The organism is Paracoccus yibinensis, from assembly GCF_030846195.1.
GTDB lineage: Bacteria > Pseudomonadota > Alphaproteobacteria > Rhodobacterales > Rhodobacteraceae > Paracoccus > Paracoccus yibinensis.
Genome location: NZ_JAVCWH010000005.1, coordinates 57,376 through 112,077 on the forward strand (window position 1 = coordinate 57,376; position 54,702 = coordinate 112,077).

Annotated in this window: 60 protein-coding genes (2 of these 60 cut by a window edge); 22 read left to right on the forward strand and 38 right to left on the reverse strand. The window is 65.2% G+C overall.

Features of this window, described 5'->3' with window-relative positions; all coding sequences use genetic code 11:
• On the forward strand, positions 1–337 hold the 3' portion of the coding sequence (locus RAH32_RS12410; protein ID WP_306608255.1) for an outer membrane protein. It extends 401 nt beyond the left edge of the window; 337 of the gene's 738 nt are visible here — the last part of the coding sequence; its start codon lies beyond the left edge, outside the window; the stop codon is at positions 335–337.
• Positions 338–385: 48 nt separating this feature from the next.
• Here the strand turns inward: RAH32_RS12410 and pdeM are convergent, their stop codons facing one another.
• From pdeM to RAH32_RS12435, 5 genes are read right to left on the reverse strand one after another with little or no spacing between them, the layout of a single operon-like run.
• A complete protein-coding gene (pdeM, locus tag RAH32_RS12415) occupies positions 386–1,051 on the reverse strand; it encodes a ligase-associated DNA damage response endonuclease PdeM (RefSeq protein WP_306608256.1) in 666 nt (221 codons plus the stop codon).
• The gene (locus RAH32_RS12420; RefSeq protein WP_306608257.1) at positions 1,048–3,420 is read right to left on the reverse strand and encodes a ligase-associated DNA damage response DEXH box helicase; all 2,373 of its coding nucleotides are present in this window, start codon (positions 3,418–3,420) and stop codon (positions 1,048–1,050) included. Before RAH32_RS12420 ends, pdeM begins: the two co-directional genes overlap by 4 nt.
• Positions 3,417–4,967, reverse strand: a complete 1,551-nt coding sequence (locus tag RAH32_RS12425; protein ID WP_306608258.1) for a cisplatin damage response ATP-dependent DNA ligase — start codon at positions 4,965–4,967, stop codon at positions 3,417–3,419. Before RAH32_RS12425 ends, RAH32_RS12420 begins: the two co-directional genes overlap by 4 nt.
• A complete protein-coding gene (locus tag RAH32_RS12430; RefSeq protein ID WP_306608259.1) occupies positions 4,964–5,956 on the reverse strand; it encodes a ligase-associated DNA damage response exonuclease in 993 nt (330 codons plus the stop codon). Before RAH32_RS12430 ends, RAH32_RS12425 begins: the two co-directional genes overlap by 4 nt.
• A 30-nt stretch (positions 5,957–5,986) precedes the next feature.
• Positions 5,987–6,691 (reverse strand): helix-turn-helix transcriptional regulator, encoded by a 705-nt coding sequence (locus RAH32_RS12435; RefSeq protein ID WP_306608260.1) that lies wholly within the window; start codon positions 6,689–6,691, stop codon positions 5,987–5,989.
• A 63-nt stretch (positions 6,692–6,754) separates the two neighbouring features.
• Between RAH32_RS12435 and RAH32_RS12440 the strand changes: the two genes are divergently transcribed.
• A complete protein-coding gene (locus tag RAH32_RS12440) occupies positions 6,755–7,327 on the forward strand; it encodes a glutathione S-transferase family protein (RefSeq protein ID WP_306608261.1) in 573 nt (190 codons plus the stop codon).
• On the opposite strand, the gene RAH32_RS12445 is transcribed toward RAH32_RS12440, so the two are convergent.
• The 4 genes from RAH32_RS12445 to RAH32_RS12460 form a co-directional block, all read right to left on the reverse strand.
• Positions 7,324–8,229 (reverse strand): DMT family transporter, encoded by a 906-nt coding sequence (locus RAH32_RS12445; protein ID WP_306608262.1) that lies wholly within the window; start codon positions 8,227–8,229, stop codon positions 7,324–7,326. The two genes, RAH32_RS12440 and RAH32_RS12445, sit on opposite strands and share 4 nt — an antisense overlap.
• A 98-nt stretch (positions 8,230–8,327) precedes the next feature.
• A complete protein-coding gene (locus tag RAH32_RS12450; protein WP_306608263.1) occupies positions 8,328–8,768 on the reverse strand; it encodes a VOC family protein in 441 nt (146 codons plus the stop codon).
• A gap of 94 nt (positions 8,769–8,862) precedes the next feature.
• The gene (locus RAH32_RS12455; protein ID WP_103172614.1) at positions 8,863–9,153 is read right to left on the reverse strand and encodes an HU family DNA-binding protein; all 291 of its coding nucleotides are present in this window, start codon (positions 9,151–9,153) and stop codon (positions 8,863–8,865) included.
• A gap of 149 nt (positions 9,154–9,302) precedes the next feature.
• A complete protein-coding gene (locus tag RAH32_RS12460) occupies positions 9,303–10,781 on the reverse strand; it encodes an AMP nucleosidase (protein ID WP_306608264.1) in 1,479 nt (492 codons plus the stop codon).
• 92 nt (positions 10,782–10,873) lie between these two features.
• Between RAH32_RS12460 and RAH32_RS12465 the strand changes: the two genes are divergently transcribed.
• Complete coding sequence (locus RAH32_RS12465; protein WP_306608265.1) at positions 10,874–11,776, forward strand: SDR family oxidoreductase; 903 nt, start codon at positions 10,874–10,876, stop codon at positions 11,774–11,776.
• A complete protein-coding gene (locus tag RAH32_RS12470) occupies positions 11,769–12,989 on the forward strand; it encodes a UbiH/UbiF/VisC/COQ6 family ubiquinone biosynthesis hydroxylase (protein WP_306608266.1) in 1,221 nt (406 codons plus the stop codon). Before RAH32_RS12465 ends, RAH32_RS12470 begins: the two co-directional genes overlap by 8 nt.
• Positions 12,990–13,052: 63 nt before the next feature.
• Here RAH32_RS12470 and RAH32_RS12475 read toward each other — a convergent pair whose 3' ends face one another.
• Both RAH32_RS12475 and RAH32_RS12480 read right to left on the reverse strand, forming a co-directional pair.
• Positions 13,053–14,474 (reverse strand): UdgX family uracil-DNA binding protein, encoded by a 1,422-nt coding sequence (locus RAH32_RS12475; protein WP_306608267.1) that lies wholly within the window; start codon positions 14,472–14,474, stop codon positions 13,053–13,055.
• Positions 14,471–15,703 carry a putative DNA modification/repair radical SAM protein gene (locus RAH32_RS12480; protein ID WP_306608268.1) on the reverse strand — a complete coding sequence of 411 codons (1,233 nt, stop codon included), beginning with the start codon at positions 15,701–15,703 and terminating at the stop codon, positions 14,471–14,473. The genes RAH32_RS12475 and RAH32_RS12480 overlap by 4 nt, the downstream gene beginning before the upstream one ends.
• Before the next feature lie 138 nt (positions 15,704–15,841).
• Between RAH32_RS12480 and RAH32_RS12485 the strand changes: the two genes are divergently transcribed.
• The 4 genes from RAH32_RS12485 to RAH32_RS12500 all read left to right on the forward strand — a co-directional run bounded on the left by RAH32_RS12485 (position 15,842) and on the right by RAH32_RS12500 (position 19,413).
• Positions 15,842–16,435, forward strand: a complete 594-nt coding sequence (locus tag RAH32_RS12485; protein WP_306608269.1) for a LolA family protein — start codon at positions 15,842–15,844, stop codon at positions 16,433–16,435.
• A gap of 116 nt (positions 16,436–16,551) precedes the next feature.
• Positions 16,552–17,796, forward strand: a complete 1,245-nt coding sequence (locus tag RAH32_RS12490; protein ID WP_306608270.1) for an MFS transporter — start codon at positions 16,552–16,554, stop codon at positions 17,794–17,796.
• Between the two features lie 71 nt (positions 17,797–17,867).
• Complete coding sequence (locus RAH32_RS12495) at positions 17,868–18,653, forward strand: 5'-nucleotidase, lipoprotein e(P4) family (protein WP_306608271.1); 786 nt, start codon at positions 17,868–17,870, stop codon at positions 18,651–18,653.
• A gap of 67 nt (positions 18,654–18,720) precedes the next feature.
• Positions 18,721–19,413, forward strand: a complete 693-nt coding sequence (locus RAH32_RS12500; protein WP_306608272.1) for a 5'-nucleotidase, lipoprotein e(P4) family — start codon at positions 18,721–18,723, stop codon at positions 19,411–19,413.
• Here the strand turns inward: RAH32_RS12500 and RAH32_RS12505 are convergent.
• The 6 genes from RAH32_RS12505 to RAH32_RS12530 are packed head-to-tail and all read right to left on the reverse strand — an operon-like array spanning position 19,410 to position 24,306.
• The gene (locus RAH32_RS12505) at positions 19,410–20,003 is read right to left on the reverse strand and encodes a hypothetical protein (protein ID WP_306608273.1); all 594 of its coding nucleotides are present in this window, start codon (positions 20,001–20,003) and stop codon (positions 19,410–19,412) included. The two genes, RAH32_RS12500 and RAH32_RS12505, sit on opposite strands and share 4 nt — an antisense overlap.
• Positions 20,000–20,821 (reverse strand): ABC transporter permease, encoded by an 822-nt coding sequence (locus RAH32_RS12510; protein ID WP_306608274.1) that lies wholly within the window; start codon positions 20,819–20,821, stop codon positions 20,000–20,002. The genes RAH32_RS12505 and RAH32_RS12510 overlap by 4 nt, the downstream gene beginning before the upstream one ends.
• Positions 20,818–21,543, reverse strand: a complete 726-nt coding sequence (locus RAH32_RS12515) for an ABC transporter ATP-binding protein (protein ID WP_306608275.1) — start codon at positions 21,541–21,543, stop codon at positions 20,818–20,820. The genes RAH32_RS12510 and RAH32_RS12515 overlap by 4 nt, the downstream gene beginning before the upstream one ends.
• 7 nt (positions 21,544–21,550) lie before the next feature.
• Positions 21,551–22,111, reverse strand: a complete 561-nt coding sequence (locus RAH32_RS12520) for a cupredoxin domain-containing protein (protein WP_306608276.1) — start codon at positions 22,109–22,111, stop codon at positions 21,551–21,553.
• 27 nt (positions 22,112–22,138) lie between these two features.
• Entirely contained in the window at positions 22,139–23,104 is a 966-nt protein-coding gene (locus RAH32_RS12525) for a YVTN family beta-propeller repeat protein (protein ID WP_306608277.1), read from the reverse strand.
• An 8-nt stretch (positions 23,105–23,112) separates the two neighbouring features.
• Positions 23,113–24,306: an ABC transporter substrate-binding protein gene (locus RAH32_RS12530; protein ID WP_373429710.1), complete on the reverse strand. Its 1,194-nt coding sequence runs from the start codon at positions 24,304–24,306 to the stop codon at positions 23,113–23,115.
• Between the two features lie 162 nt (positions 24,307–24,468).
• On the opposite strand from RAH32_RS12530, the gene RAH32_RS12535 reads away from it, so the two are divergent.
• Positions 24,469–25,023, forward strand: coding sequence for an SRPBCC family protein (locus RAH32_RS12535; protein ID WP_373429713.1), 555 nt, complete (start codon positions 24,469–24,471; stop codon positions 25,021–25,023).
• Positions 25,020–25,949, forward strand: a complete 930-nt coding sequence (locus RAH32_RS12540; protein ID WP_306608279.1) for a YncE family protein — start codon at positions 25,020–25,022, stop codon at positions 25,947–25,949. The genes RAH32_RS12535 and RAH32_RS12540 overlap by 4 nt, the downstream gene beginning before the upstream one ends.
• Here RAH32_RS12540 and RAH32_RS12545 read toward each other — a convergent pair.
• The 11 genes from RAH32_RS12545 to hrcA all read right to left on the reverse strand — a co-directional run bounded on the left by RAH32_RS12545 (position 25,924) and on the right by hrcA (position 35,599).
• Positions 25,924–26,427, reverse strand: coding sequence for a PQQ-dependent catabolism-associated CXXCW motif protein (locus RAH32_RS12545; RefSeq protein ID WP_306608485.1), 504 nt, complete (start codon positions 26,425–26,427; stop codon positions 25,924–25,926). The genes RAH32_RS12540 and RAH32_RS12545 overlap by 26 nt on opposite strands.
• A gap of 23 nt (positions 26,428–26,450) precedes the next feature.
• A complete protein-coding gene (locus RAH32_RS12550; RefSeq protein WP_306608280.1) occupies positions 26,451–27,263 on the reverse strand; it encodes a substrate-binding domain-containing protein in 813 nt (270 codons plus the stop codon).
• 1 nt (position 27,264) lies between these two features.
• Positions 27,265–27,927, reverse strand: a complete 663-nt coding sequence (locus tag RAH32_RS12555; protein WP_306608281.1) for a c-type cytochrome, methanol metabolism-related — start codon at positions 27,925–27,927, stop codon at positions 27,265–27,267.
• 115 nt (positions 27,928–28,042) lie between these two features.
• Positions 28,043–29,920 (reverse strand): methanol/ethanol family PQQ-dependent dehydrogenase, encoded by a 1,878-nt coding sequence (locus RAH32_RS12560; RefSeq protein WP_306608282.1) that lies wholly within the window; start codon positions 29,918–29,920, stop codon positions 28,043–28,045.
• Between the two features lie 164 nt (positions 29,921–30,084).
• Complete coding sequence (gene fghA, locus RAH32_RS12565) at positions 30,085–30,918, reverse strand: S-formylglutathione hydrolase (protein ID WP_306608283.1); 834 nt, start codon at positions 30,916–30,918, stop codon at positions 30,085–30,087.
• The gene (locus RAH32_RS12570; RefSeq protein ID WP_306608284.1) at positions 30,908–31,429 is read right to left on the reverse strand and encodes a GNAT family N-acetyltransferase; all 522 of its coding nucleotides are present in this window, start codon (positions 31,427–31,429) and stop codon (positions 30,908–30,910) included. The genes fghA and RAH32_RS12570 overlap by 11 nt, the downstream gene beginning before the upstream one ends.
• Entirely contained in the window at positions 31,426–32,064 is a 639-nt protein-coding gene (locus RAH32_RS12575; RefSeq protein ID WP_167623296.1) for an ATP-dependent Clp protease proteolytic subunit, read from the reverse strand. The genes RAH32_RS12570 and RAH32_RS12575 overlap by 4 nt, the downstream gene beginning before the upstream one ends.
• A gap of 78 nt (positions 32,065–32,142) precedes the next feature.
• Complete coding sequence (locus RAH32_RS12580) at positions 32,143–33,273, reverse strand: S-(hydroxymethyl)glutathione dehydrogenase/class III alcohol dehydrogenase (protein ID WP_306608285.1); 1,131 nt, start codon at positions 33,271–33,273, stop codon at positions 32,143–32,145.
• 90 nt (positions 33,274–33,363) lie between these two features.
• The gene (gene gfa / locus RAH32_RS12585; protein WP_306608286.1) at positions 33,364–33,918 is read right to left on the reverse strand and encodes an S-(hydroxymethyl)glutathione synthase; all 555 of its coding nucleotides are present in this window, start codon (positions 33,916–33,918) and stop codon (positions 33,364–33,366) included.
• An 88-nt stretch (positions 33,919–34,006) separates the two neighbouring features.
• A complete protein-coding gene (locus tag RAH32_RS12590; RefSeq protein ID WP_306608287.1) occupies positions 34,007–34,537 on the reverse strand; it encodes a nucleotide exchange factor GrpE in 531 nt (176 codons plus the stop codon).
• Between the two features lie 6 nt (positions 34,538–34,543).
• Positions 34,544–35,599, reverse strand: a complete 1,056-nt coding sequence (hrcA, locus tag RAH32_RS12595; RefSeq protein WP_306608288.1) for a heat-inducible transcriptional repressor HrcA — start codon at positions 35,597–35,599, stop codon at positions 34,544–34,546.
• 71 nt (positions 35,600–35,670) lie between these two features.
• Here hrcA and rph point away from each other — a divergent pair, with 71 nt between their 5' ends.
• The 8 genes from rph to RAH32_RS12635 all read left to right on the forward strand — a co-directional run bounded on the left by rph (position 35,671) and on the right by RAH32_RS12635 (position 41,729).
• Entirely contained in the window at positions 35,671–36,384 is a 714-nt protein-coding gene (gene rph / locus RAH32_RS12600; protein ID WP_306608289.1) for a ribonuclease PH, read from the forward strand.
• The gene (gene rdgB, locus RAH32_RS12605; RefSeq protein ID WP_306608290.1) at positions 36,381–36,989 is read left to right on the forward strand and encodes an RdgB/HAM1 family non-canonical purine NTP pyrophosphatase; all 609 of its coding nucleotides are present in this window, start codon (positions 36,381–36,383) and stop codon (positions 36,987–36,989) included. The genes rph and rdgB overlap by 4 nt, the downstream gene beginning before the upstream one ends.
• Positions 36,982–37,356: a RidA family protein gene (locus tag RAH32_RS12610; protein ID WP_306608291.1), complete on the forward strand. Its 375-nt coding sequence runs from the start codon at positions 36,982–36,984 to the stop codon at positions 37,354–37,356. Before rdgB ends, RAH32_RS12610 begins: the two co-directional genes overlap by 8 nt.
• 23 nt (positions 37,357–37,379) lie before the next feature.
• Complete coding sequence (gene hemW, locus RAH32_RS12615; protein WP_306608486.1) at positions 37,380–38,534, forward strand: radical SAM family heme chaperone HemW; 1,155 nt, start codon at positions 37,380–37,382, stop codon at positions 38,532–38,534.
• 1 nt (position 38,535) lies between these two features.
• Complete coding sequence (locus tag RAH32_RS12620; protein ID WP_306608292.1) at positions 38,536–38,889, forward strand: YbaN family protein; 354 nt, start codon at positions 38,536–38,538, stop codon at positions 38,887–38,889.
• A gap of 63 nt (positions 38,890–38,952) precedes the next feature.
• A complete protein-coding gene (locus RAH32_RS12625) occupies positions 38,953–39,204 on the forward strand; it encodes a hypothetical protein (protein ID WP_306608293.1) in 252 nt (83 codons plus the stop codon).
• Positions 39,205–39,366: 162 nt separating this feature from the next.
• Positions 39,367–40,659, forward strand: a complete 1,293-nt coding sequence (locus tag RAH32_RS12630) for a coiled-coil domain-containing protein (protein ID WP_306608294.1) — start codon at positions 39,367–39,369, stop codon at positions 40,657–40,659.
• A 26-nt stretch (positions 40,660–40,685) separates the two neighbouring features.
• Positions 40,686–41,729: a TAXI family TRAP transporter solute-binding subunit gene (locus tag RAH32_RS12635; protein WP_306608295.1), complete on the forward strand. Its 1,044-nt coding sequence runs from the start codon at positions 40,686–40,688 to the stop codon at positions 41,727–41,729.
• Here the strand turns inward: RAH32_RS12635 and RAH32_RS12640 are convergent, their stop codons facing one another.
• The 5 genes from RAH32_RS12640 to RAH32_RS12660 form a co-directional block, all read right to left on the reverse strand.
• Positions 41,730–43,463, reverse strand: coding sequence for an AAA family ATPase (locus RAH32_RS12640; protein ID WP_306608296.1), 1,734 nt, complete (start codon positions 43,461–43,463; stop codon positions 41,730–41,732). It abuts the gene before it with no gap.
• Between the two features lie 235 nt (positions 43,464–43,698).
• Entirely contained in the window at positions 43,699–45,027 is a 1,329-nt protein-coding gene (locus RAH32_RS12645) for an erythromycin esterase family protein (RefSeq protein ID WP_306608297.1), read from the reverse strand.
• Positions 45,024–45,179, reverse strand: coding sequence for a hypothetical protein (locus tag RAH32_RS12650; RefSeq protein WP_306608298.1), 156 nt, complete (start codon positions 45,177–45,179; stop codon positions 45,024–45,026). The genes RAH32_RS12645 and RAH32_RS12650 overlap by 4 nt, the downstream gene beginning before the upstream one ends.
• Positions 45,180–45,188: 9 nt before the next feature.
• Positions 45,189–45,383 (reverse strand): hypothetical protein, encoded by a 195-nt coding sequence (locus RAH32_RS12655; protein WP_306608299.1) that lies wholly within the window; start codon positions 45,381–45,383, stop codon positions 45,189–45,191.
• A 3-nt stretch (positions 45,384–45,386) separates the two neighbouring features.
• On the reverse strand, positions 45,387–45,629 hold the full coding sequence (locus RAH32_RS12660; RefSeq protein WP_306608300.1) for a hypothetical protein: 243 nt from the start codon (positions 45,627–45,629) through the stop codon (positions 45,387–45,389).
• Positions 45,630–45,733: 104 nt separating this feature from the next.
• On the opposite strand from RAH32_RS12660, the gene RAH32_RS12665 reads away from it, so the two are divergent.
• Entirely contained in the window at positions 45,734–46,339 is a 606-nt protein-coding gene (locus RAH32_RS12665; RefSeq protein ID WP_306608301.1) for a phosphatase PAP2 family protein, read from the forward strand.
• Positions 46,340–46,397: 58 nt separating this feature from the next.
• On the opposite strand, the gene RAH32_RS12670 is transcribed toward RAH32_RS12665, so the two are convergent.
• A complete protein-coding gene (locus RAH32_RS12670) occupies positions 46,398–46,661 on the reverse strand; it encodes a hypothetical protein (RefSeq protein WP_306608302.1) in 264 nt (87 codons plus the stop codon).
• A gap of 147 nt (positions 46,662–46,808) precedes the next feature.
• On the opposite strand from RAH32_RS12670, the gene RAH32_RS12675 reads away from it, so the two are divergent.
• The 3 genes from RAH32_RS12675 to RAH32_RS12685 are packed head-to-tail and all read left to right on the forward strand — an operon-like array spanning position 46,809 to position 50,469.
• On the forward strand, positions 46,809–47,333 hold the full coding sequence (locus RAH32_RS12675; RefSeq protein WP_306608303.1) for a 2Fe-2S iron-sulfur cluster-binding protein: 525 nt from the start codon (positions 46,809–46,811) through the stop codon (positions 47,331–47,333).
• Positions 47,330–48,298 (forward strand): FAD binding domain-containing protein, encoded by a 969-nt coding sequence (locus tag RAH32_RS12680; protein ID WP_306608304.1) that lies wholly within the window; start codon positions 47,330–47,332, stop codon positions 48,296–48,298. Before RAH32_RS12675 ends, RAH32_RS12680 begins: the two co-directional genes overlap by 4 nt.
• Entirely contained in the window at positions 48,295–50,469 is a 2,175-nt protein-coding gene (locus RAH32_RS12685; RefSeq protein ID WP_306608305.1) for a xanthine dehydrogenase family protein molybdopterin-binding subunit, read from the forward strand. The genes RAH32_RS12680 and RAH32_RS12685 overlap by 4 nt, the downstream gene beginning before the upstream one ends.
• A 220-nt stretch (positions 50,470–50,689) precedes the next feature.
• Here the strand turns inward: RAH32_RS12685 and RAH32_RS12690 are convergent, their stop codons facing one another.
• The 4 genes in view from RAH32_RS12690 to mnmG are tightly spaced (at most 17 nt apart) and all read right to left on the reverse strand, a layout consistent with a single transcriptional unit that may run on beyond the window.
• Positions 50,690–51,586, reverse strand: a complete 897-nt coding sequence (locus RAH32_RS12690) for a ParB/RepB/Spo0J family partition protein (protein WP_306608306.1) — start codon at positions 51,584–51,586, stop codon at positions 50,690–50,692.
• The gene (locus RAH32_RS12695) at positions 51,586–52,371 is read right to left on the reverse strand and encodes a ParA family protein (protein WP_306608307.1); all 786 of its coding nucleotides are present in this window, start codon (positions 52,369–52,371) and stop codon (positions 51,586–51,588) included. The genes RAH32_RS12690 and RAH32_RS12695 overlap by 1 nt, the downstream gene beginning before the upstream one ends.
• Positions 52,358–52,933: a 16S rRNA (guanine(527)-N(7))-methyltransferase RsmG gene (rsmG, locus tag RAH32_RS12700; RefSeq protein ID WP_306608308.1), complete on the reverse strand. Its 576-nt coding sequence runs from the start codon at positions 52,931–52,933 to the stop codon at positions 52,358–52,360. The genes RAH32_RS12695 and rsmG overlap by 14 nt, the downstream gene beginning before the upstream one ends.
• Before the next feature lie 17 nt (positions 52,934–52,950).
• Positions 52,951–54,702, reverse strand: partial view of a tRNA uridine-5-carboxymethylaminomethyl(34) synthesis enzyme MnmG gene (mnmG, locus tag RAH32_RS12705; RefSeq protein ID WP_306608309.1) — the 3' portion only. The gene runs 108 nt beyond the window's last position; only the last 1,752 of its 1,860 coding nucleotides appear in the window; its start codon lies beyond the right edge, outside the window; its stop codon occupies positions 52,951–52,953.

Below are 54,702 nucleotides of genomic sequence, written 5' to 3' on the forward strand. Positions count from 1 at the left end.
CTCGGTCAACTACATTGTCGGCCTGCAACTGAAGACCGGTTATGTCGTGGACCCGCAGACGCTGGTTTATGGCACGGTTGGCGCGGTTCACGGCGATTTCGACTACGAATTGTCGGACGATGATGGGACCACGACCGAGAATTACAGTGCCGGCGGCTATTCGCTGGGCCTTGGCGTCGAACGCAAGATCCGGCCGAACCTGGCGGTCTTTGCCGAATGGCAGTACCGCAACTTCGGAAAGACCGCTCTGACCTTCGAAAACACCACCCCCGACGTGGTGACCCGCGCCACGCCCGAACATCACAACATCAAGGTCGGCGTGAACTTCAGCTTCTGAAGACGGCGTATTCTTCAAAGGCCGGGCGCGGATTGCGGCCCGGCCTTTTCATGCCCGGTGCCCCCGCCGCGGCGCGGCGCCGACCGGCACCGGCAGCGCCCGGGCGCCGCAAGCGATGGCCAGACCCTGCGGAACCAAGGCTGTCAGCACCGGGCTGTCGATGGCAAGCCCGCCCGTATAGGCACCAAAGGCAGGCAGGATCAGGTGGTCGCGCCCGACCAGAAAGCAGCGCCGGCGGTCGCCTGCCAGCCGGACACAGGGGTGGAAATGCCCCGACACGTCCGGTCCCTGCCCCGCCTCATGGCGCAGGATCAGCCCCTCGTCCATTTCGCCCACCGTTTCGCCCGGAAGGCGCGGACAGAGGGGGGACGGGTCGTGGTTTCCGCTGACCCAGATCCAGCGGCGACCCCATGCCATGTCCCGCAGCCGATCGCACAGCGCATCCGGCAGCGCCAGGGCGGCGGCATCGTCGTCGAACCCGTCGCCCAGGCTGACGACGGCGGCGGGATCAGTGGCGGTGATTTCCGCTTCCAGCCGGTCCAGCGTCGCCAGCACCTCATAGGGCGGCAGCAGGGATCCGCCGCGCCGGGCCATGCGTTCGGACTTGCCCAGGTGCAGGTCGGCCACAATCAGCCAGCGGCGTTCGGGCCAGTAAAGCGCACCGGACGGCCGCGCCTCAAACGCGTGGCCCGCAAAGTCGAAAGCATAGGTCACGCCAGACCCGCCTCGGCCATCAAGGCCTGGGCCTCTGCCTCGGCCATGCGTTCGCGGCCCGCGCCGGTGATGGGGACGCGGCCGTATTCCAGCAGCAAGGGCGCGGCCAGCGGCGTGACGCGCCCGGTCATGCGATGATCATGGTGGGGGGAAAAGTCCAGCATCTCCTCGATCCGATCGAAATCGACAAGGCCCCGCCGCGCCTCGTCCGCGGTGATGCGCAGCAGCAGGTGGTCGGGGTCATAGCGGCGCAAGGTATCGTAAAGGATGTCGCTGGAAAAGGTCGCCTGCTTGCCCGACTTGCGTTGCCCGGGCATGTTCCGCTGGATCAGGCCCGAGATCACCGCGACATTCTTGAAGGTCCGCTTCATCACCGCATTGCCCGCCAGCCAGTCCCCCAAGCCCGCGCGCAGGGCGTCGCGATCCAGCAGCGGCGCGGGATCGGCCACCGGATCCAGCGACCAGATCAGCAGGGCATAGTCGGTGGCGATGAAGCCCAGGGGACCAAGGCCCGCGTCCTCCATCGTCTTGGTCATCAGAAGGCCCAAGGTCTGCAAGGCATTGCGCCCGGCGAAACCATACAGCGCTAAGTGCCACTTTCCCTGAAAGGGGAAGCTCTCGCTCAGCAATACGCCGGGCTGCGGCAGGGCGCTGATCCGGGCCTGAAGATCCAGCCAGTCGGCGGTGTCGGGCGGCAGCACCCAGTGGCGAGCCGGATCGCCGATCAGCGCCTGGACCCGATGCGAAAGCTGGGTCGATGTCGCCAGCTTCATCCCGGAATACAGCGCGATGCGCGGCTGCCGGGTCGGCTGCTTCGTCACCTCGACCACCATCTCGCGCAGGGCATCGTAACGCACGGTCTGCCCGCCGATCAGGAAGGTGTCGCCCGGCACCAGGGTGGCGGCAAAGCCTTCCTCGACCTCGCCCAGCAGGCCGCCGCCGCGGCGAAAGCGGACCTTCAGCATCTCGGCCTCGACGATGGTGCCGACGTTCATGCGCAGGTCGCGGGCGGCGCGGGGGTCGCGCAGCCGCCACAGACCGCCGCGCTGCATCAGCCGCTGCCAGCGGTCATAGGCTCGCAGCGCGTATCCCCCGGTCGCCGCAAAATCCAGGCAGTCGTCGAACTGCGCCCGGGTCAGACCGCGATATGGGCCAGCCGTGCGAACCTCGGCCAGCAGCGCGTCGGCATCGAAGGGCCCCGCGCAGGCCGTCAGCAGGATATGCTGGCACAGCACGTCCAAGGGGCCGGGGCCACGCGGATCGCCGTCAAGATCATGCTCGTGGACGGCTTCAAGGGCCGCAATGCATTCGACCACCTCGAAGCGGTTGGCGGGCACGATCCGCGCGCGCGAGGGCGCGTTATAGCGGTGGTTCGCCCGCCCGATCCGCTGGACCAGCCGCTTGACGTTCTTGGGCGCCCCCACCTGGATCACCAGATCGACCGCGCCCCAGTCGATGCCCAGATCCAGACTGCCCGTCGCCACCACGGCGCGCAGTTCCCCTGCGGCCATGGCGGCCTCGACCCGTTGCCGCGCCTCGCGCGCAAGGCTGCCGTGGTGCAGGCCGATGGGCAGGTTGTCGTCATTCGCGGCCCACAAGGCCTGAAAGAACAGTTCGGCCTGGGCGCGGGTGTTGATGAAGATGATGGTGGTGCGGGCCTGCCTGATCTCGGCCAGGACTTCGGGGACGGCGTAATGGCCGCCGCCGCCCGACCAGGGCGCGGGGCGGGCGGTCGCCAGCATGGCGATGTCGGGTTCAGGCCCGGGATCGGCATGGATGATCGCCGCGCCGCCCATGAAATCGGCCAGGGCGCGCGGATCCTCGACCGTGGCGGACAGGCCGGTGACGGTCACGCCGGGGGCCAGCGTCCGCAGCCGCGCCAGGCACAGCATCAGCTGGTCGCCGCGCTTGTTTTCGGCAAGCGCGTGCAGTTCGTCCAGCACCACGCGGCGCAGGCTGCCAAAGATCTGCGGCGCCTGTTCATAGGACAGCATCAAGGCCAGCGATTCCGGCGTGGTCAGCAGGATCTGCGGCGGGTCGACCCGCTGGCGCGCGCGTTGCGAACTGCGCGTGTCGCCGGTCCGATCCTCGACCCGCACGGGCAGGTTCAGTTCGGCCACCGGCCGCGCGAGGTTGCGCGCGATATCCGCCGTCAGCGCCTTCAGGGGCGAGACATAGAGCGTGTGCAGCCCCTTGTGCCCATCCTTCAGGTCGACCAGCGAGGGCAGGAAACCGGCCAGCGTCTTGCCGCCCCCGGTCGGCGCGATCAGCAGCGTGTCGCCCTGGGCTGCCAGCAGATCCAGCTGGTGCGGATGCGGCTGCCAGCCCTGCCGGGCGAACCAGTCCTGGAACTCGGGCGGCAGCGTCACGGGATCATCGCCTTCAGCGTGGACAGGTGATCGGCCTCGGACGCGGGCTTGTCCCAGCGGATGCGGCTGATGCGCGGAAAGCGCATGGCGACGCCCGACTTGTGGCGGCCCGAGGCATTCAGGCCTTCGAAGGCGACCTCCAGCACCAGCTTGGGCGCTATGGAGCGGACGGGGCCGAAGCGTTCGATGGTGTTGTTGCGCACGAAGCGGTCCAGTTCGCGCAACTCCTCATCGGTGAAGCCGAAATAGGCCTTGCCGACGGGGACAAGCTGGTCCGCGTCCCACAGCCCGAAGGTGAAGTCGCTGTAGAAGCCCGACCGCTTGCCATGGCCGCGCTGCGCGTAAAGCAGAACGGCATCGACCACATGCGGGTCGCGCTTCCACTTGAACCACGGCCCGCGCGGGCGACCGCCGACGTAAGGACTGTCGCGGCGCTTGATCATCACGCCCTCGATCACCGGGGCCGGGGGATCGGCGCGCAGGGCGGCCAGGTCGTCCCAGGTGGAAAACTCCAGCAGGGGCGAGACGTCGATGCGGTCGCTGCCGAAATCGGCGCCTTCCAGCACGGCCCGGCGGTCGATCAGGGGCAAGTCGCGCAGGTCGCGACCCTGCCAGATCATCAGGTCATAGACGCGCAGGCTGGCCGGGTGGCTGTCCAGCATGTCCTTGCCCACCTGCTTGCGGCCCAGCCGCTTTTGCAGGTCGCCGAAGACCGCCACGTCCTCGCCCCGGCGCACCAGCAGTTCGCCGTCCACGGTGCCGTCGAAGTTCAGCGCCTCGATCAGGTCGGGGAAGCTTCCGCTGATATCCTCTCCGGTCCGGGAATACAGTCGGCGCACACCGCCGTCGTTGATCCCCTGGACGCGGATGCCGTCCCATTTCCATTCGGCGATGTAGTCGGCGGGATCAAAAGCCCCAAGCTGATCCAGATCGACGGGCGTGGACAGCATCACCGGGCGGAAGGGCGCGCGGGCGGCCTGTTCGGGACGCGTGCCCCCCGCGATCCAGTCGAACAAGGGTTGATAGGGCGGCGTCAGCCCGTGCCAGATTTCCTCGATCTGGGCCACGTCGGGCGCACCCATGTCCGCCAGCGCGATACGGGCCATGCGGGCGGACAGGCCGATCCGCATGTTGCCGGTCGCCAGCTTCAGAAAGGCCAACCGCTGCGACGGACCCAGCCGGTCCAGCATCCCGGCGATGGCCGTGGGCAGGCCCGCCTTGCCCGTTTCCGACAGCAGCGCCACCGCCTGGGTCAAGGGCACGTCCTCGTCCCGGTCCGTGTCCCACAGTAGGGCGATGGTTTCCGCCAGATCGCCCACGAAGTCATAGGACATCGCGAAAAGCTGTTCGTCCACCCGTTCCACCATCAGCCCGCGCAACAGGCCCGGCGTCACCGTGCGCAGCTTCAGATCGCCCGTCAGTGCGGCCAGGGCATAGCCCCGATCGGGGTCGGGAGTCTGTTCTAGGTAATGCCGCAGCAGGCGCAGCTTGGCGTTGCGCGCGGGCGTGAAGGCCAGGCGTTCCAGCAGGTTCGCGAAGGCCCTCATTCCGGCTCGTCCTCGTATCCGACAAGGCGCAGCGGGCGGGCGGGGATTCCCTGCAATTCGCACCACCGCATCAGCCCGTCCTCGGTCCCGTGGGTAATCCAGACCTCCTGCGGGGCAAGTTCACGGATGGTCTGCGTGACCTGAGGCCAGTCCACATGGTCGCTGATGACCAGGGGCAGTTCGACACCCCTCTGCCGGGCACGCGCCCTCACCGCCATCCAGCCGGATGCAAAGCCGATGACCGGGTCGCGGAACCGCTGGACCCAGGCGGATGCAAAGGCCGACGGCGGCGCGATGACCAGTTGCGCGTCCACCTGTTTCGCGGTGGCGGGCACCAGCAGACCAAGGTCGATGCCCTGGTGGACATGATAATCGCACAGCCTTTGCAGCGCGCCGTGGATCGCGATGGGACCGTCGATCCCCGCCCCGCGCGCCAGCATGATCAGCCGCTGCGCCTTGCCCAGGGCATAGGCGCCGATCAGGTGGTGGCGTTCGGGGAACTCGGCCATGCTGGCCAGCAGGCGGGTCATCTCGCCCGCCGGATCGGGGTGCTTGAAGACCGGCAGGCCGAAGGTCGCCTCGGTCACGAAGATGTCGCAGGGCACGAGTTCATAAGGCGCGCTGACCGGATTCGGGTGGCGGCAATAATCGCCCGACACGACGATTTTCGGGCCGCGGTCCGGCTGCACGGCGATCTGCGCCGAACCCAGGATGTGACCCGCCGGGTGGAAGCTGACGGTGGTATCGCCCACACGGATGGGGCCGTCCGCCGCCTGCTGCTGGCCCGCGAAATCCTCGCCATAGCGGATCGCCATGATCTCCAGCGTCTGGCGGGTGGCAAGAACCGCGCCATGGCCCGACCGGGCATGGTCGCCATGGCCATGAGTGATCAGCGCGCGATGCACCGGACGGACCGGGTCGATATAGAAATCACCGGGGGGGCAATAAAGACCGGCCGGGGTGGGGTGCAGGATCTGATCGGCGCGCATGGGTCCAAGATGGTGAACATTCCATGAAAATCAACGCCTCCCGCTGTGGCCGTGTTCCCGGTGGGCATCGGCATAGTCGCGCACCAGCGCCACGCGCCGGGGGCGGAAGCTGTCGCCGGTGCGGCTGGCCGCGGCGATGCGGTTGACGTGGAACACGCGGTAATCCATGCGCAACCGGCAATGCGCCAGCAGCATCAGCGACTGGTCGGAATAGGACAAGCCCAGGGGCCAGATCACCCGGTGCGTCTTCGCGCCGTTCAGATCCAGATAATCGATCAGAAGCGCCTGTTCGTCCCAGCAGGCCGCGCGGATCAGCGCCAGATCGACCTGCGGCGCGGCGCGGTCTGGGCCTTGCAGGAAACAGCGCATGATCGCGTGCATCGCCTGTCGCGCCTGGCGTTCGGGCAGCGTCGCGACGATGCGGGCCAGCGCGTCGCGGCCGGCGCGGACCAGGTCCTCGTCGCCGATCCCCGCAAGCGATTCCACGGCCAGGCGCAGCGCCTCGATTTCGAGGCGCGAGAAGCTTTGCGGCGGCAGGGCCGGATCCTCGGTCAGGGTATAGCCCAGGCCCGCCGCCCCGTCGATCAGCGCACCGCCCGCGCGCAGGGTGGCGATGTCGCGGTAAAGCTGGCGCGGCGACACGCCGGTTTCCTCGGCCAGACGCGCGGCGGTGACGGGGGCGGGCAGGCGGCGCAGCGCATCCATCAGGCGCATCAGGCGGTCGGTGCGGGCCATGCTGTCACCTTCTGTCAGGGCTCCGCGCTATCCTGTCGCCACACCAACCCCGGAGACAAGCCCGTGCCCACGCTTTATCACGCCCCGGACAGCCGGTCCGACAGCATCCTCACCTTGATCGACCTGATGGGCATCCGCGACCGGATCGACATCGTCGAGGTGACGATCCCCCGCCAGGACGGCAGCGGCAGCCGCGACCCCAGGAACCCTCATCCCGAAGGCAAGGTGCCCTATCTGGTCGATCAGGGGGACCATGTCCGCGAAAGGGGGGCGATCATCACCTGGCTGACCGACCGCTTTCCCGAAAGCGGTCTTGGCCGCCCCGTCGGCCATCCGCAACGCGGGGCATACCTGTCGTGGCTGTTCTATTACCAGGGCGTGATCGAGCCTGTGTCCCTGCTGCATTACCTGGGGATTGACCACCCCGCGCTGCAGGCGACCTTTCGCGACCATGACGCGATGCTGGCGCGGATCGGGGAAGCCCTGGCGGACGGCCCCTTTCTGCTGGGGCAGGATTTTTCGGCCGCCGACCTGCTCTGCGCCTCGCCCTTTATCTTCTTCGGCGAGGAAATGCCCATGACGCCCGCGGTCAGGGACTGGGCGGGACGCTGCGCCCAAAGGATGCGCGCCCTTTAGGCGGGCGGGGCACGCCGGACCGGAACCACGGGGGCCGGCGCCTTGGACAGCTGCACCGCCAGGATGCCGGCCATGATGACGCCGACGCCGATCACGTCGCCTATGGCAAGCTGTTCGCCCAGCAGGGCCGCGCCCGTGGCGACCCCGAAGAACGGCGTCAGAAAATGGAAAGTTGCCGCCCGCACCGCGCCGATCCGGCCAACCAGCTTGAACCATACCCAGGTGGCGACCAATCCGGGCACGATCACCGTGTAAAGGAAAGCCCAGACCAGCCTGGGATTGGGATCGACATGCCAATCCTCCAGGATCGGGGCGATGCACCACAGGGTCACGGATCCGACCAGCATCTGCAAGCCCACGATCATCATCACATTGCCCCCGGAACTGGCCCCGCGCACCGTCAGCGTGGCGACGGCAAGCGCCAGGGCGGCGACAAAGCACATGAAGATGCCCACCGGGTCGCTGCCCCCGCCTTGCAGGCGCGCGCCCATGATGATCGCCACCCCCGCAAGGCCCAGAACCAGGCCCGCGACCCCCATGGGCCGCAGCCGTTCGCCCATCAGCATCCAGCCCAGGGCAGCCACGATCAGCGGCATGGTGGCCGCGATGATCGACGCCAGCCCAGCCTCGATCCACTGCATCGCCACCCAGTTCAGGCCAAGATACAGCGCGTTCTGGCACAGCCCCAGAACCACCACCGCCCGCCACTGCACGCGGGTCAGGGCACGCCAGGTCTCGCCCATCAGCAGCGCGATGACCACCGCCATGACCCCCGACAGGGCAAAGCGCAGGGCCAGGGCGAACAGCGGCGGCACCTCGGTCACGATCATCCGGGTCGAAGTGAAGGCCGAGGCCCACATTACCGCGAAGAACACCCCCATGAAGATCGCGCGAATGTCCATCCTGGCCCCGTGACTTGCAGATGATGCAGAAGGGCTAGCAGGTTCGGGGAATAGCGGGAAGTGGTGAAACTCTGGCAGGATAGCCAACACGGGGATTTTCATTCCCGGGCAATATCTCGGTCCGATCCGCGCTTGTCGATCAGATCCCAGCGATTGCCCCAAGGGTCCGACCAAACGACGACACGCCCATAAGCCTCGTCACGAGGGGGTGCTTCGATGCAGACCCCGGCCCTTTGCAACTGACGATAGTCGGCCTCAAAGTCGTTGGTTTCAAGAAAAAGCCAGACCCGGCCTCCGCCCTGCCGGCCGATCGCGGCAATCTGTTCGCTGGACACTGCTCGGGCCAGCAGAATCTCGGTGTCAGCGTTGCGAGGGGCTATTCTGACCCACCGCTTGCCATTGCCCAGATCCGTATCCTCCCGGCACTCGAAGCCGATGCGCGTGAAGAACGCAAGGGCTTCGTCATAATCCGGGACCAGCAGCGACACATGCGCAATCCGCTTGGGCATGTCGGCAAGGCTATCCGGCCCTTCAGGCAATCTCAATCTTTCAAGTCACGTGTGAAGCCGCGGCTTTTCAAACGAAAAGGCCGCGCCCACCGGCACGGCCCCTGTTCCTGCAACGTCGCAGGGATCAGCTGTTCACGCTGTCCTTCAGCGACTTGGCGACCGTCACCTTGACCTGCTTGTCGGCCGGCTTGGTCATCATTTCCTGGGTCTGCGGGTTGCGGACCTGGCGCTCGGGGCGGGCGCGGCAGGCGATCTTGCCGATGCCGGGGATCGTGACCGAGCCGCCGGCGGCGACTTCGCGGGAAACAACGGCGGCGATCGCGTCCAGCGCGGCGGATGCCGATTTCTTGTCCGAACCCATTTCCTCGGCCAGGGTCGCCACCAGCTGGGTCTTGGTCATCGGTTTGTCAGCCATTGATCTGTCTCCTCTTGCCCGGTTCTGCGGGGCCTGTGAATGGCGCCGTTTGCGGCATATCGCCTGCTACACACCGTTTTCCCCAACAGATCAAGCCTTTTTCGCCGTTTCCTGCCAAAGCAGGCTCCGCTTGGCCGGTTGACGCAAGGTCAAAGGAAGGCGGTTTCGTTGAACGACCGCAACTTGCGCGAATGGATCCGCTCCAACGGCATCTCGCGCAGCTTTTCCATGGCCCGGATGCCGATCAGCAGGTGGCTGGCGACCTGGGTGCGGTAAAAGTCGGTGGCCATGCCCGGCAGCTTCAATTCGCCGTGCAGCGGCTTGTCGCTGACGCAAAGAAGCGTCCCGTAAGGCACCCTGAACCGGAATCCGTTGGCCGCGATGGTGGCGCTTTCCATGTCCAGCGCGACGGCCCGCGCCAGCGACAGGCGGTGGATCGGCGTGTCGCGCAATTCCCAGTTGCGGTTGTCGATGGTGGCCACCGTGCCGGTCCGCATGATGCGCTTGAGTTCATAGCCTTCCAGTCGCGTGACCTCGGCCACGGCTTCCTGCAATGCCACCTGAACCTCGGACAGGGTGGGAAGCGGGATCCAGACCGGCAGGTCGGCGTCCAGGACGTGATCCTCGCGCAGATAGGCGTGGGCCAGGACGAAATCGCCCAGCCGCTGGCTGTTGCGCAGGCCCGCGCAATGGCCGACCATCAGCCAGGCATGGGGGCGCAGAACGGCAATGTGGTCGGTCGCGGTCTTGGCGTTCGACGGCCCCACGCCGATATTGACCAGCGTGATCCCCTGCCCGTTCGCGCGTTTCAGGTGATAGGCGGGCATCTGCGGCAGCTTGGCCAGGGTGGCCAGGGGCGTGTCGGCATCGGTGATCACCTGGTTGCCCGGGGCCACGAAGCTGTCATAGCCCAGATCGGGGTTGCCCAGGACGCGCCGGGCGAAGGCCTCGAATTCGTCCACATAGAACTGATAGTTGGTGAACAGCACGAAATTCTGGAAATGCTCCGCCGCCGTCGCCGTGTAGTGCTGCAGCCGCGCCAGCGAATAGTCGATGCGTTGCGCCGTGAAGGCGGCCAGGTGCAGCGATCCGTCGGGCATCGGCCCGGCCACGCCGTTCACGATGTCGTCGTTCATGGTGTTCAGGTCGGGCACGTCGAAGACATCGCGCAGCGAAAAGTCCAGCACCCCTTCCTGCGGCACGGCCAGGTCGCTTTGCGCGGCGACTGCGAAATGGACGGGCATGGGGGTGTCGCTGACCCCCACGGTGACGGGGACACGGTGATTGCGGATCAGCAATCCGATCTGCTCGCGCAGATAGTTGGCGAACAGGTCGGGCCTGGTGACGGTCGCGGAATAGCTGCCGGGCGCGACCACATGGCCGAAGGACAGGCGCGAATCGACCGCCGGATGGGTGGTCACGGTCAGGCGCAGTTCGGGATAATAGGCGCGATACCGGGCGACGGGCCTGTCGCCTTCCAGTGCCTTGGTGAAGCGGTCCAGCAGAAAGCCGGTCGCCTGCGTATAAAGCGCCTGCAGATGCGCAACGGCGGCGGCTGCATCGGTGAACTGCTGGCGGCCCGGCGTGTCGGGGGATTCGACCGGCAGGTAACGGGGATCCGTGTCCATTCTTGTTATCCTTCTTTGTTCCGACCCTGCCAGCGGGACCGGCCGCAGGCAAGCGTCTGGCGTCCCGGTTCCCGGACAGTTACCTTGCCGTCATGAAGATGCTTGTTTTCGGTCACGGTTATTCGGCGGGCTTCCTAACGCCCCTGCTCCGCAGGCGCGGCTGGCAGGTCGTGGGGACCACCCGGGACGATCCCGGTCGGGTGGCTGGGGCGGGCGCGCAGCCGGTCCTGTGGCCGGGGGATGAGGCACGGTTGCGGTCCGAGATCGCTTCGGCCGATGCGATCCTGGTTTCCGCGGCGCCCGGACCGCAGGGCGATCCTGTCCTGGCCGCGTTCCGCGATGATCTCGCCAAGGCGCGGCCGGGCTGGCTGGGCTATCTTTCGACCACCGGCGTTTACGGCGACCGCAACGGCGGCTGGGTGGACGAGGACAGCCTGCTGGACGCCACCGGCCCGCGCGGGGCGGCCCGCATCCGCGCCGAAGGCGACTGGCGCGCCCTGGCCGACCAGGCGGGGCTGCCACTGCACATCTTCCGGCTGGCGGGAATCTATGGTCCCGGCCGGGGGCCTTTCGAAAAGGTGCGGAACGGCACCGCGCGGCGGATCATCAAGCCGGGCCAGGTGTTTTCGCGGATCCACGCCGCCGATATCGCCCAGATCCTGCTGGCCTCGATCGACCGGCCCGCGCCGGGCACGGCTTATAACGTCTGCGACGACGACCCGGCCCCGCCGCAGGACGTGCTGGCTCATGCCGCTGACCTGCTGGGCCTGCCGCCGCCCCCCGAGGTGCCCTATGACGAGGCCGACATGACGCCGATGGCGCGGTCCTTCTATGCCGACAGCAAGCGGGTATCGAACCGGCGCATCAAGGAGGAACTGGGGGTCAGGCTGCGTTATCCCGATTACCGCAGCGGGCTGGCGGCAATCCTGGCAGCCGAGGGCGGATCGCCGCATGGACTTCGCGCCGCCGGCGTGCATGATCCGCGCCATGACTGATGTGGATATCCTGATCGCCGGGGGTGGGCTGAACGGTCCCACCCTGGCGCTTGCCCTGGCCCAGGCTGGCCTGCGCGTGGCCGTGGTCGATCCGCGCCCGGCCGATGCGCGGGCAGGCGACAACTTCGACGGACGCGCCTATGCGCTGGCGGTGGCCTCGCAACGGCTGCTGAAGGCGCTTGGGCTTTGGGCGGGACTGGCGGGCGACAGCCAGCCGATCCGGCAGGTGAAAGCGTCCCAGGGGCAACCGGGCGAAGGCGCCGCGCCCTTCTTCCTGCATTTCGACAGCGCCGAGATCGAGGAAGGTCCGGTCGGCTTCATGCTCGAGGATCGGTTCCTGTATCGTGCCCTTCTGGCCGCGATGCGGGATCGGGTGCAGCATCTGTCGGGCCTGTCGGTCGTGGACCAGCAGGTCGGATCGGGCGGGGTCGAGGCCGCGTTGTCGGACGGCCGCCGGCTGCGTGCCCGGCTTCTGGTGGGCGCGGACGGTCGCGGGTCGGGCGTTGCCGCCCGCGCGGGCATCCGGCGGCAGGGATGGGACTATGGCCAGACGGCACTTGTCGCGGCCATTGCCCATGACCGCCCGCACGAGGGCATCGCACAGCAGTATTTCATGGCGACCGGTCCCTTGGCGATCCTGCCCCTGCCCGGCAACCGCAGCAGCGTCGTCTGGTCAGAAACCCATGACAATGCCCGCGCCATTGCGGCGCTGCCGGACGAGGCCTTCCTGGACGTGCTGCGCCCGCGGTTCGGCGATTACCTGGGCGAGATTTCCCTTGCAGGCGCGCGCTTCACCTATCCGCTGAGCCTGTCGCTGGCCGACCGCTATGTCGCCGACCGTGTGGCCCTGGTGGGCGATGCGGCGCACGGCGTGCATCCCATCGCGGGCCAGGGGCTGAACCTGGGCCTGCGCGACGTGGCGGCCCTGGCCGAGGTGCTGGTCGATGCCGCCCGCCGAGGCGAGGATATCGGGTCGGATCTTGTGCTGGAACGGTATCAGGGCTGGCGGCGGTTCGATGCGACCAGTCTTGCGCTTGGCATGGACGGGGTGAACCGGCTGTTTGCCAGCGGCAATCCGGTCTTGTCGGCGGCGCGGGGGATCGGCATGGGGATCGTCACGGCGGTTCCCGCCTTGCGACGCGGCTTCATGCGGCAGGCGGCGGGGCTGTCGGTCGATCCGATGCCAAGGTTGCTTTCAGGTAGAGCGTTGTAAGGGGGCTGCCGCCCCCGTCCGCCAAGGCGGCCTCCCCCGCGGATATTTGGACCAAGGCAAAGATCAGGCGGCGAGCAACCGGGCGGCCTGGGTCAGGTCGGCGGCAAACTGGGCTTGGGCGTCCTGGGCCTGACGGGGATCCAGGCGCAGGATCAGGCTGGGGTGCCAGGTGATCAGCACCGGGCCGCCGTCCAGCGTCGTTTCCAGCGTGCCGCGACGGGGGGTCAGGGGCGAGCGGTCGCCGGTCAGCGCGAAAGCGGCTGTGGCCCCCATCGCAAGGGTCAGCTTCGGCTGGACAAGGCGGCGTTCCAGATCCAGCCACCAGCGGCATTGCCTGACCTCACCCGCGTTGGGGGTCTGGTGGATGCGGCGCTTGCCGCGCGGGGTGAACTTGAAGTGCTTCACCGCATTGGTCATCCAGATCCGCGCGGGATCCAGCCCGGCCTGGTCCATCGTCCGGTGCAGCAACTGCCCGGCAGGACCGACGAAGGGGCGGCCTTGCAGGTCTTCCTGGTCGCCCGGCGCCTCGCCCACGATCATCAGGGGGGCGGCGGGATCGCCCTTGCCCCAGACGGTCTGCGTCGCGGCGTGGCACAGGTCGCAGCGCGTGCAGCGCCCGGCCTGATCGCGCGCGGCCTCCAGCGTCTCGGGCGGGCTGTTGTCGGGGAGCTGCCGGATGCGGGCGGTCACGCGGGCCGCGAAGGCCGGGGCCTCGGACGCGCCTGCTTCGCGCATGGCCTGGACCCGGCGGGGGGCGTCGGCCAGCATCTCGGGGATCAGCGCGGTCTCGGGCAGGTTCTTCCAGTATTTGCGCGGCATCTCGGACCGCATGGCATCGGTCTTGATGCGGGCTGGGTTGAAGATGTTGGCGAAATAGGTTTGCCAAAGGGTATGGCTGGCATCCGCCGGAAAGTCCGGGCGCGGCGCGGGGGGCGCATAGGTGATTGTGCCGTCAAAGCGGGCGATGCCCTCGGGTGTGGCGATGAGCCAGTCCATGTCGGCGAAACGCCTGGCAAAGAACGGAGCGCCCGCTTCCAGGATCAGGTGTTCGGGTTCGAACCAGGCGCCGAAGCTGCGGCGGGGGCCGTTCCCCGGCAGTTCGTGGAAGCGCACGAAGGCGTGCATCTTGTGGATGTCGCGGCGCACGGATTTCCCCATGCGGGACAGCCGGTCGGTCAGAGGGTCGGCGGGGTTGGCGATGAAGCCGCGGTCGTCCTGAAGGCGGATCAGCGCGGCATAAAGCAGCGCCCAGCGTTCGGGATCGGAATGGCTGGCGACCGTCTGGGCGAGGCTCAGGAAATCCCTGGTCGCTGCCACCGGATGCGGACCGGGCGGTGGTAAGGGATCGGCCCCGAACAGTTCGGCGGGGCTGTCGTCATCGGCCCAGGTTACATCGCCCGCCGCGATGCGGTTACCGGCAAGCTGCCGGGCGGCATCGCGCCAGGCCGCGAACCGGCCAAAGCGGGGCAGATCGATGCGGATCACAGCAGTTGCAACTGTTCGGGCTGCGGGGCAAAGCGCGCGCGCAGGGAGGCGCTGTCGGTCAGCGCGCCGGGATGCCAGTCGGGCAGCGTCACGAAGGGCTGCGCCTTGGACATGATCGCCCCCATGCGCAGCAGGTCGCCGTAGCGCACCGGCCCGTTGCGCCGCGCGGCGAGGATGCGCGTCACGGTCTTGGTGCCGAAGCCGGGGACGCGCAGCAGCATCTCCTTTGATGCCGTCGCCACATCGACCGGGAACTGCGCCCGGTTCGCCAGCGCCCAGGACAGCTTGGGGTCGATCGCCAGATCCAGGAAGCCCGATGGGTGGGCCGCGCCAATCTCATCGGCCTCGAAGCCATAGAAGCGCATCAGCCAGTCGGCTTGGTACAGGCGGTGTTCGCGCATCAGGGGCGGCTTGATCAGCGGCAGGGCGGCAGAGGAATCCGGGATCGGGCTGAAGGCCGAATAATAGACCCGCTTCAGGTTATAGCCGGAATAGAGATTCGCCGAGGTCTTCAGGATGTCCCGGTCGGTCGCCGCATCCGCTCCGATGATCATCTGCGTCGACTGCCCTGCCGGGGCAAAGCGCGGTGGGCGCTTGCCGGTGTGGGTCTTTTCCTTTGCCGCCTCGCGCGACAGGCGCACATCGGCCATGGCCGCGCGGATCGTCTCGGGTCGCTTTTCGGGGGCCAGTTCGCGGATGCTGGCATCCTGTGGCAGTTCGATGTTCACCGACAGGCGGTCGGCGAAAAGCCCCGCCTCGGCCACCAGGTCGGGCGAGGCGTCGGGAATGGTCTTGAGGTGGATGTAGCCCTTGAAGCCGTGGTCCACCCGCAGCATCCGCGCGATGCGGACCATCTGGGACATCGTCTCGTCCGGGCTGCGAATGATGCCGGATGACAGAAACAGCCCCTCGATCATGTTGCGGCGATAGAATTCCAGCGTCAGGTTCACGACCTCCTCGGGCGTGAAGCGGGCGCGTTCGACATTGCTGCTGACGCGGTTGATGCAATAGGCGCAGTCATAGATGCAGAAGTTCGTCATCAGGATCTTCAGCAGGCTGATGCAGCGCCCGTCGGGCGTATAGGCGTGGCAGATGCCCATGCCTTCGGTTGATCCGATCCCGCCCCCCCGCGCGTCGCGGCGGGTCGTCCCGCTGCTGGCACAGGAGGCGTCGTATTTCGCCGCGTCCGAGAGGATCGCAAGCTTCTGCTGAAGGGTTCGCGCTGCCATGGGGCAAATATATGTTCGCGCTGTGTTCCGTTCAACCGGCCTGTGCCAGGAACCCTCACGCCCATGCGAGCGTTCGCCGCCCGTGCCATCCGCCAGACGTGATGTGCATCCCCGACCGGAAAGGATATGATCGGCGCCATGAACATCAGATCCCTCGCGCTTGCGCCCGCCCTTGTTCTTGGCCTTGCCTTCCCGGCCCTGGCCGAAAAGATTCCGCTGAACGAATTGTCGCGCTATCTCAACCGGCTGACGACCGCGACGTCGGAGTTCACACAGGTCAATCCCGACGGATCGATCTCGACCGGGACGGTCTATATCCAGCGGCCCGGGCGGGTGCGGTTCGAATACAACAACGACAACACACTGGTGCTGGCGTCCGGCGGAAACGTGGCGGTGTTCGATCCGAAATCCGGCGGGCCGCAGCAATATCCGCTGTCGCAGACGCCCCTGTCGATCATCCTGGATGCGAACGTGAACCTGGGCCGCGCGAACATGGTGACGGCGCACACAGAATCGAAGAACGCCACCGTCGTCACCGCGCAGGATCCGCAGAACCCGCAATACGGCAACATCCAGATGGTCTTCACCGCCGGGCCGACGCAGTTGCGCCAATGGGTCGTGACCGACGACAGCGGGCAGAAGACCACCGTGATCCTGGGCGAGATGCGCGAGGGCGGTTCGATTCCGGCATCGAAGTTCTCGATCAACAACGAACTGGCGCGGCGGAACTGATCCTTCGGTGCGATCCCATCATCGCCGGTGATGGATCGCATCACGCCGACGGGGCTTGATCTTCGGGCACGACGGGTCCAACGCTGGCCGCGACATCTGGCCGCGCAGGTTCCGTCATGCCCAATTCCCGTCTGTTCACGCCCATCCTGATCGGCGGATCGCTGATCCTGCTGATCAACTTCGCCCTGCGGGCCAGCTTCGGCGTCTTCCAGATCCCCATCGCCGCCGATTTCGGCTGGCCCCGTGCGGAATTTTCCCTGGCCATCGCCATCCAGAACCTGGCCTGGGGCATCGGGCAGCCGATCTTCGGCGCACTTGCCGAACGCTGGGGCGACCGCTGGGCGATCATCCTGGGGGCGATCCTGTATTCCACGGGCCTGATCCTGACCGCCTTCGCCACCAGCCCCGCCACCATGCAGCTGCTGGAGGTGATGGTGGGCTTCGGCATCGCGGGCACGGGCTTCGGCGTGATCCTGGCCGTCGTGGGGCGCGCGGCCAGCGACGAGAACCGCAGCCTGGCCCTGGGCATCGCGACCGCCGCGGGTTCCGCGGGCCAGGTCTTCGGCGCCCCGCTGGCCGAGGTTCTGCTGGGCTTTTATGCCTGGCCCACGGTGTTCATCATCTTCGGCGTGATCGTGCTGTCCTGCATGGCCTTCCTGCCGATGCTGGGCGACGGCAAGCCCGCCACCCGCCGCGAGCTTGAGGAAAGCCTGGGCAGCGTCCTGGGCCGAGCCTTCCGCGACCCGTCCTTCCTGATGATCTTCGCGGGATTCTTTTCCTGCGGCTATCAGCTTGGCTTCATCACCGCCCATTTCCCGGCCATGATCACCGAGATGTGCGGGCCGATCAATCCGATGGGCACGCTTGCCAGCATCGGCATCACCACCACCTCGGCACTGGGGGCGGTGGCGATCAGCCTGATCGGCCTTGCCAATATCGTGGGGTCGATCCTGTCGGGATGGCTGGGCAAGCGTTATACCAAGAAATACCTGCTGGCAGGGATCTATACCCTGCGCACCATCGCTGCCGCCGCCTTCATCCTGATGCCGATCACGCCGGCCAGCGTCATCATCTTTTCGCTGGTGATGGGCGCGCTGTGGCTGGCCACGGTGCCACTGACCTCGGGGCTGATCGCCTATATCTATGGGCTGCGCTACATGGGGACGCTTTACGGCTTCGTGTTCCTGTCCCACCAGATCGGGTCCTTCCTGGGGGTTTGGCTGGGGGGCAAGCTGTATGACGCTTATGGCGACTATACCCTGGTCTGGTGGGTCGGCGTTGGCGTTGGCGCGATCAGCGCGCTGATCCACCTTCCGGTGCGCGAGGCGCCGTCGCGACTGCCCGTTGCGGTTCCTGCCTGATCCGGCAGGCGGTCGTTGCCGCCAGCTTGGAACTGCCCTAACGTCACCCTGACAAGCAGGGAGGACAGACGATGACCCGAACCACCATCCTGGGCTGCGCCGTGCTGGCAACCTTGGCGGCACCCGCCGCCGGGCAGGACACCGCAGCGCCCGAAGCCCCCGCCAACACTGCCGCCTGCCCGGTTGCGGAATTCACGATGGGCGTCCGTTTCCAGCAGCAATCGGCTGAAATTCGGGCGCTGCAGCTTCAGGCCTATAACATCGCGACCGAGAAACTCGATGCCGCCGTCGAGGCCGCCGCCGATCCATCCAGGCTGGCGGTCGTCACCGACTTGGACGAAACGGTGATCGACAACACGCCGCTGCTGGCGCGGGATCTGGCCGATTGCCACACCTATGACGCCTGGGACACCTGGCTGCCCTGGGAACGCGACGGCAGTCCCACGCTGATCCCCGGCGCCAAGGAATTCCTGGACCATGCCGACAGCCTGGGCGTGGCGATCCGCTATATCTCGGACCGGGCGGACGAACAGAAGGACCACACATTGGCCACGCTGACCGAACTGGGCCTGCCGCAGGTCAGCCCGGAAACGGTGCTGCTGCTGGGCCCGCCCAAGGTCGAGCGGCGCGAGATCGTGGCGGCCGATCACCAGATCGTCCTGATGCTGGGCGACACGCTGCATGACTTCGATGCCCGTTTCCGCAAGACCCCGCTTGAGGATCAGAAGGCCACCGTGGCCGAGGAAGCGGACAGATGGGGGACCGAGTGGATCGTCTTCCCGAATGCCGCCTATGGCACCTGGTCCGAAGCAACGCTGACGGAGTGGGATGCCGAACCTGTCATCGAGGAATGGTAAGCGACGGTTTGACCTTCCGGCACGGCGGACCTAGCTTCCGCCCTGCCTAACCCCAGGGGACAAGCCGATGACCAACCAGCCGCGCCGCCATCATCCTTCGGAACGCGCCATGGCGATCCGCTATCAGCAGATGTCGGCCGAGGTGAAGGCGCTGCAGCGGCAATGCTATGCCCTGGCGACGCTGCGGCTGCGCGCGGCGGTTCAGGCGAACGGCACCGGCAAGGGTCTGGCCGTGGTCAGCGACATCGACGAGACGATCCTGGACAACACTGCCGTCATGGCCCATGCGATGACGCTCGGCGAACACCTGGACGGGTACGAGACCTGGAAGCTGTGGGAACGCGAAGGGACGCCGCATCTGCTGCCGGGCGCCGCCGATTTCTTCCATCTGGCCGACAGCCTGGGCGTGACGATCTTCTATGTCTCGGACCGGTTCGAGGAAAACAAGCTGGCGACCATCGCCACCCTGTCGCGGCTGGGCCTGCCGCAGGTCCATGCAGACCGGGTGCTGCTGTTCGGCCCGCCCAAGGCCGAACGCCGCGCCGCCGTCGAACGCGATCACCGCGTCATCCTGCACCTGGGCGACACGCTGCACGATTTCCACGGCTGCTTCGCGGGCGTGACGCTGGACGAACAGCACAAGCTGGCCAATGACCACGCCGACCGCTTCGGAGAGGACTGGATCGTCTTTCCGAATGCTGCGCATGGCACCTGGATGGAGGCGGAACTGCGCCCGTGGGAGGCGCCGAAGCCGCGCTAGTCGCCCAGATGCCCCGCAATCGCCCGGCCCAGGGCGAAGGCGCGCTGTTCCAGGATCACCGGCGTTTCGCAGACATAGGTCAGCGACTGCTGGCGTTCGGTGAAGATGCGCTGATCCCAGTCCAGCGCCTCCTCGGCGGCGTCGATGGCGTCGAAGTCGGGTTCCGCCGCGGATTCGAGTTCGGCCATGGTGGCGCGGCGTTCCTCGATCCGGCGGGCCAGATCGACCTGGCTGCGGCCATAACGCGCAATCCCTTCGATCAGGGCGGACCGATCAGGTTCGATCTTGCCCATGACCGCCACCATCAGTGCCGTCAGCCGGGCATCGTCGGCGCCTGCCGCGAATTCCGCGATGGCGGCCTCGGCTTCCTCCATCGGCAGGCGGCGCTGTTCCAGCCGTGCCGCCAGCGCGTCGATCTGCGGGTCGCGGGCCAGTTCCGTCACCCGGTCGTCCGGCACTGGCCCGGTCCAGACCTGGCCCAGCGACAGATGCGGCTGCTTGCGCTGGATGCAGGGCCAATCGGGGTCAGTGCCGGCGGCCGACCATGCCGGCCCTGCGGCGATCGTCAATGCGAACAGGATGCGTTTCATCCCCTCTCCTTCCGTCTGGCCCACAGGCCCTTGGCGGGATCATACATGAAGACGGCGGCACCGAAAAATGCCGCCAGGCAGCCCGCCACCACGGCCAGGGCCTGCCCGTTCCATTGGAGGTAAAGCGCAAAACGGATCAGCTCCACCGCATAGGTGAATGGGTTTGCCGCGCAGATGTCGTGCAGCAGGGGCGAGCTTTCGTTCATCCGCCACAGCGGATAAAGCGCGGAAGACGCAAAGAACATCGGGAAGATGACGAAGTTCATCACGCCCGCAAAATTCTCCAGCTGCCGGATGGCCGACGACAGGAACAGCCCCAGCGCGCCAAGCATGAGACCAGACAGCACCAGCGCAGGCAGCACCGCGACATAGCCCCAGGCAGGCGGGCGGATGTCCCAGAACCAGGCGATCAGCAGAAAGGCATAGGCCTGGATGATCGACACGATCACCCCCGCCATCAGCTTCGACCCCAGCAGGAACCAGCGGGGGAACGGGCTGACCAGCAGCGTCCGCATGGCCCCGGTTTCCCGGTCATAGACCATCGACAGCGACGACTGCATCCCGTTGAACAGCTGGATCATCGCCACCAGGCCGGGGGTCACATAGACCTCGTACAGCACATAGGTCTGATAGGGCGGCGTGATCGACAGGCCCAGGACGGCGCGAAAGCCCGCGGCGAAGATGAACAGCCAGACCAGCGGGCGGACCAGGGCCGCCATGAAACGACCGCGTTGCTGGACAAAGCGCAGCGTCTCGCGCCATGCGATGCCGCGGAAGGCGGTGGCCCAGGCCGCGGCGGGAAAACGGCGGGCGGTCATGCCGCCGCACCGGTCAGCGACAGGAAGGCCTGCGTCAAGCCCGACTGCCCCGACACCGCCGTGGCCTTGCCGCTGTCCAGCACGCGGCCCTTGTGCAGGATCACCAGATCATCATCCGGCTGGATTTCGTCCAGGATATGCGTGGCCCACAACGCCGACACGCCCTCGGACGCGATCAGGCTGCGGGTCAGGGCCAGAACCTCGGCTCGGGATTTCACGTCCAGACCCACCGTCGCCTCGTCCAGAAGCAGCAGGTCGGGACGGTGGATCAGGGCACGGGCGATTTCCGCCCGGCGCTGCTGTCCCCCCGACAGGGCCGAGACCCTGTCCCCCGCCCGGCTGTCCAGGCCGACCTGGGCCAGCACCCGTTCGATACGGTCCCTTGCCTGGGGGCGGGATATGCCGTGCAGGGCAGCGTGATAGGCCAGGTTCTGCGCCACGCTCAGATCCGCATCCAGGGCGCGGCTTTGAAACACCACCCCCAGCCGCGCCATGGCCTGTGCAGGCTGCCGGCGGACATCATAACCCGCGACCTCGATGCTGCCGCTGACATTGCTGTAAAGGCGCGTCACCAGCGAAAACAGCGTGGTCTTGCCTGCGCCGTTCACGCCCAGAAGCGCGGTAAAGCTGCCGCGCGGCACAGTCAGCGACACGTCCGACAGCGCCTTGACGCTGCCGAAGCTGTGGGACAGGCCGGTGATGCGAAGCGCGTCTGTGGACACGTCACTCCTATTGGATATTGAACACGGCCTGCTGGCTCTCGCCGGACGATCCCGGCACCGACAGTGTATAGCGTCCGGGCGTGACCGCAATGAAGCTGATCACCGCCGTGCCCGCATTGTCGAATTCGATGCTGTGGACGCCCATGGGGCGGATCTCGATGTCGTTGATGACGATCTCGTTGATCCAGATGGCGCGAAAGAAATCGCCGCCCGACAGCGCGAGTTCCTGGCTGCCGTCGGCATTGATGGCGATGCGGTAGAAGCCGCCGGACTTCAGCGTGTATTCCCCGCCCGCGACCGGCTGCCCCGACGCCAGCGTCAGCGGTGCCAGGTCGGTGCGGTTGTCGCGCGCCATGATCCCCGAAAAGCCGTAATCGAACTTGCCCTTGGCGTCATAGGTGGTGGCAGTGGCGCCTTCGTCTTCCTCCTCCTCGCCTTCTTCCTCGGCTTCAGTGGCCTCGGGCGCGGCTTCGGTGGCGGCAGTGCCCTCGGCAGCCGGGGTTTCCTGGGCCGCGGCGGGGACCGACAGGCCGGCCATGATCATCAGGACGGTCAGCAGACGGGTCATGTCATTCTCCTTGGGAAATGGATGGCATCAATTCGGGGCGACCACGACGCCCCAGGGCTGCTGGCCCACGGGGACGGATTTCACGACCTCCTCGGCGGCGACGTCGATGACCGACACGTCGTTGGAATTGCCGTTGGTGGTGAACAGGTATTTCTCGTCCGGGGTGAAGGCCATCTGCCAGACCCGCTGGCCTACCAGAAGGTAGTCCTTGACCTCGTCCGTCTCGCCGTCGATCACCGCCACCCGGTTCGACGGCCCAAGCGCCACGAAGACCTTCTTCCCGTCGTTCGTCACGCGCACGCCGACGGGCTGGATTGCCTCGGGCAAGACACCCGGCACTTCGAAGGTGATCTTCTTGATGATCTCTTGCGTCGCAGGGTCGATCACGCTGACAGTGCCGCCGATCTCGGCGCTGACATACAGCTTGGTGCCGTCGTGGTTGTATTCGGCAAAGCGCGGGCGGCTGTCCACCAGGACGTTGGCGACGATTTCAAACGTGTCTGTGTCGATGAAATGCGCCATGTTCGTCGTTTCCGACGTGTTGATGACGATCTTGCCGTCGGGGCTGACGCCCATCCCTTCGGGCTCGACGCCCACGGGGATTTCGGCCAGCACCTGCTTGGTCTTCACATCGACCACGGTGACAAGGTTGTCATCCTCGTTGGCGATATACAGCGGGTTCCCGGACGGGTGCAGCACGAACAGTTCCGGGTCCGGGCCTGACGGCAGGGTGTGCATCTCCTCCATCGTGTTGGGATCGAAGACCCGAACCAGGTTGTCGTCGGAGGCGCAGACGTAAAGTTCGCTGCCGTCAGGCGATATGGTGATGCCGCGCGGACGGTTGCCGACCGGATAGTTGCCCAGAACCTCCAGCGTTTCGCTGTCGAGGACGGTCACATCGTTGCCCTTTTCGTTGGTGACGAAGACGCGGTTGGCAAGCGCGGGTTCCGCCAGAAGGGCAAGGGCAGGGGCCAGGACCAGGAGATGCTTCATGGAACCTCTCAAAAGGAACATTCGGTTTCGGGACGGTCGATGCCCAGGGTGTCCAGCGCACTGGTCTGGTGCAGATACTGGTCCTGTGGGCTGACCGAGGTGGTCAGGACGCCGGTGGTCAGCAGGATCGGCTGGCGGACCTGATGGTCCCAGTCGCGCACCGTCAGCTTCTGGCCCTTGAAGCCCGCCACGTCGAACTGATCGGACAGGATGAATTCGCGCAAGACGGCCGGGTCGGCCGACTGGGTCCGGGTCGCGGCCTCTCCGACGATGCGCAGGGCCAGCCAGGCCTGGTAATCCTCCTCGCGGATGGGGCGGTTGGCCAGTCTCTCGAACCGGTTCTGGTATTGGATCCCGCCCCAGGCCTCCATCGCCGGGTGCCAGCTTCGCGGCACCAGCCCGGCGGATCCGGCGACGGGGCGCGGATCCCAGGTCAGATAGGGGAGATAGGGGGCGAAGATGTCGCTTTCGTCCGCCGCGATCAGCACGTCGTAATCGGGCGCGCGCTGCGTGAAGACGGGCATCTGCGCCTGCACCTGGACATGGCCCGAATCAGTGCTGCGGGCGCCGCCAGTATCCTCGAAGATGCGCTCCTCGACGATGGTGGCGCCGAACTTGGCTGCGGACCGGCGCCAGGCTTCGGCCAGCACCTGGTCCTCGGGGTGGCTGCCGTGGACCAGAAGCCAGTCGGGCCAGTTCTTCCACATCAGGAATTGCGCCAGCGCATCGGTCAGCATGGCATGGCTGGGCGCGACATGGATGGTGTTGAACCGGCAATCGACCCCGCGCAGGCTGTCGGCCCGTGCCCGTGCGTTCAGCAGCATCGCGCGGTCGCCCGTCTGGTCGGCCAGGGCAAGCGTCGTCGCGTCGTCGGCCAGAACCACGACGAACTGGATGCCCTCTGCCAGGATCTTGTCCAGCTCGGCTGCGGCGGTTTCGGGCGTGGCGGTGACTTCCAGCGCCTCGAAGTCCTGGCCCATGAAGCGGCCGGTGGTGTCGTTATCCTCGATCGCCAGGCGGGCGCCCGCGAATCCCAGATCCTCGACCGGCAGATCCAGCCGGGATATCGGCGGCAGCCTTTCCTCGTCCACGCGCAGCACGGCCGCGCGGATCTGCTGCATCTCGGGCTGGGGCTGCTGGGCCATGACAGGCCCGGCCAGCGCGGCGGCACCAGCCAAAAGTCCTATGATTCCCTTGAACATTTCATGTCTCCCTGCCGGTATGTTGGGTCGTGCAAGGCCTTGGGACAAGCCGGTTTTTGTTCCCGTTCCGACCGGGAAGATTTGGATCAGTCTTAGGTCTTATGGACGGACCGCCCCCGCCGTCGCATGGTCAATGGGCATTTGGAAGGAAGCAGACAGATGATGCAGAAGATCCTGGGCCTTGCCGTCGCAGCCACGCTGGCCATGACCCTGGGCGCAGAGGCGCATGGCCCGTCGCGGCTGAAGACCGAACAGTCCGTGGTGCTGGACGCCACCCCGGACGAGGTCTGGCAGGTCATCGGCAAGTTCGACGACATGAGCTGGCACCCCGCCGTCGCCCGGACCGAAATGACCCCGGAAGGCGCCCCTGCCGATGTCCCCGAGGAATCGACCCGGATCCTGCATCTGAACGCGGAAAGCGGCGATCCGACCATCACCGAAAAGCTGATGTCCATCAACCCGGACAAGCGGCAGTACAAATACATGATCACCGATGTCGCGGTCGAGGTTCTGCCGGTGACGAACTATTCGTCCACGCTGCAGGTCAACGACAAGAACGGTCGCGCCGAGGTGGTGTGGAAGGGCGGCTTCTATCGCGGTTTCCCGAACAACGATCCCCCTGCCGACCAGAACGACGACGCGGCGATGGCGGCGGTGAACGGCGTCTACCAGGCGGGCCTTGATGCCCTGGCCGAACGGTTCGGCAAGGCCGAGTGAGGCTTGCCGCAGTTCTTCTGATGCTGGCGTCCCCCGCCCCGGCGGGGGATTTGGCATTCGTCACCAGCCAGAACGCAGACATGGTGACGCTTGTCGAGACGGCCACAGGCACGGTGCTGGCCCGGACGCCGGTTCCCGGAAAGCCTGCGCCCGTCGCCTATGATCCGGTGATGGGGCGTGCCTATGTGATCGCGGCGGATACCGGGCGGCTCTTCGTGCTGGATGAGGAAGGCGTCGTGAGGGACAGCCTCGATCTGGGCGAGGGGGCCTTTGGCCTGGCCACGGCCGTGGACGGCGGGCTGTTCGTGACCGACTGGTTCGGGGCGCGGCTGATCCATCTGGACCGCGACCTGCAGAAGGTGTGGGAGGTTCCCACAGGCGCGGCCCCGGCGGGCGTTGCGGCCAGCGCCGACGGGCAATGGGTCGCGACGGCGGACCGTGATGCGGATGCGGTCAGCATCTTCGACGCCCGCAGCGGCGCGCTGCTGCACCGGATCGGGACGGCCGGGGCACATCCCTTCGGCATCACCTGGCACGAGGGGCGGTTCTGGACGGCGGATGTGCAAGGCGACACGGTGTCGGTGATCGACCCGGTTTCCGGCAGCCTGACAGGACAGGTTCCGACCGGCAGCCACCCCTATGCCGTGGCCTTCACCGGTGGACGGGGGTTCGTCACCAACCAGTATGACGGCACGCTGACCGTGTTCGATCCGGCCAGCCTGGACGTGCTGGCGGAAGTCCCGGTCGGCGACTACCCCGAGGGCATCAGCGCCCTGCCGGACGGCACTGCCGTCGCCGTGGCGAACTGGGATTCCGACACGCTGGCCGTGGTGAATGCCGAAAGCCTGGCGATCACGGCTGAAATCGACATGCCGTCCGGCCCCCGCGCCTTCGGGCAGTTCACGGGTCGGCAGGTGTCGCCCTGACAAGGGCCGCCCCACCGGCGGCCTGCCAGCCCTCGATCCCGCCGGGAAACCAGTGGACGCCGGTATAACCCAGGGCGACCGCGCGACGTGCGGCATTCCAGCTCATCCAGCAGTCGCTGCGGCAGAAGATCACCAGGGGCGCGGCCCGGTCGCCCCCGCTGGCCTGTTCCAGGCCGCGTTCCAGACGCGCCTGTTCGGCCGGGGCCAGGGCCTCCCAGCCGGTATCCGACAGCCAGATCGCGCCCGGGATCGTCTCGTGCGGGGGTTCGCGCCAGATCGTGCCCTCGGGCAGCCCCTCGGGCCGGGTCTTGCGCGGCAGCACGTCCAGGAAGGGAACCCCTTCGGCGTGCAGGCGCATTGCCTGTGTTGCGTCGATGACGGTGGCGCCCTGCAGGGTTGCGGGAACCGGGGCGCGATACGGCTCGCCCCGATAGGTGTCGGGCTCGGGAACCTGGGCGGTGGCCGGTCCCGCCAGCATCACGGCCAGCAGGACCGCGCGGATCACTGGATCAGCTCCTTGCCATAGTCATCGACCAGGGGCACGCCCGCCTCGCGCAGGATGGCGTTGATCTCGGGCTGGTGGCGGCGGATCAGGCTGTTGAGTTCCCGTTTCCATTCCTGTTCCGGCAGCCGCACCCCCATGGTGATGCGATAGAACATCTTAGGCCCCGTGGTTTCCTTCAGCAGGGGCGTGAATTGCAGGTCCGGGTCGTCCTTGACGCGCGGCCCGGCCAAGGGACCCCACAGCACGGCGGCATCCAGCGTGCCGTCCTTGACGCCCTGGATCAGGTCGCCCACCGGATCCTTGACGCGGCGGTCCACGAACAGGTCGGCGCCGCGCATGTCCTTGGCAAGCCCCGCCTGCGCCATGATCGAGGCGGGCGGCGATCCGGCGATCACCCCGATGGGATGACCCTTCAGCGCCGGATCGGTCAGGTGATCCACCTGGGCCAGGTCGCTGTCCTTGCGCGTCACGATGCCGAAGACCGATGTGTAGTAGTGGTTCGTATTCTGGACCAGTTCATCACCCTGGGCATAACCCATGACCACATCGCATTCCCCGGCCCGCAGGGTCTTGGCAATGAAGCCCATGCCGGACGGAAACCAGGTATAGGTCACGGGCAGGCCCAGCCATTCGCCAAAGGCCTCGGCCAGCTTGTTTTCAAAGCCCGACCCATCCTGCGACGACATGGGCGCATTGGCCGGATCGGCGCAGACGCGGAACTGCGTGGTGGACCGCAGATCCGCGACCTGCGCCGCAGCCGGCACCGATCCCAGGGCCAGCGCCACCATTCCCCAGCGGATAATACCCATCTTACATCGACATGCAGGAATCTTCCTGCGCCGTGTATTCCTCGGACTTGTCGGCGCGCTCTGCCGGGCGGCCGCGCGGCAGTTCGTCGGTGCCCCGCGCCAGCAGATAGACATAGATGTCGTCGATATAGCACCAGACGTTCTTGTTGGTGCCAAAGGCCGGCATGACAAGATTGGCCGCGCTGTTCACGTCCTGCTTGCCGGACGCCACGACCTCCTGGAAATCATAGTAATCCATCCGCAGCACCGACTCCTTCAAGGCCGGCGCATAGGTCGACCCCTCGCCGTCGGGACCGTGGCAGACATGGCATTCTGCGGAATAGCGGCGGAAGCCGTTGAAGGTCGCGAAATCGACCACGCCGTTCTCGATCTTGTAGGTCGGGATGCCCTCGGCGTTATACCAGCGGCCGTTTTCCTGGGTGACGGGAGTGATGTCCATGCCGTTGGGAAGGGTGGTCGCGCTCTCGGCCATCCCGACGGGTGCCTCGCCCCCCTGGGTGGGGGCGGCAGATTCCGCCGCCGGTGCCGCGCCGGACGTGGCGGCTGCGGCGCCTGCGCCGGCTTCGGCAGGTGGGGGGGTCTGGGTCGTCGTGTCCTGCGCCAGGGCGGCCGTTGCCAGAGACGCGGCAAGGACCAGCGACGCAAGGCTGGTGATGGCTTTCATGCTGTCATTTCTCCCGAATTTCAATTTACCCGTCCTCCTCAGGTAAAACTCCCCCCGAAGATATCCTCGGGGGGAGCGTTGGATAGCGCAACTTTACGTTAGCGGGCCGAAAGTATTAGCCGCTGGTGCCGCCTTCGGCGGGTGCGGGTTCCGCCGCCGGATCGGCAGCGGGTTCGGCTGCGGCCGAAGCCTCGCCCGGCAGTTCGAACACGGTCAGCTGGCCGCCCAGTTCGGTGTAATCGGACAGCGCCGCATAGCCGCCCACGGCGCCAAGGCCGTCGTTCGGGTTCGTCAGGCCGGCCGCAAGACCGATGCCCGCCCAGCCGCCGACGCCCGACAGGATGCCGACATACTGCTTGCCGCCATGTTCATAGGTCATGACGTTGCCGATGATCCCGGACGGGGTCTTGAACTTGTAAAGCTCCTCGCCCGTTTCGGCATCGACGGCCTTCAGGAAGCCTTCCAGCGTGCCGTAGAAGACCACGTCGCCCGCGGTGGCCAGGGCGCCGGACCAGACCGAGAACTGCTCGGGCAGCGACCATTTGATCTTGCCCTCGATGTTGTCCCAGGCGATGAAGTTGCCCATGCCGCCATGGCTGTTCGGGGCCGGATACATTGACAGCGTGGCGCCGACATAGGGCTGGCCTGCGGTATAGGCGACGCGGAACGGTTCATAGTCCATGCAGACGTGGTTCGTCGGCACATAGAAGGTCTGCGTCTTGGGCGAATAGGCCGCCGGCTGCTGGTCCTTGGTGCCAAGGGCCGCGGGGCAGATGCCGGTGGTGTTCTCGTCCTCGCCGTTCTGCGCGGTCGAGTATTCGGCCACGACCTGCGGACGTCCATAGGTCTCCGAATTCGGATCCATGTCCACGCCAGTGGTCCAGTTCACCGCCGGGTCATACTTCTCGGCCACCAGCAGTTCGCCGGTCTCGCGGTCCAGCGTATAGGCCAGGCCGTTGCGGTCGAAATGGGTCAGCAGCTTGCGTTCGGTGCCGTCGATCTCCTGTTCGGTCAGGATCATCTCGTTGACGCCGTCATAGTCCCATTCGTCATGGGGCGTCATCTGATAGAACCACTTGGCCATGCCGGTGTCGGCATCGCGGGCCATGATGGTCATCGACCACTTGTTGTCGCCCGGCCGCTGCGACGGGTTCCAGGTCGAGGGGTTGCCGGTGCCGTAATAGATAAGGTTCAGGTCTGGATCATAGGAATACCAGCCCCAGGTGGTGCCGCCGCCGATCTTCCACTGGTCGCCTTCCCAGCTGTTGAGGCTGCTGTCGGCGCCGATCGGCTTGCCCAGATGGGTGGTCTTCTCGGGATCGACCAGCATCTCCTCGTCCGGGCCGGTCGAATAGGCCTTCCAGGCCTCGGTGCCGTCGGCCAGGTTATAGGCGGTGACGCGGCCGCGCACGCCGTATTCGCCGCCCGAGACGCCGACGATTACCTTGTCCTTGACCGGCAGAACGGTCGCGGTGTTCGTCTCGCCGATGGCGGGGTCGCCGGTCTTGACGGACCACTTCACCTCGCCGGTCTTGGCATCCAGCGCCACCAGCGTCGTGTCGGCCTGGTGGCTGATGATCATCCCGTCGGCATAGGCCACGCCGCGATACACGGTGTCGCAGCACATGACCGCAATCACCTCGGGGTCCTGCTGGGGCTCATAGCGCCACAGAATCTTGCCGTCATTGGCCAGATCCAGTGCGAAAATGTTATTGGGGAACGGCGTATGGACATACATGATGTCACCGATCACCAGGGGGTTGCCTTCGTGACCGCGCAGCACGCCGGTCGAGAAAGTCCAGGCCACCCGCAGATCGCCCACGTTGTCGCGGTTGATCTGGTCCAGTTCGGAATAGCGATGGTTGGCATAGTTGCCGGTCTGGATCGCCCATTGTTCGGGCTTGGCCGTTTCGGCCAGGACGCTTTCGTTGGCCCAGCCCGCCGTGCCCGTCAGAAGCAGCACGGCTACCGTGCTGTTCAGCAATCTTTTCATGGAAGTTCCTCCGATGTTGGAAGCGAGCGACAGGTTCCCTCCTCCCATCGCCGTCCTGGAGGTAGTCTTTGACGGACAATGCCTTGCGTCAATCTGGCGTTCCGGCAATTACCCCTAAAGTCTTAGGGGCGTTTGCCAGAACAGCCGGGAAAGTTCGGCAAGCGTCACAGCAGCCGTTCGGCGTGCCACATCACGTGATCGCCCATGAAGGACTGGACGAAGAAATAGCTGTGGTCATAGCCGGGCTGCATCCTGAACTGCCCTGGCTGCCGACGGGCCATCATCGCCTGTGCCAGCGATTCGGGACGCAGCTTGTCCAGGAACTGGTCGGCGCTGCCCTGGTCGATCAGCACCTCGCCGGGATAGCCGCGTTCGGTCATCAGGATCGTCGCGTCATGGGCGCGCCAGGTGGACCGGTCATCGCCCAGATAGGCCAAAAGCTGCTTCTGGCCCCAGTCGGATTCCGTGGGGTTTGCGATCGGCGCGAAGGCGGACACCGAACGGAAGCGTTCGGGATGGGTCATGGCGATCGTCAGCGCGCCGTGCCCGCCCATGGAATGGCCGGTGATGCCCATCGCCTCGGCGTCTATGGCGAAGTTGCCGGTCACCAGTTCGGGCAGTTCATGGACGATGTACTGCCACATCTGGAAATGCGGCTTCCACGGATCCTGCGTCGCGTTGACATAGAAGCCCGCGCCCTTGCCCAGGTCATAGGCCTCGTCGTCGGCCACGTCGTCGCCGCGGGGCGAGGTGTCGGGGAAGACGATGGCGATGCCCGCCTCGGCGCACCACTGCTGGGCCGCGGCCTTGGTCATGGCGTTCTCATGGGTGCAGGTCAGGCCGGACAGATACCACAGGACCGGCACGCGTTCGTGCGCCACCAGTTCCGGCATGAAGACCGCGAAGGTCATGTCGGTGCCGGTCGATTGCGATTTGTGGCGGTAAACGCCCTGCGTGCCGCCGAAGCTGCGGTTTTCGGAAAGGGTTTCAAGCGTCATCGGCTGCTCCTGTCAGATCAAGGAACATGACCAGCGCGTCCACATAGCCATGCTGCGGGTGAAGAAACGCACCGGGCAGGCGCCCGACAATAGCGAATCCGGCCTTCTGCCACGAATGAACGGCATCGGCATTGGTCGAGACGACAAAGTTGAACTGCATCGCCCGGAAGCCCTGCGCCCGCGCCCAGGATTTCGCGTGTTCCACCAGCGCACGGGCGATACCCCGGCCCCGCGCCTCGGGATGGGTGGCAAAGCTTGCATTGGCGACATGGGACGCCGGACCGGGCCGGTTGCGCCCGACATGGCTGGTGCCCAGGACGCGGCCCCCAACCACGGCCACAAAGGCCGTGAAGGGCGCGGCGAACCAGTCCGCCAAGGCGTCGTCGCGGGAAATGTCGCGCGGGATGCAGTAGGTTTCGCCCGCGCGATAGACCGGTTCCAGGATCGTCCAGATGGCGTCGTGATCGCCGGTGGTGGCGGGGCGGATCGTGATGCCGCCCTGCCCCGTCATTTCAGTTCGTCGACGGACCGGATGACCTTGCCCAGAAGCCCATAGTCCAGCGCCTCTTGCGTGTTCAGCCAGAAGTCGCGCTGCGTGTCCTTTTCGATCCGCTCGACCGTCTGGCCGGTCGCGTCGGCAAAGATCTGGTTCAACCGATCGCGCATCAGGCGCACCTGCTCCGCCTGGATCATCATGTCCGACGAGGTGCCGCCGATCCCGCCCGAGGGCTGATGGATCAAAAAGCGCGTGTTGGGCAGGCAATAGCGGTTTTCCTGCTTGGCCGCGACAAAGATCAGCGCGCCGGCCGACGCCACCCAGCCCGACCCGATGGTGCGCACGGTGGGACGGATGAACTTGATCACGTCATGGATCATGTCGCCCGATTCCACGTGCCCGCCGGGGGACGAGATCAGCATGTTGATCGGCTTGTCGCTGTCCTCGGCCAGGGCCAGCAGATGCGCCACGGTGCGCTGCGCCAGCTTGTCGTTGATCGTGCCCGCGACGATCACCGTGCGCGACTTGAAATACAGCTTGCCGATCTTGTCGCCTTCGGGAAGGCCCAGGCCGCCGTCCTTTTCGCCTTCGTGGCGGCGGTCGTCTTCTTCCGGTTCGTCGTCGTCATCGTCCAGCCACTGGTGACGCATCGGCCTGCTCCTTCTTTTCCTCATGGCGACGGCGGGACCATGGCCCCGCCGTTCTTTTACCTATGCAGGGATGAACGATCAGTAAAGGACGACCGAGCGGATCGACTCGCCCTTGTGCATCAGGTCGAAGCCCTTGTTGATGTCCTCCAGCGGCATGGTGTGGGTGATCATCGGGTCGATCTCGATCTTGCCGTCCATGTACCAGTCGACGATCTTCGGGACATCCGTGCGCCCGCGCGCGCCGCCAAAGGCCGTGCCTTTCCAGACCCGGCCGGTGACAAGCTGGAAGGGCCGCGTGCTGATCTCGGCGCCAGCCGCCGCCACGCCGATGATGATCGACTGGCCCCAGCCGCGATGGGTGCATTCCAGGGCGTCGCGCATCACCTTGGTGCTGCCGGTCGCGTCGAAGGAATAATCCGCCCCGCCGATCTGGTCGAAGGGGGTCTTGGTCATTTCGACGATGTGCTGGACAATGGACCCGTCGATTTCCTTCGGGTTGACGAAATGGGTCATGCCGAAGCGTTCGGCCATGGCCTTCTTGTCGTTGTTCAGGTCCACGCCGATGATCATGTCCGCGCCCGCCAGCCGCAGGCCCTGGATCACATTGAGGCCGATGCCGCCCAGGCCGAACACGACCGCCTTGGCGCCGATTTCCACCTTGGCGGTGTTGATCACCGCGCCGATGCCGGTGGTCACGCCGCAGCCGATATAGCAGATCTTGTCGAAGGGCGCGTCCTCGCGGACCTTGGCCACCGCGATTTCCGGCAGGACGGTATAGTTCGAGAAGGTCGAGCAGCCCATGTAATGCCGGATCGGCGTGCCATCCAGCATCGAGAAGCGCGAGGTCCCGTCGGGCATCAGGCCCTGGCCCTGGGTGGCGCGGATGCGGGTGCAAAGGTTGGTCTTGCCCGACAGGCAGGACGGACATTCGCGGCATTCGGGGGTATAAAGCGGGATCACGTGATCGCCCGGCTTGACCGATTTCACGCCCGGGCCGACCTCGACCACGACGCCCGCGCCCTCATGGCCCAGGATGGCCGGGAACAGGCCTTCGGGATCGTCGCCCGAGCGGGTGAATTCGTCGGTATGGCAGATGCCGGTGGCCTTGATCTCGATCATCACCTCGCCTTCTTTCGGGCCGTCAAGGTTGACCTCCATCACTTCCAGCGGTCGGCCGGCCTCCAGGGCTACGGCGGCACGGGTTCTCATCGTCGCTCTCCTATTCGTTCGGGCATTCCGTAAGGGCAAAAGGGGCCGCAAGCAGCCCCTTTGCAGCTGTCTTCATTCGGGCCAAAGAGGTCAAGCCGCCAGCTTGCCCGACCGCTTCGCGACATGGGTGGCAATGGCGTCCATCAGGGGCGGGGACAGCGCGTCATAGGGTTCCAGCCCCAATTCGCGCAGGCGCGCCCGGATGCCGTCCATGCGCGAGGGATCCACACCGGATTCGATCACTGAACTGACGAAGGCCGCGAATTCGGGCGCGGCCCAGCCGTCTTCCTTGGACAGTTCGGTATGGACGAAGTCCAGGCCATAGAAGGGATGAACGCCGCAGCCCGTGCAGGCATACCGCTGGATCGGCGCGTCCTTGTTGACGATCTGCAGCTTGTCGCCGTTTTCCAGAACCTCGACCGCGTCGCGTGATACGACCGCCACCTGGCTGAAGATCGCGCCCTCGGGCTTCCAGCACTTGGTGCAGCCGCAGACGTGGTTGTGCGCCGTCTGTGCGCCGACCCGGACCCTGACCGGATTGGTCGCGCATTTGCAGGTCAGGGTGCCGCCGGAAAAGCTGGGATTTCCCTGCTTGATGCCATTGTCGACGGCGGGGTGAATCTTCACCCCATCAGTGCTGGCCATGGTTCTTCCCTCCCGATGAACCGAACGTCCTTCAAACGTCGCGCCATCGGGACATTTCGGCAAGTCAGAGGAAGGTTGTAGCGCCCGCCTAGCTGGCGGGCGTGGACGACACCCCGACCTTGGCCGGGCGCAGCAGCCGGTCATGCAGGCGGAAGCCGTTGTCCATCACCTGGATGATCTCTCCGGCGATGGTGCCGGGGACGGCGGCCTCGAACATGGCCTCGTGTTCGCTGGGGTCGAACTTGTCGCCGGGCTTGGGGGTGATGACGGCAATGCCGTGCTTGGCGAAGACGTTGTTCAATTCGCGCAGGGTCAGTTCGACCCCTTCGATCAGGGCGCTTGCGGCGGCGCGCTGTTCCTCGCCCGCGGCGTCCAGTGCGCGGGTCAGGGCGTCGTGGACCGGCAGCAAGTCGCGAGCCAGGCGCGAACCGCCATATTGCTCGGCCTCGCGGCGGTCCTTGTCGGCGCGCTTGCGCGAATTTTCTGCATCGGCCAGGGCGCGCATCCACTTGTCGCGCAGCTCGTCCCGCTCGGCGGTCAGGGCCGCGATCTCGCCCGCCGGATCGGCCAGCGGATCCGCCAGGATGTCGTCAAGGGGCTGTTCGTTCTGCTCGTTCATCGTCTTTCATCCTTTCCGGCCGGACAGCACCCGCCCGACCAGCTGCGCGGTGTAATCGACAATCGGCACGATGCGGCCATAGTTCAGCCGCGTCGGTCCGATGACGCCAACCGCGCCTACAATCTTTCGGTCGGCATTCATATAGGGCGAAACCACCAGAGCGGAACCCGAAAGCGAAAAAAGCTTGTTTTCCGATCCGATGAAAATACGCACCCCGTCGCCCTTTTCCGCCAGTTCCAGAAACTCCACGATGTCGCGCTTGCGTTCCAGGTCGTCGAACAGCACCCGGATGCGGTCCAGATCCGCGGCCTCCTGGTCCAGCAGGTTGGCGCGGCCCCGCACGATCAGGCGCGGATCGTGGGATTCGGTGTCCCACAGCGCCAGCCCCGACTGCACCAGTTCGGCGGCCAGCACATCCAGTTCCTGACGACGCGCCGCGATTTCCCGCCCGATATGGCCGCGCAGTTCGGACAGCGTCTTTCCCTCGGCCATGGCGTTCAGGAAATTGCCCGCCTCGCGCATCGATGACGGGGTCTGTCCGACAGGGGGCGTGAACAGGCGGTTTTCCACATGGCCGTCGGCAAAGACCAGAACCACAAGGGCGCGGTCGGGGCCGAGGCTCACGAACTCGATATGGCGGATCGGCGCCTCGTGCTTGGGCATCAGCACCAGCGACGCGCCGCGCGTGATGGAAGACAACGCGGTGCTGACCCGGTCCAGCAGGACGCCTGTCTCGGGGTCGTCGTTGCCCAGCGTCTGGTCGATGGCCGCGCGGTCGGGGGCGCTGACGGTGTCGACCTCCATCATGCCGTCCACGAACAGACGCAGCCCCTGCTGCGACGGCATCCGCCCGGCCGAGACATGCGGGCTGTCCAGAAGCCCCATCAGTTCCAGATCCTGCATGACGTTGCGGATGGTCGCCGCGCTGATCTTTTCGGAAAGCGCGCGGGTCAGGGTCCGCGATCCCACGGGTTCGCCGGTTTCCAGATAGATCTCGACCACGCGGCGGAAGATCTCGCGCGAGCGGTCGTTCATGTCCTGCAAGGGCGTCTTCTGGTCCATGTCCCTCGAAGGGTTGCGTGATGGGCCGCAGGGGCGGTATGGGGCGGGGATCTTCGCGAAAAGGAAAAACCATGCGCCCGTCTGGCCGGAATCTAAGCCAAATGCGTCCGATTTCAATCGAAACCGGCGTCATGGCCCATGCCGAAGGGTCGTGCCTGATCCGCGTCGGCAACACGCACGTTCTGTGCACCGCATCGCTGGAGGAAACGCCGCCGCGCTTCCTGAAGGGCACGGGCCTGGGCTGGGTCACGGCGGAATACGGGATGCTGCCGCGCGCCACCAACACCCGCAACCGGCGCGAAGCCGCCACGGGCAAGCAGTCGGGCCGCACCCAGGAAATCCAGCGCCTGATCGGGCGCAGCCTGCGGGCCGGCGTCGATCGCAGCGCCCTGGGCGAACGCCAGATCACCATCGACTGCGACGTGATCCAGGCCGATGGCGGCACCCGCTGCGCCTCGATCACCGGGGGTTGGGTCGCGCTGCGGCTGGCGGTGAACAAGCTGCTGAAGGCGGGCGCCATCACCAGCGATCCGATCATGGACCATGTGGCGGCGGTGTCCTGCGGCATCTATGCGGGCCAGCCGGTGCTGGATCTGGATTACGCCGAGGACAGCGAGGCCGGGACCGACGGCAATTTCGTCCTGACCGGCGCGGGCCGACTGATCGAGGTGCAGATGTCAGCGGAAGGGGCGACCTTCTCGCGCGACCAGATGGGGCAATTGCTGGATCTGGCCGAAGCGGGCATGGCCGACCTGGTCGCAGCCCAGAAGGCCGCCGTGGCATGAGGCGCTTCGACGGCAAGCGCCTGCTGGTCGCCACCCACAACGCGGGCAAGCTGGAGGAGATGCGCGCCCTGCTGGCGCCCTATGGCGTCGAGGTGATCGGCGCCGCCGAGGCGGGCCTGCCCGAGCCTGCCGAAACCGAGACCACCTTCATCGGCAATGCGCGCATCAAGGCCCGCGCCGCCGTGCAGGTGACGGGTCTGCCCGCCCTGTCCGACGACAGCGGCATCTGCGTCGATGCGCTTGGCGGCGCGCCAGGCGTCAACACCGCCGACTGGGCAGAAACCGGCAATGGCCGCGATTTCCGCATGGCCATGCAGCGGACTTGGGACGAACTGGAATCTCGCAAGGCCCCCGCCCCCCGCACGGCCCAGTTCCGCTGCACCCTGGTCCTGATGTGGCCCGACGGCCATGACGAGGTCTTCGAAGGCGTTCTGCCCGGCCAGGTCGTCTGGCCGCCGCGCGGGGTTGAAGGCCATGGCTATGACCCCATCTTCATGCCGGACGGGCATGACGTGACCCTGGGGGAAATGTCGCCCGCGATGAAGAACAGCCTCAGCCACCGGGCGCGGGCGGTGGAGCAGATGATAAGGGGCAGCTTTGCATAGGATCTCGACCGGATCGCCCTTCGAGGCGGCCATGGGCTACAGCCGCGCCGTGGTAAAGGGCGACTGGTGCTTCGTGTCGGGCACCACGGGTTATGATTATGCGACCATGACCATGCCCGACGATCCCTGCCAGCAGGCGCGCAACTGCTTTCGCACGATCTTCGCGACGCTGGAGGAGGCAGGCTTTGCCCCTGCCGACATTGTGCGCGTGCAATACACCGTCACCGACACAGCCGTGATGGAGGCGATCGCCCCCGCCTTGGGCGAGGCCATGGGCGAGATCCGCCCCGCTGCGACCATGGTCATCGCAGGCCTGATCCGGCCCGAGATGAAGGTCGAGGTCGAAGTGACGGCGATGCGCGGATGATGATGCCGGGGCCGGACAGCTTCGTGGAAGACTGGCGGGCGGGGGGCTTTGGCCTTTACGTCCACTGGCCCTTCTGCGCGGCCAAGTGCCCGTACTGCGACTTCAACAGCCATGTGGTTTCGGCCGTGGATCAGGCTCGTTGGGCCGCCGCGCTGTCGTCGGAAATCGCCCGGCTTGGCGCGGAACTGCCCGGCCGCCACCTGGGCAGCATCTTCTTTGGCGGCGGCACCCCGTCGCTGATGGAGCCTGAAACCGTCGATACCGTCCTGCGCGCCGCCCGCGCCGCCTGGGGTTTCGCCAACGACATCGAGATCACGTTGGAAGCGAACCCTACCAGCGTCGAACGCAGCCGCTTCCAGGGCTTTGCCGATGCGGGCGTGAACCGCTTGTCCATGGGCATCCAGGCACTGAACGACGCCGACCTGCGCGCCCTGGGGCGGATGCATTCCGTGGCCGAGGCGCGGGCGGCCTTCGACGTGGCCCGCGCGTCCTTCGACCGGGTCAGCTTCGACCTGATCTATGCCCGCCAAAGCCAGACGCGCGAGGCCTGGCGGGCGGAACTGGCGGAAGCCCTGGCGATGACCGTGGACCACCTGTCGCTTTATCAGCTGACCATCGAACCGGGCACCGCCTTCGGCGCGCGGGCAGCGGCGGGCAAGCTGCGCGACCTGCCGGACGACGATCTGGCCGCCGACATGTATCTGGAAACGCAGGAGATCTGCGAGGCGTCCGGCATGGCGGGCTACGAGACCTCGAACCACGCCCGCCCCGGTTCGGAAAGCCGCCACAACCTTGTCTATTGGCGGCAGGGCGATTGGGCGGCGGTCGGCCCCGGCGCACATGGCCGCATCACCCTGCCCGGCGGGCGATACGCCACCGAGGCGCATCGCGCGCCCGGAGCATGGCTGGAAGCGGTGGAACGACAGGGAACGGGGGAATCGCTGCGCGAGTTGGTCCCCCTGGATGAACAGGCCACCGAATATCTGCTGATGTCGATGCGATTGACCGAAGGGCTGAATCTGGCCCGGCATGCCCGGCTGGCGGGCACCCCCCTGGACGACGGCGCCGTTTCCCGGCTGGCCGACCTTGGCATGGTCGAACGGACGGATGGCCGCCTGCGCACCACCCGCCAGGGGCGCCCGCTTCTGAACGCCATCCTGCGCGAACTGGCGGCCTGACATGCGTTCCTTGTGGTATGCCCTTGGATTGATCGCCCTTGCTCTGGGCATCGTCGGCATCGCCCTGCCGGTCGTGCCGACGGTGCCCTTTCTTCTGCTGGCGGCGGGGGCCTTTGCCCGCAGCAGCCCGCGGCTGGAACGGCGCATCATGAACCATCCGACCTATGGTCCCCCCGTCCGCGCCTGGCGGGAACGCGGCGCGATCAGCCGTCTGGCCAAGACCTGGGCCGTTCTGGCCATGGCCTGCGGCGTGGGCTTCAGCCTGTTCGTCGGAATGCCGCCCTGGGTCGTGGCGATGCAGTTCATCCTTTGCACGGCAGTTGCCGCCTATGTCGTCACGCGGCCTGACAGCTGACGGGCGGAACGACCCTGGCCATGTCCGAGTTGTCCCGTCGCCCAGCGCAGATCGGAGAAACAGATGACCCAGGCCACCCTGACGCTTGACGGGATCGAACCGCTTCACGGCACGGTCGAAACCGGCGGGGACTATATCCGGTTCAGGACCCAAGGCATGGATCCTGATCGCCTGGCCCGTCTGACCGAAGGGCACATCGACATCGACGGCAAGTCCGAAAAGGTCATGATCAAGAACGTGCAGTCGCGGTCATCGGAACAGGGGGCGGAAAACGGCCTGGAATTGACCCTGCAACGCTTTGCCCCGACCCCCTGAACCGCCAAGGGCGGGTCAGGCTTCGTGCCCGCAGGCAGGCCACACGGAAAGATTGACAAAATACCGCCCTGGTTCATCATCGGCCCGCGCAGGGGGGCTTTGGTCGTGGGTGTCTGGTTTCTTGTCGCTTGGGCTTTTGTCGTTCTGGCCGGGATGCCTGTCATGGCGCAGGCCACCGATGAGGATCTGTCCCGCCAGGCCCATGCCCTGCGGCAGGTCATCTCGACCATGGAATCCGAGGCGGCGGAACTGGAGCCCCGGCTGGAACAGGCGCGCGGCCAGCTTGCCGATCTGACACAGCAGATTGCCGAGGCCACATCCCGGCTGGAAACCACCAGAAGCGGTCTGGCCAAACTGCAACAGGAAGAAACCCGGCTGCGCACCGCGATTACCGAGGGCCAGGCGGAACTGAAACGCCAGACGGCCGCAATCGAGGCAGCTACGGCAGAACTTGCCAAGCTGACTACACAGATCACCGATACCCGCGCCGCCATCAGCCAAGACCAGCAGGAACAGGATGGCCAGAAGGCTGCAGCCGATGCGGCCAGGGCGGAACTGGACGATTTGGCCCAGCAGATTGCCGATGCTCGTGCCACCATCAGCCAAGGCCAGGAGGAGCAGGACCGCCAAAGGGCCGCAGTCGAAGCTGCCAAGGCAGAACTTGCCGATCTGACCACGCAGATTGCCGGTGCCCGCGCCACGATCGCCCAGAGCCAGGAGGAGCAGGACCGCCAGAAGGCTGCCGTCGAGGCAGCCAAGGCGGAACTGGACGAACTGACCGCGCGGATCGCCGATGCCCGTGCCACAATCACTCAGAGCCAGGAAGAACAGGGCCGCCAGAAGGCTGAAGTCGAGGAGGCCAACGCAGAACTTGCCGATCTGACCAGGCAGATTGCCGACACCCGTGCCGCGATCGGCCAGGTGCAGGAGGAACAGGATCGCCAGACGGATGCGGCCGATGCGGCGAAAGCGGAATTGGACGCAGTGACCGCGCAGATCGCCGATGCCCGCACCACCTTGGCAGGGCTGAGGGAACAGGAAACCGCTCTGCAAGCGCGGCTGACCAGATCCGATGAACTGGCCGGCCAGATCGCCGAACAGGAAAGCCGTTCGGCCGAACTGTCGCAGCAGATCGCTGCACTGACAGCCGAACTGACCGCCCTGACCCGTGTGCGCGATGCTGCCGTCGCCCCGCCACCCGAAGCCGCCGGCGCCAGCGATGAGGACATGCCCCAGTCCCCTGCCCCTCAGGCGGCCTTGACGCGGCGCAATCCCGCTCAGGTCGATGCCGCCCTGGCCCTGGCCCCCGCGCTGCCTCCGGCCGACGGGCAACGCGCCCGATTGCGCGACATGCTGATCCAGGGCCAGTGTCCGACCGAGGCGCTTGCGCAGGTGCAGGATCCGATCAACCGCCAGACGCTCCTGGCTCTGGTAAGCAGGCTGGGGGGATGCTGACGATCATGATGGAAAGGGACAGGGCAATGGAACGTTTCAAACTGGTGCTGCATCTGGCCATTGCGGTCCTGGCGATCCTGGGAATGCGGCCCGCGCAGGCCCAGGATGCCCATCTCAGCATCATGACCGGTGCTTCGACGGGCACCTATCTTCAGATCGGGCGCGATCTGGACAACCTGATGCAGCAATGCGGCCAAGCCCTTGAAGTGGTGGAATCCGCCGGATCGCTGGAAAACTTCCTCGCCGTGCGGCAGCGGCCCAATACCCAATTCGGAATCGTGCAAAGCGATGTTCTTGAATACATGCAGACCTTCGCGGGCAACGATCCCGCGGTGGCCCGCGCCATTACCGGCGTCCGCATCGCCTTCCCCCTGTATGAGGAGGAGGTTCACATCCTGGCGCGCCGCGACATCGCCGGACTGGCCGATCTGGCGGGAAAGCGGGTCGCCATCGGGGTCGAGAACAGCGGCACCTTTCTGACCGCATCGCTGATCCTGTCGCTGGCCGGTGTCGAGCCTGCCGAAAAGCTGCTGGTGGCGCCCGCCGATGCCCTGCCGCAACTGAAGGCCGGCCAGATCGACGCCTTCTTCTATGTCGCTGGTGCGCCTGCCTCTCTTTATACGGAAGGCGACATCGACGGCGACCGCTTTCACCTTCTGCCCATTCAGGATCCGACCTTGCAGGCGGTCTATTCACCCGCCACGCTGGCCGGGGGAACCTACGGCTTCCAGCTCGAACCGGTCGAACTGGTCGCGGTCAAGGCCGTGCTGATGACCTATGAATACGACCCTTCTCGCAATGCCTATCATCGGGCAAGCTGCAAGGGCGTGTCGGATCTGGCATCGCTGATCCTGACGCGCATCGACACCCTGCGCGCCGAAGGCCATCCGAAGTGGCAATCGGTCGATCTGACCGACATTCCCCCCGGCTGGGATGTCGGAACCTGCGTCAATCGCGGGCTGGATCCGTCCTATCAGCTCAGCTGCCCCGGATCCGCGCCACAAGCCGTTCCCGACAGCGAAGCGAACGAGGCCTATCGCCGCAATATCTGCGCGGTGATCGGCTGCTGATCAGCGCGCACCCGGATCAAGCCGCGACCAAGCCGAGGCGGGTCCTTCGGACCCGTCAGACCGCAAGGCGATCACCCGCCATTGCACGACCGGATAGGGGACCAGCAGCGCCGAAAGCGTCGTGTCCAGACGGCGGACCTGCCCCTCGCCTCCGGCCGGGACAAGTTCGACCCTGAACCGGGGAACCGGCGCAGTGCCGGGGCCTTGCCACTGAAGTTCCGTTTGGCCTTGCGCAAACAGCCTTTGGAAGACCGGGACAGGCGGGTCTGCCGGTTCCGGGTTCGGCGGCCGGGGCGCGGCCTTCAGTTCCGCAAGCCGCGCCGGGGCACCGCCAATGTCACCGGCCGCTTCATACCAGGCTTCGGCGCGATAGGGATCGACCTGAAGCCCGATGCCCGTTTCGTAAAGCTGTCCCAGATAATAGGCTGCCCTGGCATTGCCCCAGGATGCCGCGCGGGTATAAAGCCGCGCCGCCCGAGCCGGATCCGCACTGCCCACGGCCAAGGCTTCGCTGAGAAGGCGGTCGGGATCAGGGGGACGGTCCACCGTCACCCGGCTGGGCAGGCCTCGGGGCGCGGGTTGCGGCGCGCTTATGCTGGCTGCAGGGCTGACCGGCAACAACGCCGCGGCGGTGATGGTGGTCTGTGTCCGTCCGCTGGGATCAACAGGCAGCAGGATCAGAAGCCCCGTCAGCACTGCCGCCAGCCCAACGTAACGCAGTCTTGCAAGACGCGGGCGCGATGCGGCCAAGGGCACCCGGACAGAGGTTTCTCCCGCAGCCGGTGCGGGTCCGACCGCCACCACGGGGTGCGGAGGTTCGGCCGAGGCTTGGGACACCGGCTTGGGATCGGCGCAAGCGGGAACATTGCCGGTAGGATGGGTCCGCAAGCCCTTCCCGGCCGGACCGATCAGATGCGCCAGCCGCCCGTCCTGGATCATGGACGAAAGGCAGGTTTCCACGAAGGCTCCGTCAAGGTGCCGGTGCCCGGCCGCCGTGGCCTCGAACAGACAGATCTGCACCAAATGGTTGATGACCCTGGGAACGCCCCTGGACAGCGCATGCAGATGGCGAAGGCCCGCCGCGTCAAAGACCTGGATACCGGCATGGCAGGCGCAACCCGGAACCTGGAAACGATGGGCAATGTAGTCTTTGGTTTCATCCTGCCCCAGAGGGGGAAGCCGGAAACGCCCGCCTGTTCGGGCGCGCAATCGCGCATGGGCGGGACTTGCCAGGCGGGTTTCGAGTTCCGTTCCACCAACCAGCAAGAGACCGATCGAGCATCCCTCCGCAGCAGAGGCGTCGATCAGTCCCGCCAGATAATCCAGTCCCCTGTCGGGCAGGTTCTGGGCTTCGTCCACGACAAGCAGGAAGCAGTTCCCGGTATCGGCGCAAGCCTTTCCAAGGGCGCGCGGCCCGCTTTCGGGGTGATCGAAGGACGGGCAGCAGGGTATCCCCAGTGCCTTGGGCACCTGATGGTGCAGGTCGATCAACTGGGCATGGCTTTGGCCGATCCGCCCGACCCGTCGGTCTTGACAAAGGCTGGCAATCTGCCGGGCCAGCGTGGTCTTTCCCGTGCCTGGTCCGCCCGTCAGGACAAGGACCACCGGATTGCGTCCAAGGCCGGCCAGAATTTCTTCCTGAACCTGCTGATGGGCTTTCGACAGATACAAGAACCCGGGGTCCGGCGCGAACCGGAAGCTGGGACAGAACGGTGCCAAGGGGGATCGTTCCATGATCCTCTCCTCATGCGGGCTTTGGACACTGGTCCGGACCAGAAAAGACTAGGCCCGATGGCGGGCCATGTCCATCAGGACCTGCGTCACTTTCGGCGAGGGAGAAATGCATTGGCAGATGCAGCCCCCCCTTGGCAAGGAAAGGAAGCCAAGTTGATCGACCCATGGTTCGGGCAGCGCCTTGCACCCTGCCGTCCCGCGGCGCGCTCTGCCGGAGCTAAAGGCTCAGGATCAGCTAGACCCCGAATGGCCAGGTATCGGATGCGCCTTCATGGTCTTGACTGTCCTGGCCCCGCCCATCTTCCGATGGGACAAGCGCCTGGCTTTGGTCGAACCAGACCCAGGCATCGTATTGCCGGGCCGCAGATGCGTGCATGTAGTGGCTGTAACGTTCGCTTTCGGGGCGATAGATCACCCCGATGAAGCGTTGCAGCATGGGCCTGGACAGACACCCGGCCAGATCGGGATCACCACCCAGGTCCAGCAGGAAGCGGCCGATGCCGGTGGCATGGCAATGGCCTTCAAGACTGTCAGGCCGTGACGGGCGCACGGTCATCACCTGGGCAGGGCGGTCCCAGTCGCTTGCTGCCGTGACGGTGCCCTGGTGGGTGCCGAAACCGATCAGGCCGACCCTGTCGCCCCAGCGTTCGCGGGCCAGCTGGCCCAGGTTATGTTCACCCCGCGTGCTTCCCATCTCTGTCGCCGAAGCGTCTCCGATATGGGAATTATGCGCCCATACCACGGACTTCGCATCCTCGCCCCCTGCTTGCAGCAGCAGATCCAGGGTTTCGATCATGTGGCTGTCGCGCAGATTCCAGGCCTCGGCGCCGCCGCGATACATCATTCGGTAATACCGCTCGGCCGAGGCGATCAGGCGGGCGTTCTGCGCGGCATCCAGCAGATCGGCGTCCTTGCCCCTGGTCGCCTGTTCCAGCAGATCGCGGCATTGCCGGACGACCGCCTGTTCGCAATCGTGGTGGCCCGATCCCGCCATCCGGCCATAGGCGGCAGGGTGGTCGGCCCAGGGTTCCAGACAGCCATAACGGGCGCGGGCCAGACTGGCCGCATCGGGATCAGCGCTGTCCAGATAATCCAGGACCGCGCGGATCGAGGCAGTCAGGTTATACATGTCCAGGCCATAGAAGCCTGCCTGATCCTGCGGCGGCCTTCCCTGGTTCCAGTCGCGCATCCAGCGAAGAAGCCGGGCGATTTCGCCGTTCCGCCACATCCACCGGGGAAAGCGGCGAAACGCTTTGGTCATGCCATCCGGCAGTGGCAGGCCGCGGATAAAGCGGTTCAGAATGGCCGCGTCAGGCCAATCGGCTTCCACCGCAACGATCCTTGTGCCGTGATGTTCGATCATTCGGCGGGTGATGGCCGCGCGCGCGGCATAGAAATCGGCCGTGCCGTGGGAGGCCTCGCCCAGCATCAGGACGCGGCGATCGCCCCAGCGGTCGAAGGCTGGGGCGAAATCGTCATCGGACGGCAAGGCCAGGGATTCACACGCCTCGGCGATGGCCCGGACCAGGCCAGGGTCGTCGGCTTGGTCCGGCGGGCGTGTCATTCCCGATCCTTGTCCCCATCCTCTTTCCGTGCCTCTCGCCGGTCCGATGCCTTCAGGTCGGGCCGAGGATCGAAATCGGGATCGGCATTGGTCGTGTCGACCTTCTTCTGGATGATCCGTTGCTGCTGATCGTGGGTCTTCTTGCCGACCATGATCATCTCCTATCGGTTTGTGCGGCCGCGTTGGCCGGGATCGACGCCGCCCTGGGGCGTGGTGTCGTTCAGCACATCGCCTTCGAAGGTGTTGTCGCCTTCCATTTGGGGATCGCTTCGATCAGCGCCCTTGGATCGGCCGATCCCCGGATCGTCGCGCAAATCCTTGTCGGACGGGGTGTCTGTCTTGGGATGCTTGCCCATGGCTTATCCTTGCCCATCATCGGCATCGTCGTCCTGGCGGTTCGCCACATGGTCTTGATGCTGCTCGTTTTTGACGTGACGGGAATCCAACCCGCGCTGATCCGAATGACGGGACGTATCGCGGTTCGACAGGATTTCCTGGCGGGGCAGTTCCTCCAGCGTGTCGGGGGACATGCCGCCTGTGCCGTCGCCCTTGCCCTGGTCCTGCTGGCCTGCGCCGAATTTCTTGCTGCTTGCGTTTGCCATTCTCGATCCTCCTGTTCGTATCGGTGGTGGCCAAGCCAAACCGGCAGGCAGGGTGATTTGTTCCCCCTTCGGGAACCGCCCGCCGCACGCGCTGTTACGAAGGCATGTCCCAGCACAGCGATCCAGAAGACCACCCCGCCCCCCAGACCGAAGGTCTGGAACGCATGGATGTCGAGGCTGCGGCAAGCGCGGCCCGGCACCGGCATCATCCCATGGTCAAGGCCTTGGGCACGGCCAGCGAATTGGCCGACCAGATGCCGCTGGCGGTGGTCTGCGGCGCGGTCATCGCCGGCGGGCTGATGGCCGGCCGCCCCAATGTCGCGCGGACGGGAATGCGCATGATGGCCGCCCATGTGATCGCCAATGTCGTCAAGCGCAGGATCAAGAACCGCCTGCGCCGCACCCGCCCCGAGGAAATCGTGAAGCGCCGCACTTACGAATTCGTGCCAGGGGAAAGCAAGGGGGGCAACGACACCTCGTTTCCCTCGGGCCATACGGCCGGGGCGGTGGCGGTGGCGGCGATCGTTGCCAGGGACATACCAAGCCTTAAGGTTTCTGCGGCGGGCGCTGCGGCCCTGATCGCCGGGGTGCAGATCCCGCGCGCCAAACATTACCCGATGGATGTTCTGGCAGGGGCCATGCTGGGCCTGGCTGCCGCACGGGCGGTCAACCTGCTGCTGCCTGGGGATAACGCCGCTTCGGGAAGGTAGCCCCGGACCATGTTGCCGGGAAGGATGCCATGGGACCGGGGACTTGGGCAGCTGGTCCCTATTCACCCGAGACGAACTTGTTGAAGCGGCTGGTACCGCCGTCGGCGGTCTTGTCCTGATACAGGAAGTTCAGGTCGTTTTCATCGAAGATCTGGAAGAACTCCTCCCACTCGATTCGGGTCAGGTTGTCTTCAGGCTCGCCGAAGTCGATGCGCAGGATCCCGCCTTTTCCGCCGGTTTCGACCTTGGCGGGATGGCCGTCACGGGATTCGGCCCATTTGCGGATGATGTCGTGATCGCGGGTGGTCTGGGACTGGGACATGGAACGCTCCTGGGTTTGCCATGCGGGGGAAACGCCCTTCGCGCGCCCCTGTTCCTTTGGGAAAGCGGTGGCCCGAGGGAACGCAGTCCCGGTCTGGCGGTTGAGGCGTGCCACCAGCCAGCACCGATGCCAGCATCCGGGGGATTCATGCAGATCACACTTCACTTGAACGGCGCGACCCATGACCTTGATCTGGATCCGCGCACCACGCTTCTGGATGCCCTGCGCCACCATCTTGGGATGACCGGCACCAAGAAGGGCTGCGACCATGGCCAATGCGGCGCCTGCACGGTGCTGATGGACGGCCGCCGGATCAATGCCTGCCTGACCCTGGCCTGCATGGCCCAGGACGCGCGGATCACCACCATCGAGGGCCTGGGCAGCCCGGATCGCCTGTCTCCCCTGCAACAACAGTTCCTGGACCATGACGGCTTCCAATGCGGCTATTGCACGCCGGGCCAGATCTGTTCGGCCACCGCGATGCTGGAGGAGATCGAGGCAGGCTGGCCCAGCCATGTCTCTGAAAACCTGGACGGCCCGTTCGAGCTGTCCCATGCCGAGATCGCCGAGAGGATGAGCGGCAATCTGTGCCGCTGCGCGGCCTATGCCAACATTGTCGCGGCCATCCGGCAGGCCGCCGGGACCACCGGCTGGCGCGAGGATGCGGCATGAGGGAATTCACCTATCAGCGCGCCGCATCGATTGCGGATCTGTCGCCGGACGCCACGATCATCGCAGGCGGCACCAACCTGCTGGATCTGATGAAGCTCGAGGTCATGGCGCCCCCTGTCCTGGTCGATATCACCCACCTGGATCTGGGCGGCGTCGAGCCGGAGGGCGAAGGGCTGCGGATCGGGGCCTTGGTCAGGAACAGCGACCTTGCCGCCCATCCGGTCATCCGCCGCGATTACCCTGTCCTGTCACGCGCCCTGCTGGCGGGGGCCAGCGGGCAGTTGCGCAACATGGCGACGACGGGCGGCAACCTGATGCAGCGCACCCGCTGTCCCTATTTCTATGACCGCCGCATGGCCTGCAACAAGCGCGATCCCGGCGCGGGCTGCGCGGCCATCGGCGGCGTCACGCGGAACCACGCGATCCTGGGCGCATCGGATCATTGCATCGCCACCTATCCCGGCGACATGGCTGTGGCCCTGCGTGCCCTGGATGCCGTGGTCGAGATCGATGGTCCGGCCCCCCGCAAGGTGCCGTTGTCCGATTTCCACCTGCTGCCAGGCAATACCCCGCATGTGGAAACCGTCCTGGAACCCGGCGAAATCATCACGGCGGTGATCCTTCCCGCCCCGCCTGGGGGCCAGCATCGCTATCGCAAGGTGCGGGACCGGGCCTCCTATGCCTTTGCCCTGGTGTCCGTCGCGGCGGTGATCGGGACCGAGGACGGTCGCATCAGTCATGCTGCCCTGGCCTTTGGCGGCGTTGCCGCGAAACCATGGCGCGATCCCGATGTCGAGGCCTTGCTGAAGGGCAGCGAACCCTCGGACGCGTTGTTCAGGGAAGCGGCCGAGATCCTGCTGCGCCCCGCGCGCGGCTGGGGCGAACATCAGTTCAAGATTCCCCTGCTGCGCCGCGCCCTGATCGCGACGCTGCGTGACGCGACCGGAATGGAGACGGCGGCATGACACGGCATCTGCGGGTCGATGGCCCGAACCACGACGACCGGTTGGACCACATGGCCCAGGGCATCCTGGGCCAGCCCCTGAACCGGCTTGAAGGCCCTCTCAAGGTGACCGGACTTGCCGCCTATGCCGCCGAGGCAAGGCCCATGAACATGGTCTATGGGGTCCTGGTCCAGGCGTCCGTCCCCGCCGGAAAGGTGCTCGAGGTCGGCGACGCACCCGGCGCCCTTGCGGTGATCCATGACAAGCGGATGGTCCGCTATGCCGCGCAGGGCATGGACCAGAAGGGCCCCACCTCGGGGCCGGACCAGATCGAATACATGGGTCAGGCCATCGCTCTTGTCGTGGCCGAAAGCTTCGAGACCGCGCGCCACGCCGCCCAGAACATTGCCGTCCGCTACAAGACCGCCAGCGTGCCTGTGGAACCCGAGGCCGTGAAGCCCGAACTGCCGCCGAAGAAGCAGTCGGCAGCGGGAAATGTGGACAAGGCGATGCAGGATGCCGCTGTCACGGTGGATCGGGTTTGGCAGACACCGTCGCATATGTCGGCGGCGATGGAACCTCATGCCGCCATTGCCGAATGGGACGGCGACCATGTGACGATCCGCGCGGCGCTGCAGATGCTGTCGTCGAACCGCAAGCAGATGGCCGATGCCCTGGGAATCAAGGAACAGAACCTTCGACTGCTGTCGCCCTATGTCGGCGGCGGCTTCGGATCGAAGCTGGGCATCAATGCCGAGGCCGTCGCGGCAGCCATCGCCGCCAAGAAACTCGGTCGTCCGGTCATGGTCGCCATGACCCGCCAGCAGGTCTTCGACCTGGCGCACCGCCGGTCCGAAACCCGGCAGCGTATCCGGCTGGCCTGCGATTCGGATGGCCGCCTGACGGGAATCGGGCACGAGGTTCTGGTGTCGAACCTGCCCAGCAGCGAATTCGTCGAACCCGTTGCCCAAGCGACGCCCTTTACCTATCAGGCCGCGCATCGGCAGGTGGTTCATGCTGTCGCGCGCATCCACCGCGGTTGCGCCGGATCCGTCCGCGCGCCGGGCGAGGCGGTGGGTGTCACCGTCTTCGAATGCGCCATGGACGAATTGGCCGAGGCGACGGGGATCGACCCGGTCGAACTGCGCCTGCGCAATATCCCCGATGTCGAACCCACCACGGACCGCCCCTTCTCCAGCCACAAGCTGGCCGAGGCGCTGCGCGAGGGTGCCCGGCTGTTCGGCTGGTCAAACCGCAAGCCCGCCGGACAGCGCGTCGAGGGGGAATGGATGATCGGCATGGGCATGGCCGCCGCCGTGCGGGTCAACATGCTGGTCGAATCCCGGGCACGCGTCACGCTGAACCAGGACGGCCATGCCATCGTCGAAACCGACATGACCGATATCGGCACCGGCACCTATACGATCCTTGGCCAGCTTGCCGCGGAAATGTTGGGCTTGCCCATGGAACGGGTAGAGGTCAGGCTGGGCGACACGAATTTTCCGCCCGCCTCGGGGTCGGGCGGTTCCTTCGGCGCAGCGTCCAGCGGCAATTCGGTCTATCTGGCCTGCGAGGAAATCCGCAGCCAGATCGCCCGAGCGATGAGTTGCGATGAAGTGGACCTGACCCTGCAAGACGGAATGGCACGGGCCGGCAACGTGGCCCGGCCGCTGTCGGATCTGATCGACGGCCAGATCAGCGGCGAAGGTCATCTGCAACCCGGCAAGACCGAAAAGTCCCACCGGCAAGCCACCTGGGGCAGCCATTGGGCTGAAGTTGCGGTAAACCGCTGGACCGGCGAGGTGCGCGTCCGGCGCATGATGGGCGTCTTCGCCTGCGGCCGGGTGCTGAACGAAAAGACCGCGCGATCCCAGTGCCTGGGCGGCATGACCTTCGGCATCGGCATCGCCCTAACCGAGGCGATGGAACATGATCCCCGTGACGGTCACGCCGTCAGCCGCGATCTTGCGGAGTATCACATCCCCACGCACGCGGATGTGCCCGCGCTTGAGGTGCATTTCCTGCCCGAACGCGATGCCTATGTCGGGCCGTTGCAAGCCAAGGGTTTGGGAGAACTGGGGATTTGCGGGGCAGGTGCGGCTGTTCTGAATGCCGTTCACAATGCCTGCGGGGTCCGTGTGCGGCAACTTCCTGCGACGCCTGACAAGATCGTCGCAGGATTGGAAGATTGACGATTCCCGCCCCCCTCCCAAGGATGGGACCAATGGCAGCACGACTGAACCCCGCTAGGGAGGCGCTTAAACGCGGTCGGGAGAATTTTGCGGTCCTGTCTGGTCCGTCCTGTCAGCGCGATGGCCATGCGATCCGCAAATTCCTGCTGCCAATCTTGGCCCATGCAGAATATCCGTATCGCAGAGATGTCCCGGCTTCTTCGAGGGCTTTATTCCATCATCAGCTTGGGCGCCCCAAAAGCTGGCATAACCGGTCGAGTTCATCCAGATTTTGGTATGTGATCGAAATCGTTCCACCCCCGTTATGGGCATGATCAATGGTGACGGCCATTTTCAACTGTGCAGAAAGGTCTCCTTCAAGGGCCCGGGTATCGGCGTCTTTGTCATCCTTGCGACGAGACTGTGATTTTTCAGCAGATGTTGTGGTTTTCGCCTGTCGACGCACAAGATCTTCGGTCTCCCGAACGGACAACCCTCCGTCAATGACCCGTCTCGCCAGAATGGCAGCATTGTCCGCCGTGATCAATGCACGAGCATGTCCGGCCGTCAGGCGACCATCCTTCACATAATCCTGCACCGGATCAGGCAAGGTCAGCAGCCTCAAGAGGTTGGCGATATGACTGCGGCTCTTGTTCAGTGCCTCGGCCAGTCTTTCCTGGGTATGACCGAAGCGATCCATGAGCTGCCGAAAGGACGCAGCTTCCTCGATGGCATTGAGATCGGCCCGCTGAATGTTCTCGATAATGGCGACTTCAAGAACTTCGGTATCGGACAGATCCCGTACGATAACCGGAAGTTCGTGCAACTGCGCCATCTGCGCCGCCCGCCAGCGGCGTTCGCCTGCGACGATCTGGTAAAGTCCCTCATCCCGGGGATGCTTTCGGACGATCAAGGGTTGAAGAACGCCCCGCTGGCGGAGGGAGTCTGCAAGTTCCTGCAAGGCCGCCGGATCGAAGTGTCGCCGGGGTTGATCCGGGTTAGCCGTGATCTGCTCGATGGGAACCATCGTCCGATCCTTGGCGGGCTTGGCCTCGCCCGGTGTATCGAGATCCAGATCCGCCATCAGTGCCGACAGGCCGCGGCCCAAGCCGCGTTTTGCAGATTTGCTGTCGGACATCAGGCAACCTCACTGGCAAGTTTAAGACGTGCCACAAACTCAGCGGCAAATTGACGATAGGCAAGGCTGCCTTTGGACGCAGGATCGTAAAGAAGGACCGGCTGTGCAAACGAGGGCGCTTCCGAGACACGGACATTTCGGGGAATGACCGTTGTGAAGACCAGATCTCCAAGCGTTGCGCGGGCGTCGGCCTCGACTTGCTGAGATAGATTGTTGCGGTAATCGGACATGGTCAGCAAGACACCATTCACCCGAAGATTGGGGTTTCCGCTTTGACGCACATGTTTTACCGTCGTCAAAAGCTGCGACAGGCCCTCAAGAGCATAGAATTCAGCCTGCAAGGGAACAAGGACGGCATCTGCAGCAACCATGGCATTCACCGTCAGCAGCCCCAAAGCTGGAGGACAGTCGATCAGGATAACACTGTCCTTTGGAGCTTCATTGAGCTTGCGCCTTAGAAGACGAGTGCGGTCCTTTACCTGTGCCAGATCAACGTCGGCCGAGGAAAGGTCAGGCGTTGCCGGAACAACTGACAGATTTTCGATTTTCGTGTGAACCAGGCAGTCTGCCAGAGACTCCGGCCCTGCCAGAAGGTCATAGACAGTTCTGTGACGTTGCTCTGCCTCAATCCCTAATCCTGTCGAAGCATTTCCTTGAGGATCCAGATCAATCAGGATCGTGTAGTGGCCTGACATGGCCAGTGCCGCGCCAAGGTTTATCGCAGTGGTGGTCTTCCCCACTCCGCCTTTCTGATTGGCGATGGCAATAACGCTAGGCTGCGCCATGTCTTACTCCGCTTACTTCCAGTATTGCTGCCCCTTCCTGTGTCCGGCTCGGGTGCGCAATATAATCGAAATTCCAATCTTTTTGTGCATCTTCAACTTCGTCTTTCCATTGAAGACCCTTCATCAGGAAAGCCTTGCCAGAAGGCGCCAGATGGAGCGCCAAATATGCCATTAGATGCCTGAGGGGAGCAAGCGCACGTGCGCTCACATAGGTCGCACTCAGCGACGGAAGAGACTCGATTCTCTTGGACAAGACAGTTACGTTGGTCAGCGCAGTTTCTCGAATGACAGTGCGAAGAAAAGCTGCTTTGCGCTGGTCGCTTTCCACCAAAGTGAAAGTCACTTCTGGATCGGTGTTGGCCATGGCAAGGACCAAGCCTGGCAAGCCGCCGCCGCTGCCCAGATCAACCCATCGGCCCGACTTGCTCCCGGCAAGAGCGGCCACTTGGAGACAATCTTCAAAATGCCGTGTTGCGAGATTAGAAAGAGTTGAGGGCGCAACAAGATTGATGCGGGGGTTCCATCTGGTCAGCAGATCCCCATAAACCTGAAGTCGTTCCATTGTTTCACGTGAAACAGTCATGCTGTTAACTTACTGCGGTTCTTCGACGCAACTGCCAGAAGTGTAAGCGCAGCCGGTGTCATCCCCTCGATCTTGGCGGCCGCAGCCAGTGTTTCCGGTTGGAGCATGTTCATCTTAGCTGCCAGTTCTCTAGACAGACCGGAAAGTTGTGCGTAGTCGAAGTCGTGCGGCAAAGAGATTGCCTCGTCCTGTTTCAGCAATTCAACGTCACGGGCTTGGCGATCCACATACTGATCATACAGAGCATCATTCCGTAGTTGCTGCACTGTAGCCGGATTGATGTCCCCAAGGGCAGGATAAAGACCTTCCAGTTGGCCCGGTGAAATATCTGACTGGCCCAATAATCCAAATACAGATCGCATCTGGCCATCTTGACGAACAATGATGCCAGCCTTCGAAAGAACAGATGGACTGAATGTGGCGGCCTGCATATCCCTACGCGCAATTTCATAGAGACTTTGGCGTTCCTCAAAGGACCTGCGACGCACTTCCCCTATGCAGCCTACCTTGAGCCCAAATGGCGTAAGACGCTGATCAGCGTTGTCAGCACGGAGCGACAAGCGAAATTCTGCACGAGAGGTAAACATCCGGTAAGGTTCGGACACGCCGCGGGATGTCAGATCATCGATCATGACACCAATGTAGCTATCGGCGCGGCTGAATGTCGCACTTTCCTTGTCTAGCGCTTTTGCTGCGGCATTCAGTCCGGCAACGATACCCTGCGCAGCCGCTTCCTCATAGCCAGTGGTGCCATTTATCTGCCCTGCCAGAAAAAGGCCATGCACGTTCTTCAATTCCAGCGTATTCTTCAGCGCACGTGGATCGATGTAATCATACTCGACCGCATAACCGGGCTGCAGGATTACAGCTTGCTCCAGACCCCTTATCGTCCGCACATATTCCAACTGAACATCGGCTGGCAGCGACGTGGAGATCCCATTGGGATAAACCGTATGATCATCCAGGCCCTCGGGTTCGAGAAAGATCTGATGGGCCTCCTTGTCACTGAAACGCAAGATCTTGTCTTCGATTGAGGGGCAATAGCGTGGACCCCGTCCAGAAATGTGTCCGCCATACATGGCGGATTTAGACAGATTGTTCCGGATAACGTCATGCGTCTGTATATTCGTATGAGTTATACCGCAGGAGATCTGACGCGTTTCTACGCCTGTGCTAAGATACGAGAACAAAGCTGGCTGATCGTCACCAGGTTGCTGTTCCAAGACATTCCAGTCTATCGAACGACTATCGAGTCTAGGGGGCGTGCCCGTTTTAAGACGCCCCATAGGGAGTTCATAACGGCTTACCGACTCAGCCAGTCGATTGGAAGCGCCATCGCCCCAGCGTCCTGCAGGTCGGCTTTCGCTACCTACATGGATGACACCATTCAGGAATGTGCCGGTGGTCAGGACAATAGCTTTGGCATTCAAGATTGTGCCATCTGCTAGTTCTACACCAGAAACCAATTTGTCGTTTCCGACCAGACAGGAGACTTCAGAGAAAACAAGATGGATGTTCGGATAATTTGATATCGCTTGGAAGGCATGAACTCGATATAGTTTGCGGTCCATCTGAGCGCGTGGCCCTTGTACTGCAGGACCCTTTTTCCGGTTCAACAGCCGGAACTGGATGCCGGCCCTATCTGCAATTCGACCCATCAATCCATCAAGGGCATCGACTTCCCTGACCAGATGGCCCTTTCCCAACCCTCCGATCGCAGGATTGCATGACAGAGTTCCAATATCTTC

What these genes read in the sequence shown, in the direction of transcription:
- RAH32_RS12665 (WP_306608301.1), top strand. Translation starts at nt 45,734, where the DNA reads ATGTCCCAGCACAGCGATCCAGAAGACCACCCCGCCCCCCAGACCGAA.
- RAH32_RS12485 (WP_306608269.1), top strand. Translation starts at nt 15,842, where the DNA reads ATGAACATCAGATCCCTCGCGCTTGCGCCCGCCCTTGTTCTTGGCCTT.
- RAH32_RS12630 (WP_306608294.1), top strand. Translation starts at nt 39,367, where the DNA reads ATGGCGCAGGCCACCGATGAGGATCTGTCCCGCCAGGCCCATGCCCTG.
- RAH32_RS12465 (WP_306608265.1), top strand. Translation starts at nt 10,874, where the DNA reads ATGAAGATGCTTGTTTTCGGTCACGGTTATTCGGCGGGCTTCCTAACG.
- rdgB (WP_306608290.1), top strand. Translation starts at nt 36,381, where the DNA reads ATGAGGCGCTTCGACGGCAAGCGCCTGCTGGTCGCCACCCACAACGCG.
- RAH32_RS12455 (WP_103172614.1), bottom strand. Translation starts at nt 9,153, where the DNA reads ATGGCTGACAAACCGATGACCAAGACCCAGCTGGTGGCGACCCTGGCC.
- RAH32_RS12550 (WP_306608280.1), bottom strand. Translation starts at nt 27,263, where the DNA reads ATGGGTATTATCCGCTGGGGAATGGTGGCGCTGGCCCTGGGATCGGTG.
- RAH32_RS12655 (WP_306608299.1), bottom strand. Translation starts at nt 45,383, where the DNA reads ATGGGCAAGCATCCCAAGACAGACACCCCGTCCGACAAGGATTTGCGC.
- RAH32_RS12580 (WP_306608285.1), bottom strand. Translation starts at nt 33,273, where the DNA reads ATGAGAACCCGTGCCGCCGTAGCCCTGGAGGCCGGCCGACCGCTGGAA.
- RAH32_RS12575 (WP_167623296.1), bottom strand. Translation starts at nt 32,064, where the DNA reads ATGCGTCACCAGTGGCTGGACGATGACGACGACGAACCGGAAGAAGAC.
- RAH32_RS12625 (WP_306608293.1), top strand. Translation starts at nt 38,953, where the DNA reads ATGACCCAGGCCACCCTGACGCTTGACGGGATCGAACCGCTTCACGGC.
- RAH32_RS12570 (WP_306608284.1), bottom strand. Translation starts at nt 31,429, where the DNA reads ATGACGGGGCAGGGCGGCATCACGATCCGCCCCGCCACCACCGGCGAT.
- RAH32_RS12555 (WP_306608281.1), bottom strand. Translation starts at nt 27,927, where the DNA reads ATGAAAGCCATCACCAGCCTTGCGTCGCTGGTCCTTGCCGCGTCTCTG.
- RAH32_RS12425 (WP_306608258.1), bottom strand. Translation starts at nt 4,967, where the DNA reads ATGAGGGCCTTCGCGAACCTGCTGGAACGCCTGGCCTTCACGCCCGCG.
- RAH32_RS12650 (WP_306608298.1), bottom strand. Translation starts at nt 45,179, where the DNA reads ATGGTCGGCAAGAAGACCCACGATCAGCAGCAACGGATCATCCAGAAG.
- RAH32_RS12680 (WP_306608304.1), top strand. Translation starts at nt 47,330, where the DNA reads ATGAGGGAATTCACCTATCAGCGCGCCGCATCGATTGCGGATCTGTCG.
- RAH32_RS12635 (WP_306608295.1), top strand. Translation starts at nt 40,686, where the DNA reads ATGGAACGTTTCAAACTGGTGCTGCATCTGGCCATTGCGGTCCTGGCG.
- RAH32_RS12590 (WP_306608287.1), bottom strand. Translation starts at nt 34,537, where the DNA reads ATGAACGAGCAGAACGAACAGCCCCTTGACGACATCCTGGCGGATCCG.
- fghA (WP_306608283.1), bottom strand. Translation starts at nt 30,918, where the DNA reads ATGACGCTTGAAACCCTTTCCGAAAACCGCAGCTTCGGCGGCACGCAG.
- RAH32_RS12530 (WP_373429710.1), bottom strand. Translation starts at nt 24,306, where the DNA reads ATGTTCAAGGGAATCATAGGACTTTTGGCTGGTGCCGCCGCGCTGGCC.
- RAH32_RS12690 (WP_306608306.1), bottom strand. Translation starts at nt 51,586, where the DNA reads ATGTCCGACAGCAAATCTGCAAAACGCGGCTTGGGCCGCGGCCTGTCG.
- RAH32_RS12685 (WP_306608305.1), top strand. Translation starts at nt 48,295, where the DNA reads ATGACACGGCATCTGCGGGTCGATGGCCCGAACCACGACGACCGGTTG.
- hrcA (WP_306608288.1), bottom strand. Translation starts at nt 35,599, where the DNA reads ATGGACCAGAAGACGCCCTTGCAGGACATGAACGACCGCTCGCGCGAG.
- RAH32_RS12545 (WP_306608485.1), bottom strand. Translation starts at nt 26,427, where the DNA reads ATGCTGGCGGGACCGGCCACCGCCCAGGTTCCCGAGCCCGACACCTAT.
- rsmG (WP_306608308.1), bottom strand. Translation starts at nt 52,933, where the DNA reads ATGGAACGACTTCAGGTTTATGGGGATCTGCTGACCAGATGGAACCCC.
- RAH32_RS12500 (WP_306608272.1), top strand. Translation starts at nt 18,721, where the DNA reads ATGACCAACCAGCCGCGCCGCCATCATCCTTCGGAACGCGCCATGGCG.
- RAH32_RS12460 (WP_306608264.1), bottom strand. Translation starts at nt 10,781, where the DNA reads ATGGACACGGATCCCCGTTACCTGCCGGTCGAATCCCCCGACACGCCG.
- RAH32_RS12560 (WP_306608282.1), bottom strand. Translation starts at nt 29,920, where the DNA reads ATGAAAAGATTGCTGAACAGCACGGTAGCCGTGCTGCTTCTGACGGGC.
- RAH32_RS12445 (WP_306608262.1), bottom strand. Translation starts at nt 8,229, where the DNA reads ATGGACATTCGCGCGATCTTCATGGGGGTGTTCTTCGCGGTAATGTGG.
- RAH32_RS12640 (WP_306608296.1), bottom strand. Translation starts at nt 43,463, where the DNA reads ATGGAACGATCCCCCTTGGCACCGTTCTGTCCCAGCTTCCGGTTCGCG.
- RAH32_RS12435 (WP_306608260.1), bottom strand. Translation starts at nt 6,691, where the DNA reads ATGGCCCGCACCGACCGCCTGATGCGCCTGATGGATGCGCTGCGCCGC.
- RAH32_RS12670 (WP_306608302.1), bottom strand. Translation starts at nt 46,661, where the DNA reads ATGTCCCAGTCCCAGACCACCCGCGATCACGACATCATCCGCAAATGG.
- RAH32_RS12675 (WP_306608303.1), top strand. Translation starts at nt 46,809, where the DNA reads ATGCAGATCACACTTCACTTGAACGGCGCGACCCATGACCTTGATCTG.
- RAH32_RS12620 (WP_306608292.1), top strand. Translation starts at nt 38,536, where the DNA reads ATGCGTTCCTTGTGGTATGCCCTTGGATTGATCGCCCTTGCTCTGGGC.
- RAH32_RS12695 (WP_306608307.1), bottom strand. Translation starts at nt 52,371, where the DNA reads ATGGCGCAGCCTAGCGTTATTGCCATCGCCAATCAGAAAGGCGGAGTG.
- RAH32_RS12470 (WP_306608266.1), top strand. Translation starts at nt 11,769, where the DNA reads ATGACTGATGTGGATATCCTGATCGCCGGGGGTGGGCTGAACGGTCCC.
- RAH32_RS12430 (WP_306608259.1), bottom strand. Translation starts at nt 5,956, where the DNA reads ATGCGCGCCGATCAGATCCTGCACCCCACCCCGGCCGGTCTTTATTGC.
- RAH32_RS12525 (WP_306608277.1), bottom strand. Translation starts at nt 23,104, where the DNA reads ATGAAGCATCTCCTGGTCCTGGCCCCTGCCCTTGCCCTTCTGGCGGAA.
- RAH32_RS12645 (WP_306608297.1), bottom strand. Translation starts at nt 45,027, where the DNA reads ATGACACGCCCGCCGGACCAAGCCGACGACCCTGGCCTGGTCCGGGCC.
- RAH32_RS12535 (WP_373429713.1), top strand. Translation starts at nt 24,469, where the DNA reads ATGCAGAAGATCCTGGGCCTTGCCGTCGCAGCCACGCTGGCCATGACC.
- rph (WP_306608289.1), top strand. Translation starts at nt 35,671, where the DNA reads ATGCGCCCGTCTGGCCGGAATCTAAGCCAAATGCGTCCGATTTCAATC.
- RAH32_RS12510 (WP_306608274.1), bottom strand. Translation starts at nt 20,821, where the DNA reads ATGACCGCCCGCCGTTTTCCCGCCGCGGCCTGGGCCACCGCCTTCCGC.
- RAH32_RS12495 (WP_306608271.1), top strand. Translation starts at nt 17,868, where the DNA reads ATGACCCGAACCACCATCCTGGGCTGCGCCGTGCTGGCAACCTTGGCG.
- RAH32_RS12660 (WP_306608300.1), bottom strand. Translation starts at nt 45,629, where the DNA reads ATGGCAAACGCAAGCAGCAAGAAATTCGGCGCAGGCCAGCAGGACCAG.
- gfa (WP_306608286.1), bottom strand. Translation starts at nt 33,918, where the DNA reads ATGGCCAGCACTGATGGGGTGAAGATTCACCCCGCCGTCGACAATGGC.
- RAH32_RS12520 (WP_306608276.1), bottom strand. Translation starts at nt 22,111, where the DNA reads ATGACCCGTCTGCTGACCGTCCTGATGATCATGGCCGGCCTGTCGGTC.
- RAH32_RS12505 (WP_306608273.1), bottom strand. Translation starts at nt 20,003, where the DNA reads ATGAAACGCATCCTGTTCGCATTGACGATCGCCGCAGGGCCGGCATGG.
- RAH32_RS12480 (WP_306608268.1), bottom strand. Translation starts at nt 15,703, where the DNA reads ATGGCAGCGCGAACCCTTCAGCAGAAGCTTGCGATCCTCTCGGACGCG.
- RAH32_RS12490 (WP_306608270.1), top strand. Translation starts at nt 16,552, where the DNA reads ATGCCCAATTCCCGTCTGTTCACGCCCATCCTGATCGGCGGATCGCTG.